The 57,010-nt window shown below is 71.2% G+C and carries 48 protein-coding genes, 3 tRNA genes, 1 pseudogene and 1 riboswitch (1 of these 53 only partly in view); of the genes and pseudogenes, 26 read left to right on the top strand and 26 right to left on the bottom strand.

Translation table 11 applies throughout. The annotated features are described in order from the left end of the window. Window positions 1-421: 421 nt before the first annotated feature. Entirely contained in the window at window positions 422-2,464 is a 2,043-nt protein-coding gene (locus tag DNL27_RS01545) for an AMP-binding protein (protein ID WP_112234507.1), read from the top strand. Window positions 2,465-2,469: 5 nt separating this feature from the next. Then, window positions 2,470-3,021 carry a GNAT family N-acetyltransferase gene (locus tag DNL27_RS01540; protein ID WP_229577109.1) on the top strand — a complete coding sequence of 184 codons (552 nt, stop codon included), beginning with the start codon at window positions 2,470-2,472 and terminating at the stop codon, window positions 3,019-3,021. Window positions 3,022-3,057: 36 nt separating this feature from the next. Here DNL27_RS01540 and DNL27_RS01535 read toward each other — a convergent pair whose 3' ends face one another. Continuing rightward, window positions 3,058-3,552 (bottom strand): GNAT family N-acetyltransferase, encoded by a 495-nt coding sequence (locus DNL27_RS01535; RefSeq protein ID WP_112234505.1) that lies wholly within the window; start codon window positions 3,550-3,552, stop codon window positions 3,058-3,060. Between the two features lie 108 nt (window positions 3,553-3,660). Between DNL27_RS01535 and DNL27_RS01530 the strand changes: the two genes are divergently transcribed. Further along, window positions 3,661-4,122: a hypothetical protein gene (locus DNL27_RS01530; RefSeq protein ID WP_112234504.1), complete on the top strand. Its 462-nt coding sequence runs from the start codon at window positions 3,661-3,663 to the stop codon at window positions 4,120-4,122. A 90-nt stretch (window positions 4,123-4,212) separates the two neighbouring features. Here DNL27_RS01530 and DNL27_RS01525 read toward each other — a convergent pair whose 3' ends face one another. Beyond that, window positions 4,213-4,758 carry a hypothetical protein gene (locus DNL27_RS01525; RefSeq protein WP_162627084.1) on the bottom strand — a complete coding sequence of 182 codons (546 nt, stop codon included), beginning with the start codon at window positions 4,756-4,758 and terminating at the stop codon, window positions 4,213-4,215. A 131-nt stretch (window positions 4,759-4,889) separates the two neighbouring features. Beyond that, the gene (locus DNL27_RS01520) at window positions 4,890-5,393 is read right to left on the bottom strand and encodes a GNAT family N-acetyltransferase (RefSeq protein ID WP_112234502.1); all 504 of its coding nucleotides are present in this window, start codon (window positions 5,391-5,393) and stop codon (window positions 4,890-4,892) included. A 164-nt stretch (window positions 5,394-5,557) separates the two neighbouring features. Between DNL27_RS01520 and DNL27_RS01515 the strand changes: the two genes are divergently transcribed. From DNL27_RS01515 to DNL27_RS01505, 4 genes and pseudogenes are all read left to right on the top strand, one after another. After that, complete coding sequence (locus DNL27_RS01515) at window positions 5,558-6,097, top strand: VOC family protein (protein WP_112234501.1); 540 nt, start codon at window positions 5,558-5,560, stop codon at window positions 6,095-6,097. Beyond that, window positions 6,003-6,245 (top strand): annotated as a pseudogene (locus tag DNL27_RS12600) (MerR family DNA-binding transcriptional regulator); the annotation flags it as partial. The gene DNL27_RS01515 and the pseudogene DNL27_RS12600, both read left to right, overlap by 95 nt. Before the next feature lie 227 nt (window positions 6,246-6,472). Further along, window positions 6,473-6,877: a TipAS antibiotic-recognition domain-containing protein gene (locus DNL27_RS12315; protein WP_229565780.1), complete on the top strand. Its 405-nt coding sequence runs from the start codon at window positions 6,473-6,475 to the stop codon at window positions 6,875-6,877. A gap of 121 nt (window positions 6,878-6,998) precedes the next feature. Then, a complete protein-coding gene (locus tag DNL27_RS01505; protein WP_229577108.1) occupies window positions 6,999-8,078 on the top strand; it encodes a permease in 1,080 nt (359 codons plus the stop codon). A 204-nt stretch (window positions 8,079-8,282) separates the two neighbouring features. Here DNL27_RS01505 and DNL27_RS01500 read toward each other — a convergent pair whose 3' ends face one another. Both DNL27_RS01500 and DNL27_RS01495 read right to left on the bottom strand, forming a co-directional pair. Further along, window positions 8,283-8,915, bottom strand: coding sequence for a hypothetical protein (locus tag DNL27_RS01500; RefSeq protein WP_112234500.1), 633 nt, complete (start codon window positions 8,913-8,915; stop codon window positions 8,283-8,285). A 9-nt stretch (window positions 8,916-8,924) separates the two neighbouring features. Further along, on the bottom strand, window positions 8,925-9,218 hold the full coding sequence (locus DNL27_RS01495; RefSeq protein ID WP_112234499.1) for a putative quinol monooxygenase: 294 nt from the start codon (window positions 9,216-9,218) through the stop codon (window positions 8,925-8,927). A gap of 193 nt (window positions 9,219-9,411) precedes the next feature. Between DNL27_RS01495 and DNL27_RS01490 the strand changes: the two genes are divergently transcribed. The 3 genes from DNL27_RS01490 (at window position 9,412) to DNL27_RS01480 (ending at window position 11,669) form a co-directional block, all read left to right on the top strand. Next, the gene (locus tag DNL27_RS01490; RefSeq protein WP_239494408.1) at window positions 9,412-9,726 is read left to right on the top strand and encodes a hypothetical protein; all 315 of its coding nucleotides are present in this window, start codon (window positions 9,412-9,414) and stop codon (window positions 9,724-9,726) included. Window positions 9,727-9,876: 150 nt separating this feature from the next. Beyond that, window positions 9,877-10,878 carry an ABC transporter ATP-binding protein gene (locus tag DNL27_RS01485; RefSeq protein WP_112234498.1) on the top strand — a complete coding sequence of 334 codons (1,002 nt, stop codon included), beginning with the start codon at window positions 9,877-9,879 and terminating at the stop codon, window positions 10,876-10,878. Then, on the top strand, window positions 10,875-11,669 hold the full coding sequence (locus DNL27_RS01480; RefSeq protein ID WP_112234497.1) for a hypothetical protein: 795 nt from the start codon (window positions 10,875-10,877) through the stop codon (window positions 11,667-11,669). The genes DNL27_RS01485 and DNL27_RS01480 overlap by 4 nt, the downstream gene beginning before the upstream one ends. Before the next feature lie 143 nt (window positions 11,670-11,812). Here the strand turns inward: DNL27_RS01480 and DNL27_RS01475 are convergent, their stop codons facing one another. The 4 genes from DNL27_RS01475 to DNL27_RS01460 all read right to left on the bottom strand — a co-directional run bounded on the left by DNL27_RS01475 (window position 11,813) and on the right by DNL27_RS01460 (window position 16,030). Beyond that, entirely contained in the window at window positions 11,813-13,642 is a 1,830-nt protein-coding gene (locus DNL27_RS01475; RefSeq protein WP_112234496.1) for an ABC transporter permease, read from the bottom strand. Then, window positions 13,639-14,472: a molybdate ABC transporter substrate-binding protein gene (gene modA, locus DNL27_RS01470; protein WP_112234495.1), complete on the bottom strand. Its 834-nt coding sequence runs from the start codon at window positions 14,470-14,472 to the stop codon at window positions 13,639-13,641. The genes DNL27_RS01475 and modA overlap by 4 nt, the downstream gene beginning before the upstream one ends. Then, window positions 14,472-14,873: a molybdopterin-binding protein gene (locus tag DNL27_RS01465; protein WP_012397245.1), complete on the bottom strand. Its 402-nt coding sequence runs from the start codon at window positions 14,871-14,873 to the stop codon at window positions 14,472-14,474. The genes modA and DNL27_RS01465 overlap by 1 nt, the downstream gene beginning before the upstream one ends. A 374-nt stretch (window positions 14,874-15,247) precedes the next feature. Then, entirely contained in the window at window positions 15,248-16,030 is a 783-nt protein-coding gene (locus tag DNL27_RS01460; protein WP_112234494.1) for an enoyl-CoA hydratase, read from the bottom strand. A gap of 136 nt (window positions 16,031-16,166) precedes the next feature. Here DNL27_RS01460 and nadE point away from each other — a divergent pair, with 136 nt between their 5' ends. Then, entirely contained in the window at window positions 16,167-16,994 is an 828-nt protein-coding gene (gene nadE / locus DNL27_RS01455; RefSeq protein ID WP_112234493.1) for an ammonia-dependent NAD(+) synthetase, read from the top strand. 221 nt (window positions 16,995-17,215) lie between these two features. Here the strand turns inward: nadE and nhaA are convergent, their stop codons facing one another. Continuing rightward, the gene (nhaA, locus tag DNL27_RS01450) at window positions 17,216-18,607 is read right to left on the bottom strand and encodes a Na+/H+ antiporter NhaA (protein ID WP_112234492.1); all 1,392 of its coding nucleotides are present in this window, start codon (window positions 18,605-18,607) and stop codon (window positions 17,216-17,218) included. 145 nt (window positions 18,608-18,752) lie between these two features. Then, window positions 18,753-18,881: riboswitch (TPP riboswitch) on the top strand. 44 nt (window positions 18,882-18,925) lie between these two features. On the opposite strand from nhaA, the gene DNL27_RS01445 reads away from it, so the two are divergent. Both DNL27_RS01445 and DNL27_RS01440 read left to right on the top strand, forming a co-directional pair. Continuing rightward, complete coding sequence (locus tag DNL27_RS01445; protein ID WP_112234491.1) at window positions 18,926-19,690, top strand: 3-oxoacyl-ACP reductase; 765 nt, start codon at window positions 18,926-18,928, stop codon at window positions 19,688-19,690. A gap of 1 nt (window position 19,691) precedes the next feature. Continuing rightward, window positions 19,692-21,122 carry an LLM class flavin-dependent oxidoreductase gene (locus DNL27_RS01440; protein WP_112234490.1) on the top strand — a complete coding sequence of 477 codons (1,431 nt, stop codon included), beginning with the start codon at window positions 19,692-19,694 and terminating at the stop codon, window positions 21,120-21,122. 259 nt (window positions 21,123-21,381) lie between these two features. On the opposite strand, the gene DNL27_RS01435 is transcribed toward DNL27_RS01440, so the two are convergent. Beyond that, window positions 21,382-22,641, bottom strand: coding sequence for a phosphatidylserine/phosphatidylglycerophosphate/cardiolipin synthase family protein (locus DNL27_RS01435; protein WP_112234489.1), 1,260 nt, complete (start codon window positions 22,639-22,641; stop codon window positions 21,382-21,384). Window positions 22,642-22,779: 138 nt separating this feature from the next. Between DNL27_RS01435 and DNL27_RS01430 the strand changes: the two genes are divergently transcribed. After that, entirely contained in the window at window positions 22,780-23,586 is an 807-nt protein-coding gene (locus DNL27_RS01430) for an exodeoxyribonuclease III (protein WP_112234488.1), read from the top strand. A gap of 4 nt (window positions 23,587-23,590) precedes the next feature. Then, window positions 23,591-24,736 carry a hypothetical protein gene (locus DNL27_RS01425; RefSeq protein ID WP_112234487.1) on the top strand — a complete coding sequence of 382 codons (1,146 nt, stop codon included), beginning with the start codon at window positions 23,591-23,593 and terminating at the stop codon, window positions 24,734-24,736. A 151-nt stretch (window positions 24,737-24,887) separates the two neighbouring features. Here the strand turns inward: DNL27_RS01425 and DNL27_RS12310 are convergent, their stop codons facing one another. Beyond that, window positions 24,888-25,415, bottom strand: a complete 528-nt coding sequence (locus tag DNL27_RS12310) for a hypothetical protein (RefSeq protein ID WP_239494407.1) — start codon at window positions 25,413-25,415, stop codon at window positions 24,888-24,890. Window positions 25,416-26,203: 788 nt separating this feature from the next. On the opposite strand from DNL27_RS12310, the gene DNL27_RS01415 reads away from it, so the two are divergent. Then, window positions 26,204-28,096, top strand: a complete 1,893-nt coding sequence (locus DNL27_RS01415; protein ID WP_112234486.1) for a glycoside hydrolase family 13 protein — start codon at window positions 26,204-26,206, stop codon at window positions 28,094-28,096. Window positions 28,097-28,302: 206 nt separating this feature from the next. Here the strand turns inward: DNL27_RS01415 and DNL27_RS01410 are convergent, their stop codons facing one another. The 5 genes from DNL27_RS01410 to DNL27_RS01390 all read right to left on the bottom strand — a co-directional run bounded on the left by DNL27_RS01410 (window position 28,303) and on the right by DNL27_RS01390 (window position 30,482). Next, a complete protein-coding gene (locus DNL27_RS01410) occupies window positions 28,303-28,815 on the bottom strand; it encodes a hypothetical protein (RefSeq protein ID WP_112234485.1) in 513 nt (170 codons plus the stop codon). Between the two features lie 227 nt (window positions 28,816-29,042). Then, a tRNA-Phe gene (locus tag DNL27_RS01405) sits at window positions 29,043-29,115 on the bottom strand. 76 nt (window positions 29,116-29,191) lie between these two features. Further along, a tRNA-Asp gene (locus tag DNL27_RS01400) sits at window positions 29,192-29,265 on the bottom strand. 88 nt (window positions 29,266-29,353) lie between these two features. After that, a tRNA-Glu gene (locus DNL27_RS01395) sits at window positions 29,354-29,426 on the bottom strand. Between the two features lie 108 nt (window positions 29,427-29,534). Further along, the gene (locus DNL27_RS01390; protein WP_112234484.1) at window positions 29,535-30,482 is read right to left on the bottom strand and encodes a universal stress protein; all 948 of its coding nucleotides are present in this window, start codon (window positions 30,480-30,482) and stop codon (window positions 29,535-29,537) included. Window positions 30,483-30,767: 285 nt separating this feature from the next. Between DNL27_RS01390 and DNL27_RS01385 the strand changes: the two genes are divergently transcribed. Continuing rightward, on the top strand, window positions 30,768-32,102 hold the full coding sequence (locus DNL27_RS01385; RefSeq protein WP_112234483.1) for a D-arabinono-1,4-lactone oxidase: 1,335 nt from the start codon (window positions 30,768-30,770) through the stop codon (window positions 32,100-32,102). 38 nt (window positions 32,103-32,140) lie between these two features. Here the strand turns inward: DNL27_RS01385 and DNL27_RS01380 are convergent, their stop codons facing one another. Next, entirely contained in the window at window positions 32,141-33,235 is a 1,095-nt protein-coding gene (locus tag DNL27_RS01380; protein ID WP_112234482.1) for an LLM class flavin-dependent oxidoreductase, read from the bottom strand. A gap of 165 nt (window positions 33,236-33,400) precedes the next feature. Next, window positions 33,401-34,840 (bottom strand): FAD-dependent oxidoreductase, encoded by a 1,440-nt coding sequence (locus DNL27_RS01375; RefSeq protein WP_112234481.1) that lies wholly within the window; start codon window positions 34,838-34,840, stop codon window positions 33,401-33,403. 226 nt (window positions 34,841-35,066) lie between these two features. Here DNL27_RS01375 and DNL27_RS01370 point away from each other — a divergent pair, with 226 nt between their 5' ends. Beyond that, window positions 35,067-36,527 (top strand): NCS2 family permease, encoded by a 1,461-nt coding sequence (locus DNL27_RS01370; RefSeq protein WP_204360315.1) that lies wholly within the window; start codon window positions 35,067-35,069, stop codon window positions 36,525-36,527. Window positions 36,528-36,613: 86 nt separating this feature from the next. On the opposite strand, the gene DNL27_RS01365 is transcribed toward DNL27_RS01370, so the two are convergent. Next, on the bottom strand, window positions 36,614-37,543 hold the full coding sequence (locus tag DNL27_RS01365) for a spermidine synthase (protein ID WP_112234479.1): 930 nt from the start codon (window positions 37,541-37,543) through the stop codon (window positions 36,614-36,616). A 16-nt stretch (window positions 37,544-37,559) separates the two neighbouring features. Beyond that, the gene (locus DNL27_RS01360; RefSeq protein WP_112234478.1) at window positions 37,560-37,991 is read right to left on the bottom strand and encodes a thiamine-binding protein; all 432 of its coding nucleotides are present in this window, start codon (window positions 37,989-37,991) and stop codon (window positions 37,560-37,562) included. 109 nt (window positions 37,992-38,100) lie between these two features. On the opposite strand from DNL27_RS01360, the gene pta reads away from it, so the two are divergent. Next, a complete protein-coding gene (pta, locus tag DNL27_RS01355) occupies window positions 38,101-40,194 on the top strand; it encodes a phosphate acetyltransferase (RefSeq protein WP_112234477.1) in 2,094 nt (697 codons plus the stop codon). Window positions 40,195-40,328: 134 nt separating this feature from the next. Then, window positions 40,329-41,561, top strand: coding sequence for an acetate/propionate family kinase (locus tag DNL27_RS01350; RefSeq protein ID WP_112234476.1), 1,233 nt, complete (start codon window positions 40,329-40,331; stop codon window positions 41,559-41,561). 219 nt (window positions 41,562-41,780) lie between these two features. On the opposite strand, the gene DNL27_RS01345 is transcribed toward DNL27_RS01350, so the two are convergent. Further along, window positions 41,781-42,284 (bottom strand): phosphoribosyltransferase, encoded by a 504-nt coding sequence (locus DNL27_RS01345; RefSeq protein ID WP_112234475.1) that lies wholly within the window; start codon window positions 42,282-42,284, stop codon window positions 41,781-41,783. Window positions 42,285-42,383: 99 nt separating this feature from the next. On the opposite strand from DNL27_RS01345, the gene DNL27_RS01340 reads away from it, so the two are divergent. Then, a complete protein-coding gene (locus DNL27_RS01340; protein ID WP_012397222.1) occupies window positions 42,384-43,946 on the top strand; it encodes a nucleobase:cation symporter-2 family protein in 1,563 nt (520 codons plus the stop codon). 239 nt (window positions 43,947-44,185) lie between these two features. Here DNL27_RS01340 and DNL27_RS01335 read toward each other — a convergent pair whose 3' ends face one another. Next, entirely contained in the window at window positions 44,186-46,189 is a 2,004-nt protein-coding gene (locus tag DNL27_RS01335) for an ABC-ATPase domain-containing protein (RefSeq protein ID WP_112234474.1), read from the bottom strand. 130 nt (window positions 46,190-46,319) lie between these two features. Continuing rightward, window positions 46,320-47,771: an MFS transporter gene (locus DNL27_RS01330; RefSeq protein WP_112234473.1), complete on the bottom strand. Its 1,452-nt coding sequence runs from the start codon at window positions 47,769-47,771 to the stop codon at window positions 46,320-46,322. A 75-nt stretch (window positions 47,772-47,846) separates the two neighbouring features. On the opposite strand from DNL27_RS01330, the gene DNL27_RS01325 reads away from it, so the two are divergent. Next, entirely contained in the window at window positions 47,847-48,899 is a 1,053-nt protein-coding gene (locus DNL27_RS01325; RefSeq protein ID WP_112234472.1) for a hypothetical protein, read from the top strand. 30 nt (window positions 48,900-48,929) lie between these two features. Here the strand turns inward: DNL27_RS01325 and DNL27_RS01320 are convergent, their stop codons facing one another. Beyond that, the gene (locus DNL27_RS01320; RefSeq protein ID WP_112234471.1) at window positions 48,930-50,360 is read right to left on the bottom strand and encodes an FAD-binding oxidoreductase; all 1,431 of its coding nucleotides are present in this window, start codon (window positions 50,358-50,360) and stop codon (window positions 48,930-48,932) included. A 225-nt stretch (window positions 50,361-50,585) separates the two neighbouring features. Between DNL27_RS01320 and DNL27_RS01315 the strand changes: the two genes are divergently transcribed. Both DNL27_RS01315 and DNL27_RS01310 read left to right on the top strand, forming a co-directional pair. Next, the gene (locus tag DNL27_RS01315; protein WP_070105258.1) at window positions 50,586-51,278 is read left to right on the top strand and encodes a TetR/AcrR family transcriptional regulator; all 693 of its coding nucleotides are present in this window, start codon (window positions 50,586-50,588) and stop codon (window positions 51,276-51,278) included. A gap of 39 nt (window positions 51,279-51,317) precedes the next feature. Beyond that, window positions 51,318-53,981 carry an excinuclease ABC subunit UvrA gene (locus DNL27_RS01310; RefSeq protein WP_112234469.1) on the top strand — a complete coding sequence of 888 codons (2,664 nt, stop codon included), beginning with the start codon at window positions 51,318-51,320 and terminating at the stop codon, window positions 53,979-53,981. Between the two features lie 113 nt (window positions 53,982-54,094). On the opposite strand, the gene DNL27_RS01305 is transcribed toward DNL27_RS01310, so the two are convergent. Continuing rightward, window positions 54,095-55,288 (bottom strand): glutathione-independent formaldehyde dehydrogenase, encoded by a 1,194-nt coding sequence (locus DNL27_RS01305; protein WP_112235718.1) that lies wholly within the window; start codon window positions 55,286-55,288, stop codon window positions 54,095-54,097. 310 nt (window positions 55,289-55,598) lie between these two features. On the opposite strand from DNL27_RS01305, the gene DNL27_RS01300 reads away from it, so the two are divergent. Both DNL27_RS01300 and DNL27_RS01295 read left to right on the top strand, forming a co-directional pair. Continuing rightward, entirely contained in the window at window positions 55,599-55,892 is a 294-nt protein-coding gene (locus DNL27_RS01300) for a GNAT family N-acetyltransferase (protein ID WP_112234468.1), read from the top strand. 177 nt (window positions 55,893-56,069) lie between these two features. Next, window positions 56,070-57,010, top strand: partial view of a VWA domain-containing protein gene (locus DNL27_RS01295; RefSeq protein WP_112234467.1) — the 5' portion only. The gene runs 373 nt beyond the window's last position; 941 of the gene's 1,314 nt are visible here — the first part of the coding sequence; its start codon is at window positions 56,070-56,072; its stop codon lies beyond the right edge, outside the window.

The following is a 57,010-nucleotide window of genomic DNA, read 5'->3' as shown; positions in this document are numbered from 1 at the left end:
GTTGCTGTCCCGGCCGATCGTACGGGCCCGGGCGGGGTAGTTCACGTCACACCCGGACTGTGCCGCGTGCGGCAGAGCGCGGCGGGTGCCCTCCACGGCGGAATCCTTCTGACCGCGCCGCACGGTCCACTCATGGTGGGCGCCCTCAATTCGTGCCGTGGAGCCCGCCCAGGGCGGGCGCGTCCGCGGTGCCCCTCGCTCCTCCCGCCGCCGAACCTTGCGGAACGCACTCCCCAGGCGGCTGTGTCGACCACTTCCCTCGACCCCTCGATATTTCCCGTGACACGGACCACATCCGGGCGGGTTCCTGCAGTACGTTGGGGGAAAGTTCTCACCCGGACCCCTGGTGACCGCACGGCCCCGGTGAACACCGTGGTTCACGGGCGCGGCACGGGGTCCCCGCACTGGAACGAGGATCCCCATGAGCGAGACCACCGCAGCCCAGCCCACCGACGGGCAGTCCGTCACGGAGCGTTTCCGCGCCGCACGGGACCAGCTGCTGCGCCTGCGCACGGACCTGGACGCCGCCCACGCCGAGTTCGAGTGGCCGCGCTTCGACACCTTCAACTTCGCCCTCGACTGGTTCGACGCCCTCGGCGCCGGCGAGGAGGCCGACCGCGAGGCCCTGGTGATTGTCGAAGAGGACGGCGCCCAGACCCGCCGCACCTACGCGGAACTCTCCCGGCGCTCGTCCCAGCTCGCCACGTGGCTGCGCAGGCAGGGGGTGCAGCGCGACGACCGGGTGATCCTCATGCTCGGCAACCAGGTGGAGCTGTGGGAGACCATGCTCGCGTGCACCAAGCTGGGCGCACCCATGATCCCCACCACCGTGATGCTCGGGGAGAACGACCTCCGGGACCGCGTGGAGCGCGGCAACGCCTCGTGGGTGGCCACCTCCCACAGCAACGCGCTGAAGTTCGCGGACGTCCCCGGGAACTTCACGATCATCGAGGTCCCGGATCAGCCGGACCACCGCGTGCGTCCCACCTCCGGGGCCTTCACCTCTTCCTCCGCGGACGACGACGCCGCCCCGGCCGGTTCTGCGGGCCCCGGCGCCTCCGGGGGCACCACCGCGTCCACCTTCGGCGCGGACACCTCCTCGGGCACGACGTCGGGGGATGATGCGAGCACCGTGGACGGGGCGGGTGGTACGGAAGGCGGCGCAGCGGCGTCGTCGTCCGGAAACGTGGAACTGGCACCGATCGGGGAGCACCGTGTGCTGGACTACGCGCGGTCCGTCGACGGGCCGGAGACGTTCGAGGTGCTCGAGCCCTCCCCCGCGGACGCCACGCTGCTGCTGTACTTCACGTCCGGGACCACCTCGCTGCCCAAGCTCGTGGAGCACACGAACACGTCCTACCCGGTGGGGCACCTGTCCACGATGTACTGGATCGGGCTGGAGCCGGGGGACGTGCACCTGAACGTGGCATCGCCGGGGTGGGCCAAGCATGCGTGGTCGAACTTCTTCGCGCCGTTCATCGCCGGTGCCACCGTGTTCCTCTACAACTACACGCGCTTCAACGCCGTGGCACTGATGGACCAGATGGAGCGCGAGCACGTGACCTCGTTCTGTGCGCCGCCCACCGTGTGGCGCATGCTGATCCAGTCGGACCTGTCCCACCTGAAGAACCCGCCGCGCAAGACCGTGGCCGCGGGTGAGCCGCTGAACCCGGAGATCATCTCGCGCGTGAAGGCCGCCTGGGGCACGGACATCCGGGACGGGTTCGGGCAGACGGAGTCCTCCCTGCAGATCGCCAACACCCCGGGCATGCCCGTGAAGCCCGGATCCATGGGGCGGGCGCTGCCGGGCTACGACGTGGTGCTGATCGACCCGAACACGGACCAGGAGAGCGAGACCGAGGGCGAGCTGTGCCTGAGGCTGGACCCCCGGCCCGTGGGCCTCACTCCCGGTTACCACGGGGACCCGCAGAAGACCGCGGACGCGTTCCGGGACGGCGTCTACCACACGGGCGACGTGGTCTCCCGGGACGCCAGCGGGGTGTTCACGTACGTCGGCCGCGCGGACGACGTGTTCAAGGCCTCCGACTACCGGCTCTCCCCGTTCGAGCTGGAGTCCGTGGTGATCGAGCACCCGGCCGTGGTGGAGGTGGCCGTGGTTCCCTCCCCCGACCCCATCCGTCTGGCGGTGCCCAAGGCGTACGTGGTGCTCGCGGACGGCCACGAGCCCACTGCGGAGACCGCCGAGAGCATCCTGCACCACTGCCGCGTGAACCTCGCACCGTACAAGCGCATCCGCCGGCTGGAGTTCGCCGAGCTGCCCAAGACCATCTCCGGCAAGATCCGCCGGGTGGAGCTGCGCCGCCGGGAGGCGTTGCTGCACCCGGACACGCTGGGGGACGCCGGTGCGGGGTCGGGTGGAGCGGACGAGTCGTCAGGCGGGGCCGGTTCCGGCGACTCCGTGGAGTATGCGGACACGGACTTCCCGTCGCTGCGGGGTGAGTGAGCCTGGTGGCTGAGATCAGCTCGGTGTGGCACCGGGAGCTGACAACCGAGCAGACCGACCAGCTGGGGCAGCTCTTCGATGCGGAGTACGGAACCGACGAGGGGCCGTGGAACCCTGACGCACCCTACGGCTACGCTCCCGCCGAGCTGCACGTCATGGCAGTGGAGGGCGGGAGGGTCGTGGGTCACGTGGGCACCCAGCGGCGGATGATTTTCGTGGGTGACCGCGAAGTGCTGGTTGCGGGCACCGGCGGAGTGCTGGTCTCCCCCTCGCATCGGGGCCAAGGCTGTGGTGCGCGGTTGCTCGCTGCCGCGCAGCACGCCGCCCGATCCATTGCACCGGCCGATTACGGATACCTCGGTTGTCGAGAAGAGGTAGTCCCGTTCTACGAGTCGTGCGGGTACAAGCGCATTGAGGTCACCGAGCGATTCCGTTCCCGCGACGGTTCCAGCCAAACGGTGGAAGAAACAGGCGCCCCGGTGATGGTGTGTTCTGGAACGCGCGATGTGGGCACCTGGCCGCAGGGCAGTGTCGATCTTCGAGGTCGCTGCTGGTGATTCCCTGCAGTGCTCCCGCGGAGCGAGCGGTCCGTGTCACCCCGCCTTCCACACCAGGACCCCGTCATGCTCTCGTCCGGGGACCGCTAAGAACCCTTCGGACTCATAGAGGTCTCTCGCGCGGTTGCCGTCCTCCACGGAGAGGCTGACGCGGTCGTGCCCGCGCGCGGCGCTCTCCGCGAGAAGTCGTCGGAGCAGACGACGTCCGTGCCCGGCACCCCGGCGTTCGGGGGCCACCCACAGACTGGCTTCCGGAACGTCAGCGGCAACGAACCCGTACCCGGGGTTCCCCGTGCCCAGGAACTGCGCCCAGGCCACGCCGACGACGCCCGAAGGGTCCACCATGATGAAGCCGAAGTCTCCGCGCTCAGGTTCGAACACCGTGTAGTGGGCGATTGCGGGGTCGGCAAGAACGTCCTCGCGCGAGAAGCGTTCTCCGCACCAGTTCATGTTGCCCAGGGTGGCCGCACGGAGAGCGTCGCCGTCCCGACTCGACAGGGGTCGGACCGACGAGAGGTCTTCGTGGTTCATGGGACACTCCTTCAGGGATCATGAGGCCCCAGCGGTGAGGCGCTTCTCGACGAGCCCAAGACCCGACCGTACCGCCCGGCCTCCCACTCGTAGCACGGAGAATCATCCATGGGAAAGACGCACAACTTCTACCACCGGGCGTGCGATGTCGCCGCCGGGGAGGACATCGTGGGCATCACCGTGGCAGAGGATGGACGGGTGGCGCTGGAGTACGGCGAGTTCCCGGAGAACCTGCGGTGCAACTGGGCGGGGTTCCTCTACGACCTGTCACTGACCCCCGCGCTGCTCGACGACCTGCACCCGGACCTCCGGGTCGTCTCGGCGCGTCTGCAGGAGGTGTACGGGCACGTGGTCGTATCGGACGGCACCTCGCGGCGTGAGTACCGGCGCGAGATCACGCCCGTGGACCGCGGACCCGTAGCTCTCGAGGTCCTGCCCTTCGATCCGGCCGTCGAACCGCAACGTGGCAGCGCCTACTGGGACGGTCTGACTCCCACCGGCTTCATGGAGCAGCTGCGAGGAAACTTCCCCGACGGTGAGCCAGACGGTGGTCTTCTCAGTTCCGTGTAGTCCCCACCGCGTTAGCCCCGCGGCGGGCACGGGGCGGGCCGAGGCGCTGCTCGCGGTGAGCCCCAACCACCCGCGGCGCACCTGATGCCGTCAGCGCACCCGTTCCAGCACGGGAAGCAGTCCCTCCGGGTTGGGGACGTCGAAGAACGCCATAGGCGCCAAGCTTGTCGGGGAGAAGAACTCCACGCCGCTGTTGAGGTAGATACCGGGGAGTCCGCCCTCCCCGGAGATAACCTCGATGCGGCCGCCGTCCCGACTCTTCCGAATCTTCACGGCCACGTCCTTCACCCGGACCTCCGAGATGCGGCGGTCATCCTCCACCACGATGGCACGCGTGTCGGTGAGGCCGTAGACCGTGCGTCGCTTGCGCCGGGCCTTGACGAGGAAGCGTCCGACCATCTGGTAGAGGCCCACCGCCACGAAGAGCAGGCCCACGAGCGCAAACCACCGGGGTGATTTCGCAGAAGTCAGGACCAGCCACGTCCAGTACACCGCGAAAGCGCACCAAAAGATGCTGAACGGCACCAGGAACACGTCGAACGGCATGAAGTGCACGCGCGGATCCGGGCGTCCCGCCCACAGGAGCTCCTCGTCGGGACGCAGATGGGGTTGCAGCAGCTGCCGGGGGTTCTCCACAGCGGAAGTATGACACCCGTCACCCCCATGACCCGGCGGGACACGACCCAGTGAGCGGCTGCACCGGCCCGCCCCAACATCTGAGGCACGAAATGACTGCCCAGCGGCCGATCCCATGGGCATGTCGTGCCTCAGATGTCAGAGAAAGGACGGTCCAAGGCGCCAGTCCACCGGATCTCCCCATCCACCATGGTGCCGGTGGGCTCCATCCCCAGGAATCGGGCCACCCGCTGAGAGGCTTCGTGCTCAGAATGGATGTGAGCCATGATCGTCACAACACCCCGCGCCTGCAACTCCCGGCCCAGGCGAAGAACGGCTTGAGTGGCATATCCCCGCCCTTGCCATGGAACTCCGACCACCCACGCGACCTCCGTGGGGGAACCGTCCACCGGAATGGTCGCCTGGACGTATCCCACCGCGTGCTGTTCTGCTCCCGCCACCACCACGTGGTTGAGCCATGTCTCCTTTCCGTCCGACGACCGGCCGCGGACCTGCACGGTGTACAGACGCTCCAGTTCTTCCGCAGTCGGTGGCTCACCACCCATGAAGTAGTACAGCTCAGTACCGGCCAACACCGTGGCCATCTCCTGAGCATCGGCCACGCGCAGGGGGCGGAGGGACACCATCTCGGTCATGGCGCCAATCTATCCGCGCCTGAGGAACTGCCACCGTCCCACTCCACATCTGAGGCGCGGAATGCCCACGGGATCGGCCGCCGAGAGGGCATCTCGTGCCTCAGATGTCAGTGCGTGGTTCCCCGCTTGACCCTCACGCCGCGTGAGGCGGGACAGTCACCGGCATGAACACTCACTTCGACGCCTTCGACATCAGCCCCGTTCCCACCCCCGCCTGGGACGCCACCCCACCCGAGGACTACCACGGCATCTACGGCATGCCGGCGTTCACCACCGTTTGCACCGCTGATCTGCCCGCCTCCGTGAGATTCTGGACCCACGCGCTGGGCTTCTTCACGCTCTTCGAGATCCCCGGACAGCTGGTTCATCTGCGGAGGTGGGCATTCCAGGACGTGCTCCTGGTTCCCGGGGCCCGTGCGGGTGAAGCCGCCTCTTCCGCCGTCGTGAACTTCTCGTGCGTGCTGCACCAGATCGAGCCGCTCGTGGCGGCGTGCAGACGGTTCGACGACGTCGTCGTGGCCGACCCGCGGGACACGCCCTGGAACAGCCGCGAGGTGGAGGTCGTGACCCCCGAACGGGTTCGGGTGGTCTTTACCGCGGCGAAGCCGTATGACCCCACAACCCGGGAAGCGGCGAACCTCCGGGCCGTGGGAATCACCGCCCCGGGCTCCGAGGCAGATCACAATGAACCGCATGACGAATGACCAGCTGACAGTGGGCCAGACTGCGGAGCGCCTCGGCGTGACCGTTCGGACGCTGCACCACTGGGACGCGGAGGGTCTTGCCCAGCCCTCCGCGCGGTCCGCCGCAGGGTACCGGCTCTACACGCCGGCGGACCTCGACAGGTTGGAGCGGGTGGTGCTCTACCGCGAGCTCGGCCTGGGGCTCAACGCCATATGCGGCCTGCTCGACGATCCCGACATGGACGCCGTGGCCACCCTGCACGAGCAGAGCGCCCGGACAGAGGAACATATCCACCGGTTGCAGCAGCTGCAGGGCAGCCTGCGGAACATGATCGAGGCGCACGAACGCGGGCCGCTCGTGGGCCCTGAGCGTCAGGAAGAGGTGCTGGGCGAGGGGTGGAACCCCGACTGGCCCGCACAGGCCAGGCTCGCTGGGGCCACACGGCGCAGTGGCGGCAGTACGCCGAACGGGCGGCCGTACGGGCGCCGGAGGGGTGGTCGGAACTCACCCGAGAAACGGAGGAGCTCGACGGCGACTTCGTCCGGGCCATGCAGGACGGCGCAGTCCCCGGAGACGCCCGGGCAGACGATCTCGTGGAACGGCACCGCAACCTGTTCAGCCGGCACTTTCCCCTCACACGACAGATGCAGGTCTGCTTGGGGCGGGTATACGAGTCAGACCCGGCGTTCGCCGCGCACTACGACGCGCTGCACCCCGGGCTCGCGATGTGGCTTCGAGAGGCCATCGACGAGAGCGCACGGCTCCACAGGATTGACCCCGACACTGCCAGCTGGGAGTGAGCCCGCCCTCACCCTTGTAGGAGGCCGCCCGCGCGGAAGCGAGCCTCGGGCGTAGGCTGAGCCGGCGGCGTCGCCCCCGGTGATGACATCGCGCCCAGTCCCCGCCCCGAAAGGCTCCCCGGTGAGCACCCCCATCACGCCCCTCGATCCCCCCGAGGCCGCCACCCCCGCCCGTGCGAAACGCATGGGCTGGGCAGGACTCGCCCTCACCCTGGTGATCCTGGTGGCCGGGCTGCTGTGGGCCAAGTGGCTCCCGTACGACCTCAAGGCCCACAAGCTGGCAGAGACCGGCGTGTGGGACGGCGAGGCGATCTTCGGCGCGGCCGGTTCCACTCCGTCCTTGCAGGGCGCGTTCGACTTCACGGTGGTCTACCTCAAGGCCGTGTGGAAGGCCGCGCTCGTCGCCCTTCTGGTGGCCGCCGCACTGGAGTCCCTGGTGCCGCGCCGCTGGCTGCTGCGGGCGCTGAGCCGCAGAACGTCCTGGGGACAGGGCATCTCGGGAGCGCTGCTCGCTCTGCCCAGCATGATGTGCACGTGCTGCACCGCCCCCGTGGCCATCGGTCTGCGGCGTTCCGGGGCGCCGGCGGGGGCCACCGTGGCGTACTGGCTGGCCAATCCGCTGCTCAATCCCGCAGTGCTGGTATTTCTGGGACTCACCATGTCCTGGCCGTTCGTAACCACGCGCGTGGTCGTGGGCATCGTGGTGGTCCTGATTGCGGCTGTGCTCGTGAGCCGTCATTTCTCCACCGTGCAGGTTGAGACCCCCGAGGCTCTGCCCGCCGATCCGCAGACGTGGGGTGAGATGCCCTCCCGCTTCGGCAGGGCCCTGGGCCGCTACCTGCTGATCCTGGTCCCGGAGTACCTGCTCCTGGTGGTGCTCGTCGGGTTCTTCTCCGGGTGGCTCTCGGACTTCGCGGCCCTGAGCCAGCACGCCGGGCCGTTCGCACTGCTCCTGGTGGGCGTGATCGGTGCGGCACTGGTGATCCCCACGGGCGGCGAGATCCCCGTGGTCGTGGGCCTCACCGCCGCGGGCGCGAGCTACGGGGTGGCCGGGGTCCTGCTCATCACCCTGCCGGCGCTGAGCATCCCGTCCATCGTGATGGTCGCCCGCCACTTCGGGATCCGCACCACACTGCTCGTCACCGGGTGGGTCGTGGTGGGCGGCCTGCTGGCGGCCGGGCTGCTCGTGGCGCTGACCTGACGATGCCGCCCGCGCCCGTCAGGCGCCGGCTCACCTTGGCCCACACCCCCCAGTACCCGGCCCCTGCTCACCCTCGCTTCCGGCCCACCACGACACCGCAGACTGCCACTGGGTTGAGCGACGGTACGCAGCTTAAGAGCGCAGAGAAACAGCCGGGCGCGGTGCAGCGTCGTCATCCCCGGGGGGGTGCACCGGCTCAACACGTCAAACCGTGATCAGCCAGTAGATCCCGCCCAGGAACACCACCCCGTAGGCGGAACCGGCCACCAGCTGCGGCCACGTGTGCGCGCCCAGGACGCGGCGGCTCACGCAGACGGCCACCGCCACCGGGATGAAGAGCAGGCCCCACGGCCCCCACGCGACGGGCAGGATCACCGCGGTGCCGCCCATCATCATGCCGTGCACCGAGATCTTCCACCACGGGCTCACCAGGGCCACCACCGCGCTCGCGGCGAGCGTGGCGGTGAGCAGGCCCGTGATCTCCACGGGCCCGTGGAACGCGAGAGTCACAGCGAGGAACGCCGCCACCAGCAGGAACGTTCCGACCATCACTGGGCGGCGGTGCTCCTTGACGCTCACGTGGTGGTCGGTGAGCACACCCCGGCGCGCCAGCACAGTGACCGTGGCGAGTGAGACCCCGCAGACCGCCAGCGCCGCCACCACGCCCCACAGCAGTGCCCCGAGGCTCCTGTGCACGGTCCACGGCAGGACCACCAGCAGCGCGGCCAGCACGATCGGCGCCTGGAAGACCTCGCTGAGGGCAAGGGCCCACGCGGGTCCTCGTTCAGCCGGGACAGAATCCGGGCGCGGCGGCGTTGTCCCCGCGTGGTTGGTCACGTGTGGCGGTCAGAAGTCGAGCGTCTCGTAGGTCTTGTGCGCACGCTCCGCCAGGACGGGGATCGCCTGGCTTGTTCCCCACTGGTCGAAGTGCTCGGAGCCCACGTGGGCCTTGAACGCATCCTCGTCCGTGTACACCTCGAAGATGCGGAACACGGCGGGCTCCTCCGGGCTCTGGTACGCCTGGTAGTAGAGGTTCCCGGGCTCCTGGCGAGCGGCCGGGGAGAGGTGGGAGAGCGCGTCACGCACGGTGTCCTCCTCTCCGGGCTTCGCAGTCCAGGTGGCGCTGCAGACGAAGGCCATGGGTTGTCCTTTCTCGATGTCGACGCCGGACGGTCACCGGCCCGGCTCATGCTACCGATCCGGAGGCGGGCGCCGGACGGCGGGGGCTCGTTCTGCAATCACGCCGCCGACCGGCGCAGTCTCCACCCCTTGTCGAACACCTCGAGGCGGGCGAAGATCGTGGGACCAGCCGTCCCCCGAGAGGAACGACCCCGTGTCCACGCCGACGACCGTTCGCATGTTCAACGAATACGGCTGCGGCTGGCCGTTGTGGGGAGAGGAAGGTCTCCTGGACCAGGAGGACTTCCCCCTCCCGCCGGAACTGACCCGGGACATCCTGGCGTGGACCCGGAACTTCAACCAGCACTTCGACCACGACAAGGGCTGGCCCACGCCGGAGCAGCGGGAGGCCAGCCGCTGCGAGGGCGAACGACTCGCGGAGAGGGTGCGAGACGCGGTGGGCCCAGAGGTCACCATCGACCTGCACCCGTGGGAGGTGCGCGTCGACGAACCACGCCTGCCTCGGTGAAGGCGGGTCGTCCGCTCACGCTCCGAGCGTGCCTGAGAACCCTGTCTGCGTGAATTCGTCGGCGCTTCTCTCCTGCCGCACCGCTCTACGGGACTCGCCCGCATCCCCACCTCCACCGTCCTGCCCCGTTCGGCCGTCAGGATGGAGAGCATGATTCGCATCGAGCACCTCACCAAGCGCTACGGCGGATTCACCGCGGTGGACGACATCTCGTTCGTGGCACAGCCCGGCCGGGTCACCGGTTTCCTGGGGCCCAACGGCGCCGGGAAGTCCACGGCCCTGCGGATGCTCACCGGTCTCACGCCGGCCAGCTCGGGCGAGGCGCTCGTGCTCGGCCGACGCTACGCCGAGCTGCCCAACCCCAGCCGGCACGTGGGCGTGATGCTCGACGCCGCCGCGCAGCACCCCGGGCGCACCGGCCGCGAGGTGCTGCAGCTCGCCGCCACCATCACGGGTGCGGGTAAGGCACGGGCGGACGAGATGCTGGACCTCGTGGGGCTGGAGCCCTCCGAGGCACGCCGCCGCGTGAAGAACTACTCCCTGGGCATGCGCCAGCGCCTCGGGCTCGCGGGCGCACTGATGGGGAAACCCCAGGTACTCGTGCTCGACGAACCCGCCAACGGCCTGGACCCCGCCGGCATCCGCTGGATGCGTGGCCTGCTCCGGGACTTCGCGGACCAGGGCGGCACCGTGCTGCTGAGTTCACACCTGCTGCACGAGGTGGAGCAGGTCGCGGACGACCTCGTGATGATCGGCCACGGCCGGATCGTCGCCCAGGGCAGCATGGCGGACCTGCTCGCCACCCGCCCCGGCTGCGTGGCCGACGCCGAGGACCGCCCGGCCTTCGCCACCGCGCTCAGCGCCGCAGGCATCGCCTTCTCGGGACGCGCGGACGGTGCCGCCGAGATCGAGGCAGACGCCGCCCGCGTGGGTCGCGTGGCGCTCGACGCCGACGTGCCCCTGAGCCTGCTGCGCCCCGCGGACGGCACCCGGCTGGAGGACATGTTCCTGCAGCTCACCGTGGACACCGCCCGCGACGAGCGGGGGCGCGGAACGCCCGCACCCGGCGCGGCGGCGTCGTCCGCCACCACACCGCCCGCGCAGCCGCCATCCGCCCAGGGATTGCCCGCCCGAGAGGAGCCCACCGCATGAGCACCGTACCCACCACCACGGCCCCGTGGGGCCACGCCGAACCGACGGGCCGCGGGCTCTCGTTCCTCACCCTGCTGCGCGTCGAGCTGCGCAAACAGGTGGACACGCGCGCCGGGCGCGGTCTGCTGATCGCCATCGGCGTGCTCACCGCCCTCGCGCTGGGGCTCGCCACCTGGCTGACCCGCGAGCAGGGCGCCGACCTCCCCGGGCTGTTCGTCGTGACGTTGACGCCGCAGGGGCTGCTGCTGCCCGTGCTGGGGATCATCACGGCGTGCAACGAGTGGAGTCAGCGCACCGCCCTGATCACCTTCACGCAGGAACCCCGCCGGCTCCGTGTGGTGCTCGCCAAGCTGCTCGCGGCACTCGTCCTGGGGACGATCGCCCTCGCAGCCGCGTGGGTCCTGGCGCTGATCGCCCACCTGATCTCCGCCGGTCTCTCCGGCAGCCCGGTGAACATCGACCTCGCTCCCGGTCAGCTGGCGGGCCAGTGGCTCAGCCAGATGCTCGCCCTCCTGCAGGGTGTGGCGTTCGGGCTGGCGCTGCTGTCCGTGCCCCTGGCGATCGTCGCGTACTTCGTCCTGCCCATCCTGTACTCGGCAGCTGCCCTGATGGTGCCCGCGCTGCAGGATCTCGGCGCGTGGGTGAGCATCACCGCGGCCTCCGCCCCGCTCATGGAGGGAGTGGACCTCACCGCCACGCAGTGGGGTCAGCTGGGAACGTCCTCGCTGCTGTGGATCGGGGTGCCGCTGCTGATCGGCATCTGGCGGGTGCTCACCCGCGAAGTGAAGTAGGGCCCCCGCGGGTGATCGCAAGGGGAGATCAGCCCACACAGGGCTGACGGCCAGGGCTTGTCCGGCACAGCGGACATCGATGTCCTCCGTACGGACGAGGACCGGCCCTGACCTGTGGAACAGGCGGGCCGGTCATGGTGGAATTACGTCGTCTCAGCCTGGTGCGACCGGCCATTCCCACCACGGATGACCCGATCCATCCGCACCACCCCGTCCGCGAGTTCGGCGACGTCCGCGTCGTCGTGAGTGATGACCACCGCGGTGCGCCCGGCCAGCACGCGCTTAAGCACCTCGCGCATCCGCGGGCGGGCCGCCACGTCCAGTGCGCTCATGGGCTCGTCCAGCAGGATCACGCGCGGGTCCGCGGCCAGCACGCGCGCGATCGCGACCCGCTGCGCCTGCCCTCCCGAGAGCTCGTCCGGGCGCCGCTGCACGAACTCCTCCGCGCCCACCTCCCGCAGCCATGCCCGGGCACGACGCCGCCCTTCCGCCCTCCCTGCCCCGCTCGCCCGCGGCCCGAACGCCACGTTGTCCAGCACGTTCAGGTGAGGGAACAACAGAGGCTCCTGCGCCATGAGGGCCACCCCCCTACGGTGCGCGGGGACCCACACGGGCCGAGCTCCGGTGCCCGCTCGGACCACGCACCGCTCCCCCACCTGGACCGCACCGCGATCCGGTGCCACCAGTCCGGCGATCACGCCGAACACCGTGGACTTCCCCACCCCGTTAGGCCCGAGCAGCGCCACGGTGTCGCCCGGCTCCACGGTGAACTCGGCCGCCGCATGCCGCTGCTCGTGAAGCACGTCCACGCGCAGCCCGATGGGGCGGTGGGACCCCTGCGCCGGACTGGCAGGTGAGACGGGGGTCGTGGCCGACGGCGCATCTTCCCATGTCGACGGCAGCGACGCGGACGGCGAGAGCCCGCCCGCAGCCCGGGTTCTGGGCGCCGCCGCGTCCGACACCCCGCCCACGCCCGCCCGACTGCGGTCCGGGTGGCAGGTCGCCTCAGACCGGTCCCCCACACCCGCACCGACCCGCCACTCCACCGACTCGGCCGGCGCGGCGAGGACCCCCTCGGTCGAGCCCGGCGCGGCGGATTCCCCGCGCGGCTCCGGATCGGCCCGACCGCCCGGCCCGTCGGCGCCACCCCGGCCGACCCACCGGGTGAGGTTGGCGCGGAAGCCGGCCCCGCGGCGTCGTCGTGCGGGGGCGCTGAGACTGACGACCAGCAGCGCGACCAGGACGAGGAGCAGGGAGAGGGCCACGGCGGCGTCGGGATCGGTCTCGCGCTGCAGGTAGATCTCGAGCGGCAGTGTACGGGTCACGCCCTCCAGACTGCCCGCGAACGTGAGGGTGGCGCCGAACTCGCCCAGGCAGCGCGCGAAGGACAGCGCGGCGCCGGAGAGCACAGCGGGCAGGGCGACCGGCAGCGTCACGCGGAAGAGCGTGCGCGTGGGGGAGGCGCCCAGGCCCGCGGCGACCTGTTCGTAGCGGGTGCCCGTGGTGCGCAGTGCGCCCTCCAGCGAGACCACCAGGAACGGAAGTGCCACGAAGGTCTGCGCGAGCACCACCGCTGCGGTGGAGAACGCGATGTCCACCCCCAGCGCGCCCAGAGGACGCCCCAGGAATCCCATGCGCCCGAACGTGTAGAGCAGCGCGATGCCGCCCACCACCGGGGGCAGCACGAGCGGAAGCAGCACCAGCGAGCGGAACACGGTGAGGCCCCGGGCCGTGGACCGCGCCAGCACCAGGGCCAGCGGGCAGCCCAGGAGCACGCACAGCACGGTGGAGACCACCGCCGTGCGCAGGCTCAGCCACAGCGCGGCGAGCGAGGACTCACTCGTGAGCAGCTCCCCCAGGTGCGCCCAGTCGATGCGCAGCAGCATCCCCACCAGGGGCAGCAGGATCAGCAGGGCACCCACGGCCGCCGGGAGCAGCACCCACCGCGGGGTGGCGGAGAAGCCGCGCGTCACGGGGTGCCGAAGCCCGCGTCCTTCAGCACCTTCTGCCCGCGCTCACCCGTGACCAGGTCCACGAACTGCGCGGCGAGCTCCGGCTGCTCGGACTTGTTCAGTGCCACGATCGGGTACGTGTTGATCGCCTCGTCCGTCTTGGGGATCTCGATAGTGGTGACCTTGTCCCCGGCAGCCTTGGCATCCGTGACGTACACGATCCCGGCGTCCGCCTGGCCGCTGGTGACCTTGCCGAGCACGTCCGTCACGGCGTTCTCCTGGCTCACGGGCTTGAGCTCCACACCGTTGGCCTTCTCCACCTTCTGGGTGGCGGCGCCGCACGGCACCTCGGGCGCGCACGTGACGAGCTTGACCTTCTTGTCCAGCACGTCCTGGACGCTCGTGATCCCCGCCGGGTTGTCCTTGGGCACCACGAGGGTCAGCACGTTGGTCGCGAAGATCTTCGGCTCCCCCTGGGTGAGATCCGCGTCCGTGAGCTTCTTCATGTTCTTCTGGTCCGCGGAGGCGAACACGTCCGCGGGTGCGCCCTCGGTGAGCTGCTGCACGAGCCCCGAGGACCCGCCGTAGTTCACGTCCACGTTCACGCCGGGGTGGTCCTTCTCGAACTCGTCGGAGAGCTGGTCGAAGGACGTGGTGAGGGACGCCGCCGCGGACACCCGCAGGGTCTTGTCCCCGCCCCCGGCCTCCGAGAACGACGCCGATGCGTCACCTCCCCCGCTCTGCCCACCGCAGCCGGTGAGCACCAGGGCACCCAGACCCGCAGCGGCCACGAGGGCCGTGAGGCGGCATTTACCCGCGGTGCCCGGTGTCTTTCGCTCTGCGCGCGCCATCACTTGCGCCCCTCCGTCTCCACGATCACCGCGGTGGACTTCACCACGGCAGTGGCCACGGATCCCGGTTCGAGCCCGAGGTCCTCCACCGCCTCCGTGCTCATGAGGGACACGATCCGGTGCGGACCGCACTGCAGCTCCACCTGGGACATCACGGGGTCGGACTTCACCGCGGTCACCAGCCCCACCAGCCTGTTCCGGGCCGAGCTGCCCACCTTCGCGGGGTCCTCGGGGCTCACGGCATTGCGGCGGGCAAGCTGCGCGAGCTGCGCCCCGTCCACCACGGTGTGCCCCGCAGAGTTCTTGTGCCCGGTGAGCGCGCCCTGCTCGATCCACCGCCGCACGGTGTCGTCGCTGACGCCCAGGAAGGTGGCCGCCTGGGCCACGCGGAGGAAGGTCATGGACACACCCTATCCGCAGCTGCGGTTCATAGGCACCAAGAGGACCGCAGATGCGGGGACAGTCCGTGGTCACGGGCTCGCGGCGTCGGCCTGGCGCCCTTCCGGCGCTGACTGGCGGAGCAAGTGCACGCAACGGCCCGGATGTCGACGTTTGCTCCGTTGGTGCACGCCCCCAGAAAACCGCCCACCTCTCACCTCCACCCCCGCGCAAGAACGGAGCAAACGCACCAGAACCGCTCAAATTCTGCATCTGCTCCGTTGTTGCGACCGCCGCCGGGCAGCACGACGGCGCCGCTCCCGGGCCTCCCCCGGAACGGCGCCGTCGATGCGTGTCACCGGGTGGTGCACCACCCCGCGCGGTGCACCTCTGGCGCTCACTCGTGGGAGAAGTTCGGCTTCCGCTTCTCCGTGAAGGCCGCCATGCCCTCCTTCTGGTCCGCAGTGGAGAACAGCCCGTGGAACACGCGGCGCTCGTACTGCAGGCCGGCGGCCAGGGTGGTCTCGTACGCGGTGTTCACCGTCTCCACGGCGTGCTGGGCCACCGGCTTGGACATGGAACCGATCTTCGCGGCGACCTCCAGCGCGGTGTCCATGAGGGAGTCGGCGGGAACCACGCGGGAGACGAGTCCGGAGCGCTCGGCCTCCTCAGCGTCCATCTGGCGGCCGGTGAGGATGAGGTCCATCGCCTTGGCCTTGCCCACCGCACGGGTGAGCCGCTGCGTGCCGCCCATACCGGGGATGACACCCAGGGTGATCTCCGGCTGCCCGAACTTGGCGGTGTCCGCGGCGATGATCATGTCGCACATCATGGCCGCCTCGCAGCCACCGCCCAGGGCGTAACCCGCGACCGCCGCGATCTTCGGCGTGCGCAGCCGGGCGAAGGTGTCCCACGCGGAGAAGAAGTCCTCGCGGTACATGTCCGAACCGGTCTTGGAGCCCATCTCCTTGATGTCCGCGCCCGCGGCGAACGCCTTCTCGGAGCCGGTCAGGACGATCGCGCCGATCTCCGGATCGCGGTCCAGGTCGGTGGCGGCCGCCACGAGCTCGGTCATGGTCTGCACGTTCAGCGCGTTCAGCGCCTTGGGGCGGTTCAGCGTGATCACGCCCACGCGTCCCTCACGGCGGACCAGGATGGTGTCGTAGGTGTTCTCAGTCATGTGACCAGCATCTCACGACGCCGCCCTGCCCCGCCTCACACACGGCGCGAACCGGAGCAGGCGCCGGCGCGGCGTCGTCGTCATCCGGCGGGTGGGACGTGACGTGCCGGAAACACACGGTCGCTAGCATGGCGGCATGCGTGAATTGCAGGCACAGATCATCGCCGAGCTCGGGGTGGCCCCGCAGATCGACCCGGAGGCGGAGGCGGCGCGGCGCGTCGACTTCCTGTGCGACTACCTCCGGGCGACGCACACCAGGGGCTTCGTGCTGGGCATCAGCGGCGGCGTGGACTCCACGCTCGCGGGGCGGCTCGCGCAACTGGCCGTGGAGAGGCTGCGCGAGGACGAGATCCCCGCGGAGTTCGTGGCCATGCGTCTGCCCTACCGCACCCAGCAGGACGAGGACGACGCGCAGGCCGCGCTCGCCTTCATCGAGCCGGACCGGGTGGTCACGTACGACGTCGCGCCGGCCGTCGACGGATTCGAGGCCGCCTACGCCGCCGCCACCGGTGAGCAGCTCAGCGACTTCACACGCGGCAACACCAAGGCCCGCGTGCGCATGACCGCGCAGTACGCGGTGGGCGGGGACCACAACCTGCTGGTGATCGGCACGGACCACGCGGCGGAGTCCATCACCGGGTTCTTCACCAAGTTCGGGGACGGCGGGGCGGACCTCCTGCCCCTGGCCGGGCTGAACAAGCGGCAGAACCGGCAGCTGCTGGAGTACCTGGGAGCCTCGGAGCAGCTGGTCGGGAAGGTGCCCACCGCGGACCTGCTCAACGACAACCCCGGCCGCACCGACGAGGACGAGCTGGGGCTCACCTACGAGAACATCGACGACTACCTCGAGGGCAAGGACGTCCCCGCGGAGGTCGCGGAGAAGCTGGAGCAGATCTTCCTGCGCTCCCGTCACAAGCGCACCGTGCCGGTCACCCCGGCGGACGCGTGGTGGCGGGAGGGCTGAACCCGCTCCCGTTCAGCGCCGACGCCGCCGAGCGGGTCGTGCCCGGCGGCGTCACTGATTGGGGGCCCCGGTGATGCGGGCCCTCAGCGCGTCGTGGAGTGCCATGGCACGGCTTCCGTTCCACGCGATCCGACCTCGCGACTGACACAGTTTCGGCCCCGGGAAGCGCCCGGCACATGACCTCCGCAACGACCACCGCAGGGGACGGAAGCCCCCGGTCCCTACGCCTCTGCGGCGTCGTTCCCGAACACCCGGGGTGACGCGCTGCGGTAGCGGCGGTTGCGGACCGCCAGGACACCGCCGGCCAGCACGGCCGCCAGGACCGAGGCGGTCAGCACGGCCACCTTGGCCTGGTCCCCGGCGTCCGCGGCCGGGTCGAAGCTGAGCTCCGAGATCAGCAGGGACACCGTGAACCCGATCCCGGCCAGCAGCGCGATCCCCACCAGGTCGATCCACCGGTAGGTCGGGTCCAGCTTGCGTCCGGTGAGCACGGTGGTGAGCCACGTGGCACCCATGATGCCCAGGGGCTTGCCCAGGACGAGGCCCGCGATGATGCCGAGCGTGACGGGGACGGCGAGCGCCGTCGTCAATCCGTCCCAGCCGCCCACCGCGACGCCCGCGGAGAAGAACGCGAAGACCGGCACCGCGAACCCGGCGGACAGTGGCCGGACGCGGTGCTCCAGGTGCTCGGCGAGCTCCACGGGCTCCCCGGAGGCCTTCCCCGCGAGGACGGGGACGACGAAACCGAGCAGGACACCCGCGACCGTGGCGTGGATCCCGGCCTCGTGCACCAGGGCCCACGTGATCACGGCCAGCGGCACCAGGATCGCCCAGGCGGCCCACGTGCGGTGCGCGAAGAAGCGCGGGAAGCGGTGCGCCAGGAGCCCGAACACGGCCAGCGGGACGAGCGCGAGGAGCAGCGGGAGCACGTGCACCTCGTCGGTGTAGAAGACCGCGATGATGGTGATGGCGAGCAGGTCGTCCACCACCGCGAGCGTCAGCAGGAACAGGCGGAGCGCGCTGGGCAGGTGCGAGCCCACGATCGCGAGGACGGCCACCGCGAACGCGATGTCCGTGGCGGTGGGGATCGCCCAACCGCCCAGGGTCTCGGGGCTGCCGAGGTTAACGCCCGCGTAGATCAGAGCCGGGACGACGACGCCGCCCACGGCCGCCGCGACCGGCACCGCCGCCTTCCCGAGGTCCCGCAGATCACCCGCGACGAACTCGCGCTTGAGCTCCAGGCCCACGAGGAAGAAGAACACGGCGAGCAGCCCGTCCGCGGCCCACGTCCCCAGGCTGAGGTCCAGGTGCCACGGCTCGTAGCCGACCTTCAGGTCCCGGAGGGCGAAGTAGCTCTCCACGAAGGGCGAGTTGGCCCAGACGATGGCGAGGACGGCGGCGACCACCAGGAGGATGCCGGCCACGGTCTCGCGGCGCAGGACGTCCTGGAGGCGGGAGAAGAGGCCGCCCGAGGGGTGGTCGGGCTCGCACGGGGGCTCAGGATGGTTGAAGAAACCGGGCTCCGAGACGAAGCCGGAGGGTTCTGCCTGCACCACGGTTCCCGGGGTTCCGGGCTCAACGTGGGCAGGGGTGGTGCTGTGGTGCGGGGGCATGGATCACTCCAGTGTCGACGGGCATCACGCTCATTACCGCCGACCAGACTTCCCGGCACACCAGCCAGCAAGGGTAGCAGTGCGCTTTTGGGCGGCGCACGCGGGGCGGCTGCCATGAGGCTGAGCGGCTCCGTCTACACTGGCCACCAGTGACACGGGGTGCCGCCACCCTCCCCGCCCACCGGGCGGGCAGACAGAGGACCGCAGCGGCTGAGATGACACCCGTCGAACCTGTCCAGTTAGTACTGGCGAAGGGATGTCACGGGGTTCCCGCTCGGGGGTGCACCGCTTTCTTCGCCGTGAGCCACAGGAGTGAGCATGCGGATCGAGAACATCATTGTCCTGGTCACCGGGGGAGCCCGCGGGCTCGGGGAGCACCTCAGCCGGGCGTTCGCGCGCGAGGGCGCGCGCGTCGTCGTGAACTACCACTCCAGCGAGGAGCGGGCCCGTGCGCTGGTCAGCGAACTCGGGGAGGACAGGGCACTCGCGGTCCAGGCGGATGTGACCGACGCCCAGCAGGTGCGGGACATGGTCTCCCGGGCCCGGGAGCACTTCAGCGCGCCGATCACGGTGGCGGTGAACAACGCCCTGGTGGACTTCAGCTTCAACGGCGATGCCCGCCCCACCCTGGACACCCTCACTGCGGAGAACCTGACCCAGCAGTTCGAGGGCGCCGTGGTGGGTGCCCTCAACGTGATGCAGGCGGTCACCCCGGGCATGGCGGAGGCCGGTGAGGGGCGCATCATCAACATCGGCACCAACCTCTTCCAGAACCCGGTGGTCCCCTACCACGACTACACCGCCGCGAAGGCCGCCCTGCTCTCCCTCACCCGCACCGCCGCCAAGGATCTGGGCCCGCAGGGCATCACGGTGAACATGATTTCCGGCGGCCTGCTGCGCACCACGGACGCGAGCGCCGCCACCCCGGACGAGGTCTTCGACTTCATTGCCGCCGGCACTCCCCTGGGCCGCGTGACCACCCCCGAGGAGTTCGCGGACACCGCCCTGTTCTTCGCCTCGGACTGGTCCCGCGGGGTCACCGGCCAGAACCTGGTGGTCGACGGCGGGCTGGTGATGGACTGACATGGCCGCCCCCTCTCCGCACGACGACGCCGCCCAGCCCGGTCCCGCGCGCACGGCACCTGCCGGGGGCGCGGCGTCGGCAACCACCCCCGAAGCCGGGCCGACGCTCGGGACGGCGGCTGCGGCGTCGTCGCCCACGACCGCACCGGCCCGCCGCCTCCACCTCAACGCGTTCCTCTACGGCGCCGGCCACCACCAGGCCGCGTGGCGCGCCCCGAACTCCTCGGTGCACCGCCTCACGGACATCACCTACTACGAGGAGCTCGCGCAGACCGCCGAGCACGGCCTGTTCGATGCCGTGTTCTTCGCGGACGGCCACAGCGTGGGCGACGTGTCCGGCGGACCCCACTGGTCGCTCGAACCGCTGACCGCGCTGTCCGCGATGGCGCGCGCCACCGAGCGCATCGGCCTGGTGTGCACGGTCTCCTCCACGTTCTTCACCCCGTTCCACGCGGCCCGGATGCTCGCGTCCCTGGACCACATCTCGGGCGGCCGGGCGGGCTGGAACGTGGTGACCTCCATGTGGGATGCGGAAGCCCGCAACCACGGCTACCGGGCCATGCCGCCCAAGGACGAGCGCTACGAGCGCGCCCGCGAGTTCGTGGAGGTGGCCCGCGCCCTGTGGGCCAGCTGGGACGAAGACGCCGTCACCGCGGACCCCGAGGGCCGGTGGGCGGACCCCTCCAAGCTGCACCGCCTGGACCACGAGGGCCGCCACTTCCTGGTGGACGGACCCCTCACGGTCCCGCGCTCCCCGCAGGGCGAGCCGGTGCTCTTCCAGGCCGGTGCGTCCGGCCCCGGCAAGGCCCTGGCCGGGGACTACGCGGAGGGGATCTACGCCGTGGCCTACGACCTCCCCGCCGCCCAGGAGTACTACTCCTCGGTCAAGGCAGAGGTCGCGCGGGCCGGGCGCGATCCGGAGTCCGTGGCCGTGATGCCCGGACTCGTGACCTATGTGGGCCGCACGCACGAGGAGGCGCAGGAGAAGCAGGACCGCGTGGACCGGCTGCTGCCCGTGGAGCAGTCCCTCGCGCAGCTCTCCACGTTCGTGGAGCAGGACTGCTCAGCCTGGGACCTGGACGCGCCCGTGCCCCCGCTGCCGCCCCTGGAGGAGTTCACCGGGCCGCAGGGCCGCTACGGGACCATCCTGCGGATCGTCGAGGCGGAGCACCCCACGGTCCGCCAGCTGCTCGGGCGCCTGGCCGCTGGCGGGGGCCACTGCACCATGGTGGGCACCCCGGAGTCGATTGCGGACCAAATGCAGGAGTGGCTGGAGAACGGCGGGGCGGACGGCTTCAACCTCATGCCATCCGTGCAGCCGGACTCGCTCGAGGACTTCGTGGACCTCGTGGTCCCCGAGCTGCAGCGCCGCGGCCTGTTCCGCACCGAGTACACCGCCACCACGCTGCGCGGTCACCTCACGCTGGGCTGACACCCGCCGCACGACGACGCCGCCGCGCCCCTTCCCGGGGGCCACAACCTCGCCAGCGCCCCCGCCCACATTCTTAAGTGCAGCTTTTGCCACTTTTCGGCCCCTGAGGGGCAAAACCTGCACTTAACCCTGGGGTGGGGGGCTTATTGCTGGGGCGGGGAGCCCGATCTTGGGGGGTGCAGGGTTCCGCGAGGGCGGCGGCGGTCCGGGGACGGGCGCGCGGGAGCCGGCCGTGCGGCGTCGTCGTCCGGCGGGGATGTCAGAGCAGGGGGCGCAGCGGGACCAGCAGGACCTCGGCAACGCGCGCCATGGGGTGACGGTCCCGCCAGCGCGGGGAGGTGAGCTCCTCGCAGTGCTCGCTGTCCGCGAGGAACACCTTCTCCATCTGCGCGGCGAAGTCCGGGTCCACGATCTCCACGTTGGTCTCGTAGTTGAAGGACAGGGAGAGGCGGTCCAGGTTGGCGGTGCCCACGGTGGACCACTCGCCGTCGATCGTGGCCGTCTTGGAGTGGATCATGCTCGCGGCGTACAGCAGGATGGTCACCCCGCCGCGCAGCAGCTGGCCGTAGAAGCCGCGCGACACCCAGTCCGCCAGGATGTGGTTGGAGTCCTTGGGGACCATGATCCGCACGTCCACCCCGCGGGCCGCGGCGTCCAGGAGGGTGTCGAGCACCTGCTGGTCCGGGATGAAGTACGGGGTGTTGATCCAGATGTGGTCCTGCGCCCGGTCGATCGCGTTCATGTACATCTCGCGGATGGGATACACGATCTGGATGGGCAGGTTGGCGTTGACCCGGACCTCCGGGTCCCAGCTCTTGGGCGGAACCCACTCGATGGCCGTGCCCGGCTCGCGGTCCTCGTTCCACACGGTGGCCACCGCGTTGCGCAGCCCCCACACCGCCGGGCCGACCTCCCGGATGTGGGTGTCCCGCCACTGCCGCGAGTACATGGACCCGATGTTGAACCCGCCCACGAAACCGATCTCGTCGTCCACCACCAGGATCTTGGAGTGGTTCAGGCCGGAGAACCGCAGCGGCCCCTTCCAGAACGGGCGCCGCAGGAACGGCATGCGGAACACGTGGACCTTGCTGTCGAAGCGGTAGAAAGTCTGCGGGACCACCAGGTTGGCGAAGCCGTCGTAGATCACGAACACGTCCACGCCGCGCTCCGCCGCACGGTTCATGCCGTCCAGGAAGCGCTGCCCGATCTCGTCGTTCTTCCAGATGAACGTCTCCATGTGGACGGAGCGCTCGGCGCCGTCGATGGCCTCCAGCATGTCCTCGTAGACGTCCTCACCCGAGGTGTAGATGGTCAGCTCCGAGTCCTGGACCTGGGCCGTGTACGTTCCCGGACGGGGGGCGTCACGCTGCTTGCGCCCGCGCTGCTTCCACCAGTCGATGCCCGCGAGCGAGGCCACCACCGCTGCCTGTGCCCCCAGCAGGGAACCCGCGCCGATCCCCGCCGCCTTGACGACGATCCGGCGTTCTCTGATCTCGGACAGCACACGCGAAGCACTCATCCCGCCACCCTACTGCCCGGCGTTCACGGGGGTGCCGTGCCACGGCTGGGGCTCCGGTGGAAGTCCCCGGACGGCGACCCGTGCGGAGCGCACTGCACCGGTTTCTCCGGTGCGGCGCGGATGGCTACGGTGGAGCCCATGAGAATCGCCACGTGGAACGTGAACTCCATCCGCGCCCGCGCCGACCGCATCGAGGCGTGGCTCGACCGCTCCGACGTGGACGTGCTGGCCATCCAGGAGACCAAGGCCAAGGACGAGAACTTCCCGTGGGAGCTGTTCGAGTTCGCGGGCTACGAGGTGGCCCACTTCGGCGTGAACCAGTGGAACGGCGTGGCGATCGCCTCCCGCGTGGGGCTCACGGACGTGCAGCGCACCTTCCCGGACCAGCCCACGTTCGGCAAGCCCGGCCAGGAGCCGGCGCAGGAGGCCCGCGCGATCGGCGCCACGTGCGGCGGTGTGCGCGTGTGGTCCCTCTACGTGCCCAACGGCCGCGGCCTGGACGACCCCCACATGCCGTACAAGCTCGAGTGGCTGCGCGTGCTGGAGGGCCATGCCAAGCAGTGGCTGCAGGAGGACCCGGACGCGCAGATCACCCTGGTGGGCGACTGGAACGTGGCCCCGCAGGACGACGACGTGTGGGACATCCAGCTCTTCAAGGAGGGCGGCTACACCCACGTCAGCGAACCCGAGCGCGCGGCATTCCACGCGTTCATCGAGGACGCCGGCTACCAGGACGTCGTGCGCCCGCGCCACCCCGGCCCCGGCGTCTACACCTACTGGGACTACAAGCAGCTGCGCTTCCCCAAGAAGGAGGGCATGCGCATCGACTTCCAGCTGTGCTCCCCCGCACTGGCCGCGCGCGTGCAGGACGCCTGGATCGACCGCGACGAGCGCAAGGGCAAGGGCGCCTCGGACCACGCGCCCGTCGTGATCGAGATCGACTGATCCCGTGCCCCTGATCAACGCGGGCAGCGCGTACCGCAGCATCACGGGCCCGCCCGTGCGGTTCGCGCTGCGCGTCTACGTGCCCCAGCAGGACCTCGACGCCCACTACGCGCCTGGCATCCCCCGCGCCCTGGACCCCTTCACCGGCGGGGTGCACGAGTTCTCGGAGCAGCTCGCCCGCCTCACGGACACCTCCCAGTCCCTGCTGCCCCCGGCCCGCGAACCCCTGTGGACCATGCCGTTCTCCACGGCACCGGCCGGCGCGTGGCGGTTGCTGGGGGTGCCGGGTGCAGCGGGGCCGTCGGGTTCCTCCGGTTCCCCGGGCGCCGCGGGTGCCTCGGGTTCTGCGGGTGCCCCCGGCGCTGCGGGCGCTTCCGGTTTTCCGGGCCGTCCGGGGGCCGCTCGCGCCTCGGGCGCTGCAGGTGCGTCAGGTTCCGCGGGGGCTCCGGGCGCTTCGGGGTCCGCGGACACTTCGGGCTCCCCGGGGCCTGTTCCCGGTGCGTCCCCGAACCACCCCGGGGACTTCCCAGTGTTCCACCCCACCCAGAGGCTGCGCCGCTCCCTGCGTCTGTTCACCGCGGCGGAGAACGAGGACAGCGCCCAGCTCCTGCCCCTCCTCGTCCCCGAACGCGAGGTCGAGGACGCCGCCCGGGCCACCTCCACGGAGGCCTTCCAACCCGTCTACACCCGCGAGGCCGCCTACGCCGTCCCCCTCGCGTGGTTCGCGGCCTTCGAACCGGCGGACCACGTGGCGTCGCAGCACTCCGGGCACGAGATCCACCGGTTCATCGCCCCCGCTGACACCGCCTCACGGCGCGCGCTCGACGCCGCACGGACCGTCGACGACGCCGGGCGGGCCGTCTCCGGCAACGCCCCCGAGGACGACCTCCCGGACGAGGCCCGACAGGCCGCCGCCTTCGCCCAGGACCTCACCCGACTGGGCCGCTGGCTGGGCTCGTTCAGCTCTGCTTCCCTGGTGAGCCTGGACTACGGTTCCCTGGCGGACCGGATCCAGCCGGACGAGTCCCCGCAGGACATGGCCGATGCCCTGGATCTGCTGCGTGAGGGGGAGTTCGGATCCGCGACGGCGGCACTGCGGCGCATCTTCCGGCGCTGGGCCCCGCTGGCGCAGCTGCAGCAGGCGAACTGACCCGGAGGGGCGGAACCGAGCGCCGTCGCCCCCGCTCTCCGCACCCGGGAAGCGGCACCCCCGCCGGCCGGTGAGCCTGGGGGCCTGTCCTGCAGGTGCTGCATTTGCTCCGTTACGGCAGATTCAAGGCCGTGTGGCTGCATTTACTCCACTAGAGAGCACGGTGCGAGCGACTCAGGTTCCGTTGAATGCGTGAGAGCCACGTCATCCTGCGCGCCGGGGAGCGGAGATCGTCCCACGTGAGGACCGTAACGTCCCACCCCGCGTCTCGCAGGAGGGACAGGCGGTACATCTCGTCCCGGTACTGGGACACCTCACGAGCATGAACACCGCCGTTGTACTCCACGGCCGTTCGCGCACCCGGCCATGCCAGGTCCAGGAAGAACGTGCGCCCTGCAATCGTCACCTGATGGTTCAGGGACGGCTCAGGCAGGTCGTGGCGGGCAATGATCAACCGGGGCAGGGTCTCCGCCGCCGACCAGCACGGTGACCGGGCGTCACGCCACGCGCGGCGCAGCCGGATGACCCCTCGGGCGGCCGGAGGAAGCTGGTCCAGACTCTCCTCCAACTGGTCTCGCGTGAACTGCAGCGGGCGGGACGTGCCGGGCATGACGAACCGGGTGGACAGCAGCGCGTCCAGGCACGCGGTGATCCGCCATGGAGACAGCACGGTGCTCATCCGGGACAGCATCTCCAGTGGGTGGGCAACCCTGCTGCCCCATGGGCCCTCGAGGCCGGGCAGACCGTGGGACATGGCAATGCGCACTCCGTCCTGCTTGGACTGGGCGCGGTGACCAGTCCAGAGCAGCTCAACGCAGTGGTACGCGGCGTTCAGTGACGAAGCGCTGAACACCCCCTGACGTTGGCCACGCGACTGGTGGGGCCGCGCAAGCACGTCTTGCACCCACGCCTCGCTTCCGCCCACGGGGAGCCGCAGCAGCTCCAGCCCGTGCAGACCGCTCACCAGGAGCCCGGACTCGGGTCGGCACAGATGCCGCTGCAGGAGAACGGCTCTTTCCACCGCCGTGAGCGGTTGGTCCCGGAGCACCCACAGTCCCCGCGCGAGTCGCTGCACGCCCGGGCTGCCGAGCAACTGTGAGGCGCGTCGGCCGGTTTCCGCCGTGGGAACCACCAGGGGCTCAGGGGGAAACGGGACTGGACGCTGCTGGTACAACACCATGCCCGAACTGTAGGTAGGTGATCCATTGACCGGGGCAGGTTATCCACAACCCTGCCCCGCACACCCTCTGGGCCGGGGGCTGCACCGCCCCTCGGCGCACCCGCCCCGAGATGTGGACGCTGTCCAGTGGAGCAAATGCAGCTGAGGGTCCTGTTTTCTGCACTTACGGAGCAAATGCAGCGGGCGGGCGGGGGGTCGCACGGGGTAGCGCGCCGTGGGGCGGGTCCCCTGCAGAGGGCGTGGTGCCCCTTGGCCCCCCGCGCCCGGACGTGGGTAGCCTGGAACGCGTGACTTTCTCCCAGACTTCCTTCCCTGCCCCCTCCGGTTCCGAGTGGTGGCGCGATGCCGTGATCTACCAGGTGTATCCCCGCTCCTTCAAGGACTCCAACGGTGACGGCATGGGGGATCTGGGCGGCGTGACCCAGAAGCTGCCGTACCTCAAGCGGCTCGGCGTGGATGCCGTGTGGCTCTCCCCCTTCTACCTCTCGCCGCAGCACGACGCCGGCTACGACGTCGCGGACTACCGCACCGTGGATCCCCGCTTCGGCTCGCTCGAGGACTTCGACCGCATGCGCGAGGAGGCCCACCGGCTGGGGTTGAAGATCATCGTGGACCTGGTGCCCAACCACACGTCCGAGGACCACGAGTGGTTCCGGGCCGCCCTGGCCTCGGCACCCGGTTCACCCGAGCGGGACCGCTACATCTTCCGCGAGGGGTCCGGTGAGAACGGGGAGCTGCCGCCGAACAACTGGAAGTCCCTGTTCGGCGGTTCCGCGTGGACCCGTGTGGCGGACGGCCAGTGGTACCTGCACCTGTTCGACTCCTCCCAGCCAGACCTGAACTGGGAGAACCCGGAGGTGTGGGAGGAGTTCCGCGCGATCCTGCGGTTCTGGCTGGACCGCGGTGCGGACGGCTTCCGGGTGGACGTGGCCCACGGGATGATCAAGGCCGAGGGCCTGCCGGACTGGGACGAGCAGGTGCACATGGTGGAGGGCACAGCCGCGGAGGACGACGCCGCGAACGGCGCCCCAGCGGACCGCACCGGCCCCGCCGCTCAGGAGGTCCCCGTGGACTCCACGGCCGCGGCCGAGACCGGCCCGGCACCCTCCGGGCCGGAGACGGTCGGCGCCGAGCAGGCGTGCGGGGCCGGAACCGAGCCGGGCGGCGTCGTCGTCGGAGGCGACGAGGAAAGCGCGAACGCGGACGATCCCGCCAAGACCATGGACACCGGCCCGTACTTCGACCAGGACGGCGTGCACGAGATCTACCGGGACTGGCACCGCGTGCTGCAGGAGTACCCCGGGGACCGGATGCTCGTGGTGGAGGCGTGGGTGGGCCCCGCGTCCCGCCTGGCCCGCTACGTGCGCCCGGACGAGGCGCAGCAGGCCTTCAACTTCGACTTCCTGATCTCGGGGTGGCACCGCAACCGCATGCGGGACACCATCGACATCTCCCTGCGCGCCAACTACGAGGTGGGCGCGCCGTGCACCTGGGTGCTCTCCAACCACGACACCGTGCGCCACGCCTCCCGCTACGGCCTGGGCTCGCGCACCGCGTACCCCAACGGCATCGGCGCGCAGGACGAGCAGCCCCACCCCGGCCAGGGCCTGCGCCGCGCCCGCGCCGCCGCACTGGTGGAGCTGTCCCTGCCGGGGTCGGCGTACGTCTACCAGGGGGACGAGCTGGGTCTGCCCGAGCACACGTCCCTTCCCGACGCCGCCCGCGAGGATCCCACGTTCCACCGCACCGCGGGCGCGGAGCTGGGGCGCGACGGCGCTCGCGTGCCGCTGCCCTGGTCGCCCGTGGGCGAGGGGCTGGGTTTCGGTGCGGAACCGTGGCTGCCGCAGCCCGAGTCCTTCGCGCAGATCACCGTGGACCACCAGCTGGGCGACCCGCAGTCCACGCTGAACCTGTACCGGCGTGCGCTGACGCTGCGGGACGAGCTGCGGCTGGGGACCGCGGACTTCTCGTGGCACCCGCTGAGCGACGGCCCGGAGGGCGTGCTGGCCTACGTGCTCAGCACCCGGGGCGGCCGCCGCGTGCTGGTGGCGGCGAACCTCGGGGAGACCGAGGCGGAGGTCGCGGAGCTCGGGAACGGCACGCTGCTGCTCACGAGCGGCCAGGACGCCGTGGTCAACGACCGGCTCACCGTGGACAGCGCGGTGTGGGTGGAGCTGTGACCGGTTGAGCGGGGCTCTGCGGCGTCGGCCCGGCCCGCAAGAACGCAGAGCCGCAAGACCGCAGGCCCGGGGGACCGCAGGGCCGCGTCGCTCGGGTGAAGTTCAGCTTGTGAGCGGGAGTCCCCGCTCGTGCTCATGGCGCTTGGCGCGGACCTGGTGTCCAGCTCCTGCCCTGGGCCCGGGGCTCAGCCCGTGAGCCGCCCCGCTCAGCCGCCGGGACGGGTACTGGCCGCACCGGAGGGGCCGGGGCGGGCGGTGGCCGTGCAGTGGGACTGCAGCCAGGCCTCCGCGGGGTCGAGGGCCCGGTGGATCTTGGCGGCCTCCCCCGGCTGCAGGGTCTCCCCCGCGCCGTCGAGGATCGAGCGGACCTCGTCGAACGCCGGCTGCACCTCGGAGGGCAGCTGACCGCGCATCCGGTCCGCGGCGGCGCGGGCGTGGTCCAGGGCGTCGTCGTCGGTGGTCTCGTCCTCCGCCTGGTCGGTGAGTGGCAGCAGCTCCACACCGCTGAACAGCTCGGCCACCTCGAAGCACTCCTGGGACGTGGCCGGGGAGGGCTGGGACGAGCCGCGCGCCGAGGATGTCGGGGCGGAGGGGCTGGGACTCACGGGGGTGAGCTCGATGGCGGTGCCGCGCTGGTGCTGTAGGCCGCACCCGGTGGCCACGGCGGAGACCGCGAGCAGGGCCGTGGCCGCGCCCATCACACGCATCCGCCGTTCCATGACCGTTTCCTCCCCCGGAGCGGAGCCGCCCGCGCACGCGGCGGACCTCCCGCCGACACCCCTGACGGTAGGCGGGCAACCTCGGCGTGCCCTGGGGGTGTGGTGGGCGGGTCCTGCGCCGGGTGCGCCGCGGGAGACGCGACCAGGAGCAGCGGCGGCAGACCCCCGGGGCCGCCGGACGAGGACAGCAAAGAACCCCCGCGTGTAGAAGCCACGCGGGGGTTCAGTGGCTCCGACCGGCGTCGATCCGGTGACCTTACGATTTTCAGTCGTACGCTCTACCAACTGAGCTACAGAGCCAGGCACACGCCGGGAAGAAACCTCTCGGTGATATGCCGCGACGGCGCGAAAAGTTACCTTTTCATCGCCGCCTGAGCGACCCTGACGGGACTTGAACCCGCGACCTCCGCCGTGACAGGGCGGCGCGCTAACCAACTGCGCTACAGGGCCTTGGTTGTTTCCAACGAGTGGATATCCTACCAGGACGAACGGTTCGCTGTGCAAATCGAGCGTCCGGCGGGCTCCTCCGTGGAAACCGTACCCCCAACGGGATTCGAACCCGTGCCGCCGCCGTGAAAGGGCGGTGTCCTAGGCCGCTAGACGATGGGGGCCAGAACAGCGTCCGGGAGCACAGAGTGCACCATGGGACGATGGACCTCCAGTAGCTTAGAGCCAAACCACCCGTTCCACAAACACCCGTGGTATGGGACGGCCGCTCGTCAGACCGCCACGTGGGGCCGGTCCGAGAGCCGCGGGTCCTGGAAGCCCGGCACGATCATGGACGGGCTCGTGCAGTTGTGCAGCACACCCTGGGACGTGGAGCCCAGCAGCATCCCCGCGAAGCCGCCGCGGCCGCGGGTGCCCGTGACCACCAGCTGGTTGCGGGCGGAGCGTTCCACGAGCACGTCGATGGGAGAGCCGTCCACGAGCTCACCGGTGATCTCGAGCGTGGGGAAGTGGGACCGCAGCCAGGCCACGCAGGCGTCCAGTGCCGCGCGGACCTCGCCGCGCAGGTCGTCGAAGTCCACGGGTGAGGGCAGCCACGCGGAGGTGCCTGCGTCCGAGGGGGCGGCGCACACCACGGTCAGCGGCACGCCCAGCTGCTCGGCCTCGTCCGCGGCCCACAGCATCGCGGCACTCGCGTGCTCGGAGCCGTCCGAGCCCACCGTGACACCGTCCACGAAGGCGGAGCGCCGGCTGACGTCCTCGTGCACCCGGTACTCGGTGCCCCACTGCAGGGGGATGATCCCCACGGGGCAGTGCGCGTGGGCGGGCACGGCCGTGGACACCGAGCCCAGCAGCCGTCCGATGAACCCGCCCCGGCCACGGGATCCCAGGACCAGCAGCTGGGCGTCCCTGCTGAGGTCCACGAGCACCCCGGAGGGGTCCCCGGCCTGGACCGTGGAGCGGACCTCCACGTCCAGCTCGGCCACGCGGCGTCGGGCGTCCGCGACGAGGTCCTCCACGGCGCGGTTCATGGCGGCGTCGTCGAACGCGGCGTAGCCGACGTCGAAGGTGGACCCGCCGATCATGGGCACCGTGTAGGCGGTGACCACGCGCAGGGGCGCCCCGCGGCGTCGGGCCTCGCGGGCCGCCCAGTGCAGTGCGCCCAGGCTCTGCTCGGAGCCGTCCACCCCCACGATGATCTCGGCGTCCGGTGCGTTCATGCTGATCCCTCCCCGGGTCACGGTTCCTGCGTCCAGCCTAGCCCCGGGGTCCCTCCCGGGGCGGGCGCGGTGACATGATGGGAGGGTCCGCACCGGGCGACGACGCCGCGGGGCACAGCGCTCCCGCACCGAGGGTCCCCGAGGGGCCGCGGCCCGCGCGGACACCACCCCGCGGGGGACCGGCAGCGCCCGTGGGCGACGCCGGACGGACGAGGATCGAGGGGATCGCACGGTCCCCGGGAACGGAGGTGAGCCGTGAGCACACGCGGAGCATCGGAGCCGCGCATGACGGCCCAGGTGAGGGGCGGTGCGTGGCGTTCGTGGGGTGGGAACCAGAGCGCCGATCCCGCCGCGACGGTGCGCCCGACGACCTCGGACCAGGTCCTGGACGTGCTGCGTGAGGCGCGCGCCGCGGGAACGGCGGTCCGGCCCGCAGGATCTGGGCGCAGCTGCTCCCCACTGGTCCCCACCGGGGGTGTGCTGCTGGACACCTCGGCGCTCAAGGGTCTCGTGTCCGTGGACGAGGACCACCAGCGGGTCACGGTGTTCGCCGGGACCACGCTGCAGGAGCTGAACCTGGTCCTGGAGCAGCACGGCCTGGCGCTGGCCAACCTCCCCGACTCCTCACACATGAGCGTGGGCGGGGCGCTCGCCACGGGCACCCACGGCACGGGCCTGGGCCAGCCCTCGCTGGGCGGTCAGGTGATCGGGCTGAGCCTCGCGACCCCCGAGGGCGAGCTGATCTCCTGCTCCGAGACCCACCGCCCCGAGCTGTTCGACGCCGCCCGGGTGAACCTGGGCGTGCTGGGCGTGGTGGTGTCCGTGACGTTCCAGTGCGTCAACGCGTTCCGGTTGCACTGCGCCGAGTTCCGCGAGCCGATCGGTTCCCTGCTGGACACCCTGCAGGAGCGGATGTCCGCCGCGGACCACTTCGAGTTCTCCTGGATGCCGGGCACCACCATGGCCCACACCCGCATCCTGAGCCGGCTGCACCGCCTCCCGGACACCTACACGCGCCCCGCCTCACCGATCTCCCGGGCGCTGCGCCGCGCGGACGACGCCGTTCTGCGCACCTCCCTGACCGCCGGGCTGGGCCGCGTGGGGAACCTGATCCCGCGGGCCGTGAACGGGCTCAACCGGATCGAGTCCCTCGCGGAGAGCTCCCGGCGCTACACGGACGTGTCCTACCGCGTGTTCACGGTGGCCCGTCCGGTGCGCTACGTGGCCGCCGAGTACGCCCTGCCGCTGGAGGCCACCGCTTCCGCGGTGCGCGAGCTGCGCGCCCTGGTGGACGCTCACGTCTACGACCTCGCGTTCCCCATGACCGTGCGCTGCTCCCCGCCGGACCAGGGCCACCTCTCCCCCGCCGGGGGCCGCTACACGGGGTGGATCAACCTGCGCCAGTACGGCCGGCGCCCCAGCCAGTCCTTCCTCACCGCCGCGGAGCAGATCCTGGTGGAGCACGGCGGCCGCCCCCACTGGGGCACGCTGCACACCCGCACCGCCGAGGACCTCGCACCGCTCTACACACAGTGGGACGAGTTCCTCACCCTGCGCGCCGCCATGGACCCTCAGGGCACGCTGCTCAACCCCCACCTCCGAAGGTTGCTGGGACTCTAATGCCCGCACGTTCCGCCCCTGCGCGGAGCCTGCACTGCTCAGAGCAGACCGTCGGCCTGGAGGAGCGGACGGACGCCCTCGCCGAACCAGTAGGCCTCCTCGAGGCACGGGTATCCGGAGAGCACGAACTCGTCGATGCCCGCGGCAACGTACTCCGCGATGAGGTCGGCCACCTCCCGGTGGGACCCCACCATGGCCGTCCCCGCTCCACCACGCAGTAGGCCCACTCCTGCCCACAGGCCGGGGTGGACCTGCAACTTGGTTGCGGAACCACCGTGCAGATCCAGCATCCGGCGCTGCCCCTCGGACTCTGAACGGCGCAGCGCTTCCTGCTGCTCCTGGATCATCCGTTCGTCCACGCCCGCGAGCATGCCCTCGGCCACCGCCCATGCCTGAGCCGACGTCTCCCGCGAAATGGTGTGCAGACGGATGCCAAAGCGCACGCTGCGTCCGCGTGCCCTCGCGAGTTCACGGATCCGGTCGATCTTCTCCTTTGCCTGTTGCGGTGGTTCACCCCACGTGAGGAAGACATCCGCGTGCTCCGCAGCCACGGTGGCCGCAGCTGCGGAGGAACCCCCGAAGTACACCTGCGGACGGGGCGCAGGCGGGAAGTCCAGCCTGGCCTGCTCCACGGCGAGGTGCTCACCTCGGTAGTCGAAGGGTGGCTCGTGATCCCACAGGCGGGACACGATGTCCAGGAACTCTCCGGTCCGAGCGTAGCGACCGTCTTTGTCCAAGAAGTCTCCGAAGGCGCGCTGCTCGGTGGACTCCCCGCCGGCCACCACGTTGACGTTGAGCCGTCCCCCCGTGAGGTCCTGGTACGTGGCCGCCATCTGGGCCGCCAGGGTGGGGGACATGGCTCCGGGACGCAACGCCACGAGGAACTTGAGTCTTTTCGTGTGCTGGGAGATGGCGGCCGTGGTCAACCAGGCGTCCTGGCACCACAGGCCCGTGGGCGAAAGCACGGATTCGAAACCGTTGTATTCCGCCGCCTGCGCCACCTGCACCAAATAGGGCAGACGCGGTCCACGCAGGGTCTTTGTGGCCTGAATGCTCGCCCCGTGGCCTCCGCCCACAATGCCGCGGGAATCCGACGCGGTGGGGAGGAACCAGTGGAGGGAAATCGGGGCCATGGGAAACACTCCTGTCGTAGCTGTCCGGTCCAGGCCACGCTACGGCTGACGGAGCTGAGGCCTATGCGCCACGTCACTCAAGGACACACAACCCGATCCCACTGCGCGCCTGGGCAGGCGGCGGCCCAAGGGCGTGCAGGGGAGGGGAGGACGACCCGATGGGCGCTACTGCTGGACAGCTCCGCGGGAGACCGAGATCATCTCGTCCCGCTCCACCACCTTGACGCGCTCGCGCGGGTTGCCCTCGGCGTCGTGGGAGGACTGGCCCAGGCTCTGCTCGTACTCATCCAGGGCGAGCCAGCCGTCCCACGTGGTGTACTGCACGCCCTTGTCCTCGAGCAGCTCCACGACGGCCTGCGGCTCCGGCCGGTCCGGGTCCGCGAGCGAGGCACGGTCCTCGACCAGGTGGGTGACGGTCTCCAGGGCGTCGGACTTGGTGGCCCCGATCAGGCCCACGGGCCCGCGCTTGATCCAGCCCGTGGCGTAGACGCCGGGGACCGGGGTGCCGTCCGCCTCGACCACGCGGCCCTCCTCGTTGAGGATCACTCCGCGCTCGGGGTCGAACGGCAGCTCCGGCAGGGGCGAGCCCAGGTAGCCGATCGCGTGGTAGACGGCCTGCACGGGGTACTCGGTGTACTCGCCCGTGCCCGTGACGGAGGCGTCCCCGTTGAGGCGCGTGCGCTCCATGCGGATGGCGCGGACCTTGCCGTCCTCGTCCCCGAGGATCTCATCCGGGGTCTGCAGGAAGTGCAGGTGCAGCCGGCGGGACGCGGTCTTGGGGGTCTCGTCCTCACGCCACTTCTGCAGCGTCTTCATCATGACCTTGGTCTGGTTGTTCGCCACCATGGCCTTCTCGGAGGCCTCGTCGAACTGGAAGTCCTCGTCGTAGACCACGATGTCCACGTCCCGGGACTTGGCCAGCTCGCGCAGCTCCAGCGGGGTGAACTTGATCTGGGCGGGGCCGCGACGCCCGAAGATGTGCACGTCCGTGACCGGGGACTCCCGCAGCCCCTGGTACACGTTGCCCGGGATCTCCGTGACCAGCATGTCCTCCGCGTGCTTGGACAGCACCCGCGCCACGTCCAGCGCCACGTTGCCGTTGCCGATCACCGCGATCTCCTTCGCGGTCAGCGGCCACGTGCGGGGGTAGTCGGGGTGGCCGTCGTACCACGCCACGAAGCGCGCCGCGCCGTAGGAACCGTCCAGGTCCGCGCCGGGGATGTCCAGGGGGGCGTCGTTGACGGCGCCGGTCGCGAAGATCACGGCGTCGTAGTGGGTGAGGAACTCCCCCAGGGTGATGTCCCGGCCGTACTCCACGTTGCCGAAGAACCGGATGTCCCCGCGGCCCAGGATGGAGCGCAGCGCCGTGATGATCCCCTTGATGCGCGGGTGGTCCGGGGCCACGCCGTAGCGGATGAGCCCGAACGGGGTGGGGTAGCGGTCGAACAGGTCCACGCTGACCTCGAGCTCACCCTCGCGCACCGCCTCGGTCTTGGTGATCATGTCCGCGGCGTAGATGCCGGCGGGGCCTGCACCGATCACGGCCACGCGGAGCGGGCGGGAGTTGGGGGTTGTCACGGTGGTGATTCCTTTCGACGCGCACACGGATCCCGCGTGCTGGCAGGGACTGGGATCAACGGTAGTGAACGCGGGTCAGTCTTGCCTAACCACGCGGGGCGCCCGCGCGGGCACCGCGCACCCCACCCCGCGGGACCGGCCGCGCAGGTGCGCGGTGCCGCGGTGAGCGGGCGGCGTCGGCGTAGTATTTCTACACAAACATCCCCCACCCGTCCCGTTCGGCGCCCGAACGCGCCCACCCGTGAGGATCCCCATGTCGTCATCCACCCCGCCCGCCCAGCGCAGCGAGCCCCGAGGCGGGCTGGACCGCTTCTTCTCCATCACCCGGCGTGGTTCCACCGTGGGCCGGGAGGTCCGCGGTGGCGTGGCCACGTTCATCGCCATGAGCTACATCGTGGTGCTCAACCCGCTGGTGCTCGGCTACGGCCCGGACGGCGCCGGGAACACGCTCGGCGGTGACCGCGTGGCGGCCATGACCGCCCTGGTGGCCGGTGTGCTGACCATCCTCATGGGCGCGTGGGCCAAGGCCCCGTTCGGTGTGGCCACGGGGCTGGGCGTGAACGCGTTCCTGGCCGTCACGATCGCCACGAACCCCGGTCTCACCTGGCCGCAGGTGATGGGGCTGGTGATCTGGGCCGGCATGATCATGGTGGTGCTGGTGCTCACGGGCTTCCGCACCGCTGTGTTCAACGCGGTGCCGGACTCCCTCAAGGCCGCGATCGTGGTGGGCATCGGTCTGTTCATCGCCCTGATCGGCTTCGTGAACGCCGGGTTCGTGCGGCGCATCCCGGACGCCGCCCACACCACCGTGCCCGTGCAGCTGGGCGTGGGGGGCGAGCTGTTCGGCTGGCCCACCCTCACGTTCGCCGTAGGTCTGCTGCTGACGGTGGCGCTGCTGGTGCGGGACGTCAAGGGCGGCATCCTGATCTCGGTGGTACTCACCACCGTGCTGGCCCACGTGCTGGAGGCGGTCTCCCCGTCCGGCTCCTCCGTGGAGAACCCCCACGGCTGGTCCCTGGTGGTGCCCTCCGCCCCCGAGGGTCTCTTCGCGGTGCCGGACCTCTCCCTGCTGGGCTCCGCCGCCCCCATCGACGCCTTCACGCAGCTCGGCGGGATCGCGTGCGCGCTGCTGATCTTCACCATCCTGCTGTCCATCTTCTTCGACGCCATGGGCACCATGGTGGGGCTCTCCCGCCAGGCCGGGCTCGAGGACGCGAACGGTCAGATCGAGAACGTGGACCGCGTGCTGCTCGTGGACGCCCTCGGTGCGGTGGCCGGCGGCACGGGTTCCGTGTCCTCCAACCAGATCTTCGTGGAGTCCTCCACGGGCATCGCGGACGGCGCCCGCACGGGCCTGGCCAACGTGGTCACCGGCGTGCTGTTCCTCGCCGCCATGTTCCTCACCCCGCTGGTCAACGTGGTCCCCTTCGAGGCCGTGGCCCCGGCCATGGTGGTGGTGGGCTTCCTGATGGCCCGCAACGTGGTCAACATCGACTGGACCGACTGGGGCGTGGCCATCCCCGCGTTCCTCACCTTCGCCGTGATGCCGTTCACCTACTCGATCGCCAACGGCATCGGCGCGGGCTTCGTCTCCTACGTGTTCATCCGCCTGGTGCAGGGCCGCGCCAAGGACGTCCACCCGCTCATGTACGTGGTGGCCCTGGCGTTCGTGGCGTTCTTCGGCATCGGCGTGATCCACGGCTGGGCGGGCTGATCCAGCTTTCCTGACGACGACGCCGCACGCCGCCTCCCACGGGCCCGTTCCCGTGAGGCGCGGGCGGCGTTCGTCGTGGCTGCCCGTCAGGCCGCGTCCGGCCCCTCGGGGACCGGGTCCGCAGGCTTGTCGAGCCACGGGCGGGTGTCCGCCGCGAGCTCGCGGCACCACGCGGTGTCCTTGTACTGGGCCGGCAGGGAGCCGCCGAGCAGCTCGCGGCCCAGCGCGGCGGCGTCGGCGGAACCGGCCGCCGGCAGGGGCGCGTGCGAGGCGGCGAGCACCACGTTGCCGTAGCGGCGGCCCTTGAGCATGGGGGCATCCGCGACCGCGGCCACGTGCTCGAAGACCTCCAGCAGCGCCGCGATCTCCGCCCGGGTGCCCTTGAGGTTGCGGGTGTCCCCCACGTTCAGCAGGTACAGCCCGTCCGGCGCGAGCACGCGGTCCACGTGGTGCGCGAACTCGAGCGTGCGCAGGTGGCCCGGGGTCTGCTCCCCGGCGAAGACGTCCCGGATCACGATGTCCCGCGAGGCCTCGCTGAGCGACTCCGTGACCGCCCGCGCCTCCCCCGGGCGGATCCGCAGCAGCGGTGCCCGGGGCAGGTCCAGCCACTCGCGCACCAGGGTGGCCAGGGCGGCGTCGAGCTCCACGACCACCTGGCGCGACTGCGGGTAGCGCCACGCGAGGTAGCGGGCCATCGAGCACGCACCGCCGCCCAGGTGCAGCACGCGCAGCGCGGTGGGATCCAGGTGCGAGGACACGTGGTCCTCGAGCACCGTGGAGAACCAGCGCATGTACTCGAACTCCAGCTGGTCCGGACGGTCTGGGACGATGTGCGAGGACGGCACCCCGTTCACCCGCAGCACCCACGCGCCGGGCACGTACGTGTCCTGCTGCAGCTCCACGGTCCCGGTGTCCGTGACCCAGGTGCGCGCCACGAGCCCCGGTGCGTCCGACGACGCCGCGGCGCCGGCTTCCGCGCGACCGGCCCGTTTGGCGTTCTTGCTCTTCCTGCTCACGAGGTGCGCGGGGCCGTCACGTCCGACCGACGGCGTCGGAGCTCGCGGTGCCCTCCGTGCCAGCGGTGCCATCCGAGGCGGCGGGGCCGTTCGAGCCGGCGGTGCCCGAGGTGATGCCGCGGCGCTCCTGCGAACGGCCCAGCTCGTGGTGGGACAGCGCGGACTCCAGGCGCTCCAGCTTGCCCGTCAGCTCACCGGTGTGGCCCGGGCGGATGTCTGCCTTGAGCACCAGGGACACGCGCGGCCCGTACTCGGCGACCGCGGCGGTGGCCTCCTTGACCACGGCCATGCACTCGTCCCACTCACCCTCGATGGTGGTGAACATGGAGTCGGTGCGGTTGGGCAGCCCGGACTCGCGCACCACGTGAACGGCGGCGGCCACGGCGTCGTGGACGGAGGCATCGGGATTGTCCCCACCGCTGGGGGAGACGGAGAAGGCGACCAGCATGTGACCAGTGTGGCACCGATCCCCGGTGTGCGTTACCCCTCACCCCCGGCCGCGTGGGGAGTCCATAGACTTGGAGGCACAGCCGGACGCTACCGAGGGAGCACGTTCCATGACGCAGGGCATCTACATCTCCGCGATGACGCCGCTGAGCGGCAAGACGCTGGTGGCACTGGGGCTCACGGACACCATGTTCAAGCGCACGGACGCCCTGGGCTTCTTCCGCCCGGTCTTCGACGGCACCTCCCCCGAGGAGGACTCGGTGCTGCAGCTCATGAAGCGCACCTTCGACCTCCCGGACTCCCGGTGCCGGGGCGCGGTGTCCCTGGAGCGCTGCCGTGAGATCCTCGCCTCCGGTGAGCACGACGACCTCGACTCCGCCGCCATGGCCGTGTACTCCGAGATGGCGCTGGAGTGCGATGTGATCGTCGTGGACGGCACCGACCTGCTGGCCCACAACGCGGTCACCGCCGAGTTCGACCTCAACGCCCGCCTGGCCAACAACATGGGCTGCTCCGTGGCCGCGGTGATCGGCGCCCACGAGTCCGGGCGCGTGAAAGACGTGCTCAACGCGATCGACGTGACCCGCACCGAGCTGCGCCAGGCCGGGTGCGACATCTACGCCGTGATCGTCAACCGCGCGGACCCGGAGCAGGCGGAGCAGATCCGCCGGGAGGCCAAGCCCGGCAACCACAACCTCCCCGCGTACGTGATCCCGGAGATCCCCGCGATCTCCAACCCCACCGTCGCCGAGCTCGTGGACGCCCAGGGCTACGGCACGGACTTCAACTCCGCGTCCCTGGACCGCGACATCAAGGCCGTGAAGGTGGCCGCGATGACCGCCGGGAACTTCCTGGACCAGATGGCGGACGGGGACCTGGTGATCACCCCCGGGGACCGGACGGACGTGGTCTCGGCAACCCTGGCGTCGTCGTTGGCGCCCACACTGCCGGTGCCCGCCGGGATGCTGCTGACCGGGGGCTTCCGGCCCGCCGGCGCGGTGGGCTCGCTGCTGGGCGCGGCACCCTTCCCGGTGCTGACCACGGAGCGGGACACCTTCACCACCGCGCAGGCGGTGGCCGGCACGCGCGGCACCCTGGCCGGCGCGCACTCCCGCAAGATCGCCGCCGCGCGCGGCGCGTGGGCGGAGCACGTGGACAGCGACGAGCTCTCGGGGCGGCTCACCCTGCCGCGGCCCGTGCGGCGCACCCCCCTGCGGTTCCTGCACGAGCTCGTGGAGTCCGCGCGGGCGGACCGCAAGCGGATCGTGCTGCCCGAGGGCGACGACCCCCGCATCCTGCGCGCCGCGGAGCTCATCCACCGGCGCAACTTCTGCGACCTCACCGTGCTGGGCGATCCCGAAACGGTCCGCTCGCTCGCGCAGTCCGAGGGCATCGAGCTCGACTTCGACGCCGACGGCCTGGACCTCGTGGACTTCCAGCACGACGACGCCCTGCGCGAGAAGTACGCGGACGAGTACGTGCGGCTGCGCTCCCACAAGGGTGTGAGCAAGGGCCAGGCGCTCGAGCGCATGATGGACGGCTCCTACTTCGGCACCATGATGGTCCAGATGGGGGACGTGGACGGCATGGTCTCCGGCGCCACCCACACCACCGCGAACACCATCCGCCCGGCGCTCGAGTTCGTGAAGACCCGCGAGGGCGTGAACATCGTCTCCTCGGTGTTCTTCATGCTGCTCGCGGACCGCGTGCTCGTCTACGGCGACTGCGCCGTGAACCCCAACCCGGACGAGCAGCAGCTCGCGGACATCGCCCTGGCCTCCGCGCAGACCGCCCGCGAGTTCGGCGTGGACCCCCGCGTGGCCATGCTCTCCTACTCCACCGGCGGCTCCGGCTCCGGCGAGGACGTGGAGCGCGTGCGCGCCGCCACCGACCTCGTGCGCGCCGCGGACCCGGACTTCGAGGTGGAGGGCCCCATCCAGTACGACGCCGCCGTGGACGCCTCGATCGCGAGGTCCAAGCTCCCGGGCTCGCACGTGGCGGGGCAGGCCACCGTGTTCGTGTTCCCGGACCTGAACACCGGCAACAACACCTACAAGGCCGTGCAGCAGTCCGCGGGTGCGGTGGCCGTGGGCCCCGTGCTGCAGGGGCTGCGCAAGCCCGTGAACGACCTCTCGCGCGGCTGCACGGTGGACGACATCGTCAACACGGTGGCCATCACCGCGATCCAGGCGCAGACGCTGTGACCCGGGAGGACGCGGCCGGGGCTGCGGGACGGCGCCGCCGGCGCCGTCGTCGTCGGCCGCCCCACCAGGCCGCACGCCTCGGCAGCCAACTCCTCCACAACCCACGGCACTCCTGCCTCTGAAGGGACACCACCATGCTCGTCCTCGTCGTCAACTGCGGTTCCTCGTCCATCAAGTACCAGGTGCGGGAGGTCACCCCGGAGGGCTCCGAGCCCAGCCCGTACACCTCCTCCATGCCCGCGATCAACGAGAACATCCCCCTGGCCACGGCCACCGCGGGCATGGCCGGCGACCAGGTGATCACCAAGGGGCTCATCGAGAGCATCGGCACGTCCGAGATCCAGGACCACACCCAGGCACTGGAGATCCTCGCCCGGCGCCTGGACGAGGAGCTCGGCGGGCGCACCATCGACGCCGCGGGCCACCGCGTGGTGCACGGCGGCGAGCGCTTCTCCGCCCCCGTACTGGTGAACAACGAGATCATCCGGGCGATCGAGCGCCTGGCCCCGCTCGCCCCGCTGCACAATCCCGCGCACGCCCTGGGGCTGCGGGCCATCCAGAAGACCTACCCGGGCATGCCGCAGGTGTGCGTGTTCGACACCGCCTTCCACCGCACGATGCCCGAGAAGGCCTGGCGCTACGCCATCCCCGAGCAGTGGTACGAGATGGACGGGATGCGCCGCTACGGGTTCCACGGCACCTCGCACGACTACGTGACCGGCAAGGCCTGCGAGTTCCTGGGCATCCCGCGGGAACAGTTCAACACCGTGGTGGCCCACCTGGGCAACGGCGCCTCGGTCACCGCCATCCGCGAGGGTCGCTCCTACGACACCTCCATGGGCTACACCCCCCTGGCCGGGCTGGTCATGGGCACCCGCAGCGGGGACCTGGACCCCTCCGTGGTCACCGCCATGCTGGAGCGCAAGCCCGGGATGAGCGCCCAGGACATGAACCGGATCCTCAACAACGAGTCCGGGCTGCAGGGGATCTGCGGGGACTCGGACATGCGCGCCGTGGAGCAGCGTGCCGACTCCGGGGACGAGCGCGCCCAGCTGGCCCTGGACATGGCCGCGTACCGGCTGGCCAAGTACATCGGCGGGTACCACGTGGCCGTGGGCGGTGCGCAGGCGCTGATCTTCACCGCGGGGATCGGGGAGAACTCCCCGGGCTTCCGCGCGCTGGTGTGCGATCAGCTGGGGGCGCTGGGTGTCCGCTTGGACGCGTCCCGCAACGAGCACCCCGAGGGGAACGTGGCCCGCATCAGCTCCCCCGATTCGGCCGTGGAGGTGCTGGTAGTCGCCACGGATGAGGAGCGCGCCATCGCGGAGGCCACCGCGGCCCTGGTGTGGGAGCGCGTGAAGAACTGACCCGCGGGGCGGCGCACCTCCCGGTCCCAAGTGCAGATATTGCCGCCTACCAGGCAGTAGGCGGCAATATCTGCACTTGAGACTCAGGGGACGCGGCTGGCGGTGTGCTGCTCACCCGCGGGCACCCGCGGGCGCGGCACCACGGGCCCGGGGGGCGGTGAGCCGGAGGAACTCACAAGGGTAACGAGGCTTCGCGGCAGCCGGGTCCTGCGGCGCGGGTCAGCTGGACCGGGTGACCGGCTCCTGCGCGGACCACGGGAACACGATCCACTCGTCCGTGGACTTCCAGGAGAAGTCGGGGCGCACCTCGGAGCGGGGCTTCTCGTAGATCACCGCGGAGCGGCACTCGGCGCCGTAGCCGCGCAGCAGCTCGAGCACGAGGGACAGGGTGCGCCCGGAGTCCACGACGTCGTCCACCACCAGGACCTTCTTGTCGCTGATGGACTCGGTGTCCAGCATGGGGGCGAGCAGCACGGGGTCCGGGAGGGTCTCGTGGACGTCCGTGTAGAACTCGACGTTCACGGCGTCGGAGAGCTTCACGCCCATGGCGTAGGAGAGGGCACCGGCGGGCAGCAGTCCGCCGCGAGCCACCGCGATGATGATGTCCGGGACGAATTCCGAGTCCACGATCTGCTGGGCGAGTTCCCGGGTGGCGGTCCCGAACCCTTCCCAGGTCAGGATTTCCTTGTTGTCCAGTTCGGTGGAGTCCGCGTGAAAGGCCATTTTCGTAGGGTAGTCGGTTTTGCGCGGCGGGAACTGCACGTGCCGCACCCCGCCTACACTTTTCGTGAGTCCACGTCTCCGTCCCCACCGAGGATCCTCATGCCCAGCAGCGCACCGTCCGTCCCGTCCGACGAGCGGGGGTCCCGCCCCGAGGACGAACGGCTGGGCGCCGGGCGCACCGTGGCGTACGCGGTGCAGCACATCCTCACCATGTACGGCGGTCTCATCGCCGTACCGCTCGTGGTGGCCAGCGCCGCGGGGTACGACGCCGCCACCACCGCCCTGCTCGTGGCGGCCGCCCTGTTCGTGGGCGGGTTCGCCACGTTCCTGCAGGCGTGGGGGCTGCCGCGGATCGGTTCCCAGCTGCCGCTGGTGCAGGGGGTTTCCTTCACCGGTATCGCCACCATGCTGTCCGTGCTGGCCACGGGCGGCGGCATCCAGTCGGTGATGGGCTCCATCATGGTGGCCTCCGCGTTCGGGTTCCTGGTGGCCCCGTTCTTCGCCCGCGTGCTGCGCTTCTTCCCGCCCGTGGTCACGGGGTCGATCATCACGACCATCGGCATCACCCTGGTGCCCGTGGCGGCGTCGTGGTCCATGGGTGGGGACGAGAAGGCCCCCGGCTACGGCTCCCTGGGCAACATCGCCCTGGCGGGGGTCACGCTGCTCGCCGTGCTGCTGCTGTCCAAGTTCGGCGGGGCGGTGCTGTCACGGCTGGCCATCCTGGTGGCGATCGTGGTGGGCACCGTGGTGGCGTGGGCCACCGGCATGGCCGACTTCTCGCAGGTGGGGCAGGGGCCGTGGGTTGCGCTGCCCTCCCCGTTCCACTTCGGCGCGCCCACGTTCCACATGGCGGCGATCGTGGCCATGGGCATCGTGATCCTGGTGAACATGGCGGAGACCACCGCGGACATCCTGGCCCTGTCCGAGATCACGGGCTCGCGGATCAACTCGGCGCGCATCGCGGACGGGCTGCGCGCGGACATGCTGTCCTCCGCCGTGGCGCCCGTGTTCAACTCGTTCACGCAGACGGCGTTCGTGCAGAACGTGGGCCTGGTGGCGATCACCAAGGTCAAGAGCCGCTACGTGGTGGCCCTGGGCGGTGTGTTCATGGTGCTGCTGGGCATGCTGCCCGTGCTGGGTCAGGTGATCGCCGCGATTCCGCTGCCCGTGATGGGCGGCGCCGGGTTCGTGCTGTTCGGCACCGTGATGTCCTCGGGCATCCGCACCCTGGCGCGCGTGGACTACCGGGGCGGGATGAACCTGATCATCGTGGCGGTGTCCCTGTCCTTCGGGATGGTGCCGATCGTGGCCCCCACCTTCTACGCGGCGTTCCCGTCCTGGGTGGGCATCATCTTCTCCTCCGGCATCTCCTCCGCCGCCGTGGTGGCCCTGGTGATGAACTTCTTCTTCAACGAGCTCAGCGTCCACAAGAGCTCCACCGAGGCCATGGGCCTGGGCACCGTGGGTCTGCGGGTGCTCTCACCGCGGGAGGCCGGGGCCCTGCAGGACGGCGACCAGTTCGTGGACGGCCGTCTGCTGGACGCCCAGGGCCGGGAGGTTCCCTTCGCCACCTCCCAGGAGCAGTACGAGTCCGTGCGCGAGCGCATCAGCGCGGGCGAGCTCACCTCGCTCGAGGACATCCGCCGCGCCGTGGGCAACTAGCCCCGGACGACGCCGCCCGCCCCCGTCCGCGAGCAACGTCGGCGCCTGCCACTGCTCCGTTGGTGCAGAAATCGGCCCGGAAATCTGCACTGGCGGAGTAAATGCACGCGCGCGCACGTGGTGGCGGGGGCAGGCACGGGCCGGGGCGGACGTGCCGCGAGCGCTGGCCGTGGTTCACGCCCCGCGTCAGCGGCACAGCTCCCGTCAGCAACGCACCCGGCGGCGCGGCACAGCTCCCGTCAGCGGCGGACCCGGTGGTAGGCCGCCGCCACGTCCTGCGCCCTGGGCAGCGCCAGGTGGCCCGGGTGGCCGCGGTGGTGCGCGAGGGCGTCAAGGCCCTCACGGACCACCCGTTCCAGGGCGGCGTCCACGAGCTCGGTGAGGGGCGTGCGACCGTCCGCCGTGCGCTCGACCTCCTCCAGAAGCCGCGCGATCGCCTCCGTCTGCGAGGGGTCCACGAGCTGGCTCAGGGCGGAGAGGTCCACGTCCTCGCGCCCCAGCTGGATGGTGTCGAGGCCGCGAGCGCGTGCCGGTTTGTCCCGGCCCCCGGGGCGGCCGGAGCTGCGGTCCGATCCTCCCCGGCCATGCTGTCCCCGGCCACCGCCGCGGTGCTCGCTGCGTCCACGGGAATCGTCCCGGGCACCCGCCACGCGCTCGGTCACCCCACCGCCGCGACCACCGTGGGCTCCGGGACCCGCCCCCGGACCGGGCCGGGCGGCGTCGTGCCCCGAGGCCCGGGACGCGGCGTCACCCGGGACGCCACCGGGAACGTGCGGACGGATCTGCCCGAAGGACTCCGCGGGACGCATGTCCTCGGGGCGCGGGAACTCGCGGACCACCTGCCGGGCGCGGTCGGTGACGTCCAGGGCGCGGTAGGCGTCCATCGCGATCACCAGGTCCGCGACGTCCAGGAACGCCCCGGAGCCGCCCGTGACCAGGATCGAGGACACCCCGCGCTCGGCGTAGAGGGCGCCCACCCGGTCCACGAACGGCGTGATGGGCTCGCGCTCGCCCGGAACCATGGCGCGCATGCGCTCGTCCCGGACCATGAGGTTGGTGGCGCACGTGTCCTCGTCGAGCAGCAGCACTCCGGCCTCCGCCTCGACCGCCTCGACCGTGGCGGCCGCCTGGGACGTGGAGCCGGACGCGTTGGACGTGCTGAAGTCGCGGGTGTCCGCGCCGGTGGGCAGGTTGGTGATGAACGGGGAGACGTCCGTGTGGGACACCGCCCGACCGTCCTCCGCGCGCACGGACACGGCACTCGGCAGGGTGACCACGCGCTCGCGGCCGTCCCCGGGCACGTGGCTGTAGACCCCGCGCTCCAGGGCCTGCAGCAGCGTGGACTTGCCGTGGTAGCCGCCGCCCACGACCACCGTGACGCCCTCCGGCACGCCCATGCCGCTCACGGTGGAGCCGTCCTCGAGCTCCAGCTCCACCCGCAGCCGCGGCGGGGTCTCGAACGGCACCGCCCCGCGGGCGAGCGGCTCGTCCCGGTGACCGGAGGCGCGGGGCAGCACGGCGCCGTCGGCCACGAACGCCACGAGGCCGCGCTGGGGCAGCTGCGCGCGCAGGTGCTGGGCGTCCAGGTGGGAGGTCACGTGCGCCTCGAACGCGGCGGGGTCCAGGTTCTCCCAGCGCAGCGAGCGCTCGACGACGCCCGGCAGCACCTCCGTGAGCAGCCGGTGCGCGGCGTGGCCCTTGATGCGCCGCCCTGCGGCGGGCAGGGCGATCTCGCAGCGCACCTCGACGGCCCCCGCCTCAGCGGTCGACGACGCCGGACGGCCGGCTCCGCGCCCCCGGTCCACCGCCCCGGCGTCCCCCGCCCGGTGCATCCCGGACTCGCGTGCCGGGGCGGGATCCACCGCGCTCCCTGGATCCGGCACGATCACGGAGGAGCGCTCGAGGATCTCCTGGCCCGTGCGCTGGATCGAGATGCCACCGGAGTCCTTGCCGCCGCGCGGGCCCAGGTCCCGGGCGGCCCGGGCGAACTCACGGGTGAGGAAGTCCCCGGCGGCCACGCGGGCGTCCCGGGTGGCGATCAGCTCGCGGGGGATCCCGGTGTCGGACAGGGAGAGCCGGATCCGGGCCAGGGACGGCGGGGCGTACGGGTCCGACTGCACCCGGTCCACGATCAGCTCCGCATCACCCAGCCGCCACGAGCCCTTGAGCTGCTTGTAGGCGCCGTAGCTGCCGCCGTCCAGGCGGCGGAGGGTCTGGGCGAGGTCCGTGCGCGGTGAGCTCATGGGTCCATGGCACCACATGTGCGCTGGCCGGGGCACGCGGCAGGGCCGTCTTCCCGTGCGGTTCCCCACAGGCAACGGGCCGGGGACCAGGCCCAAGCGAGCGCTGCGCGCCCCGGGCCCCGTTCACATCTCAGGCTCTGCGTGCCTGCACCCGCCCCAGCACCAGCGCTGCCACGAAGCACAGCACGTACGCCCCGGCGACGGCGGCCCAGCCGGCGGTGAACGCTCCCGTGAGGTCCACGAGCTGGCCCACCACCACGGGCCCGAGCGCGAAACCCAGGTACATCCCGGTGGCCACCAGCCCGGACGCCACACCGATCCGTTCCTTGGGCACGGCGGCCACGATGCCCGAGTTGATCACCACGTTCGCAGCCAGAGGCAGTGCTGCGTGGAAGGCGACGCCCAGCCACATGAGCCAGTGCTGCTGCGTGGTCTCCGCGAGCACGAGCAGCCCGAGCCCCACAATCCCGCCCACGCTCATGACCTGGATCAGCGGCGCGGGCCTGCCCAGTCTGCCGGTCACCCGACCCCACCCGATCCGGCTTCCGATCCCGATCACACCCATCACGCCCAGCAGCAGCCCGGCCACCGTGACGGTGTACCCCATGGCCCGCACCGCGAACAGGGACGCGTACACGTTCACGCCCTGCGTACCCACCGCGTTGAGGAAGGACGTCAGCGTCAGCAGCCACACCGCAGGCGGCAGCGCGCCCGACGACGCCGCGGCACCCCTTCCCGGGGCTCCCGCACCCGCCGCGCGCAGCCCGGACCTTTCCCCCGTTCGTTCCTGAGAGACCTGGCCGGGGCCCGGGTTCACGCCGTCGGCCGCGGCGTCGGACAGTTCCACGTGGGCGGACTCGAACGGTCCCCCATGGGTCGGCCTGCGCAGACCGGCGGAGGGGCGGTCGCGCGGTGGTGCGGGAGCGCGCCCCGCGGCGGAGGGGGCCGCGGGAGAGGGAGCGGGCGGCGTCGTCGTCGGGGTGCTCTCGCGGGCGCGGCGCCGCAGCCGGGTGACCACGGTCCACCCCGTGACGAGCAGGGGAACGCACAGCAGCGCGCCGAACAGCGCGGCACCCCGCCAGCCGAACGCCGCGCCCACCACGGGGAACGTGAGGCCCGCGACCAGCAGACCCACCTGCACCCCGGACTGCTTCCACCCCATCCACGCGGAGCGCTGGGTCAGCGGGACACGCTGCGCGACGATCCGGTTGGTCACCGGGTTGGAGAAGGACTGCGCGAGCCCCGCGACCAGGGCCGCGACCAGCAGCATGGCGTAGGACTGCCACGTGGCGCTGAGCAGGAACGCCACCAGCACACCCCCGAAGATCAGGGTGAGCTGCACGCGGGTGTCGATGCGGTCCGCGAGCACCCCCAGCAGCGGCGCCGCGAGACCCGCCATCACGAACACCGCGGTGATGATGAACCCGTACTGCCCCTCGGTGATCCCGTAGCTCTCCACGATGGTGGCGCTCAGTGCACCCACCCCGTAGTTGAACACCGGCCCGGCGGCCATCGCGGCCATGAGCACCGCCAGCAGGATGCCGGGGGCCTTGCGCGTCGGCGCGGATGGGGTGCGGGTCACAGTCGCTCACCCTAGCCCCGCACTGCCCCCTCGGCCTCCCGTAGGCTTTCCCCACGACTGAGAAAGGCGGACGTCATGAGTGACTCACTGGATCCGGACCTCGCCCGGGCCCTGCAGGAACCGGCGCGGCTGGTGCGTGCGGACCCCGCACTGCTGGAGACGGTCCGTCAGGCGGGCTCCCCTGCCCAGGCGGAACTGATGCGCCGCACCTCGGACGCGGGCACCGTGGAGGACCGGTACGCTGCGGCCGCCATGCTCGCCGCTCTCTTCGGCCACCGCGGCCCACTGGACCAGGCCGCCCACGGCTACGGCCGCACCCCTCCGTCCGAGCTGCTGGACCTCGCCGAGGTCCCGGCGTTGCGGCCCGCCCTGCGGGAATCCCTGTCCTCCCCCGTTCGCACCGGCCTGCTGGAGTGGGCCACCACCGCGGACCCCTCGCGCCCGCCCCTCGAACTCGCCATGGCGGCGCGGGACCTCGGGCTGTCCGACGCCGCGGTGCTGCGCTCCGTCGCGGACCGTGCGGACCAGGTCGCCCAGGGTGCGGCCCCCGCGCAGCGCGAGCCGCTGGCCCGTTTCTCGGAGGTGCTGCGCGCGGCGGCGGACAGCCCCCGGGACGGTGGGGCGGCGGCGTCGTCCGCGCCCGGTTCGATGCCGACGCCGCAGGGTCCCGTCGGCTCGCAGGGCCCCGCGGTCACGACCACCGGCATCCCGGCCTCCGAGATGCTCGGCGAGGACGAGCTGGACGAGCCCGCCCGGCCCGGGAACCGCTACCCCGGCGAGGGCGTGCCTGTGCGCGACTCGATCGCGGGCCCCGGCGCCGGCGCGCCGCGGCAGACCTGGGAGCCGGGCAGCCTCTCGGGACGTCCCGCGGCCGGCGAGTCCCGGGACGGGGACGGCGCCGCCCGCCCGGCCGGTCCCGCGGGTTCGGCCGACCGCCACGGACCGCCGGTGCCCCCGCGCGAACCATCCACCAACGAGCTGTACTACGGGGTGGGCAGCGACCGGTACGCGGACCGGGACCCGGACAGCGAGCAGACCCGGGCCGAGGACCGCCACGCGGCCCGCAACTGGGCCATCGTGTTCGCGGTGATCGTGGCGGTCATCGTGGTGCTGGTGCTCCTGTTCTGACCGCGGCAGGGCCGCCGACCCCCGCCGCGCTCAGGAGTCGAAGCCGAGGCCCATGGCATCCAGGGTCCTGAGCAGTGGGTGCCGCCTGCCCTCACGGTGGTCCGCACGGTCCATGGCCCAACGGGTGAAGTTGATCCCCGCGCTGGCCACGGGCTCCGGGGGGAACGGCACGGGCTGCTTGCGGACCATCTCCAGGGCGGTGCGCTCGGTGTGACGGCCCTCCAGGAGGTCCAGCATGACGTCCGCCGCGAAGGCGGTGGCGCCCACGCCCAGCCCCGTGAACCCGGCGGCGTAGGCCACCCTGCCACCGCGGGCCAGGCCGTGGAACGCGCAGAACCGGGTGGAGGAGTCCACCGCACCGGACCAGCGGTGCGTGAACCGGATGCCCTCGAGCTGCGGGAACGTGGTCAGGAAGTGGGAGGCGAGCCGCCGGTAGCTGCCGTCGCGCTCCTCGTAGCGGTGCCGGACCTTGCCGCCGTAGTGGTAGATGGCGTCGTAGCCGCCGAAGAGGATCCGGTTGTCCCTGCTGAGTCGGTAGTAGTGGAACTGGTTGGCCAGATCCGCCAGGCCCTGCCGGTTGCGCCACCCGATCGAGTCGAGCTGCTCGTCGGTGAGCGGCTCGGTCATGAGTGCGTAGTCGTAGACCGGGACGGTCTTGAGCCTGTTGCGCTTGAGCAGCGAGGGAAACACGTTGGTGGCCAGCACGGCCCGGGGCGCCCGCACGAGCCCGGCCTCGGTGTGGGCCACCACGCCGTCACCGGAGGTGTCCAGCTCGGTCACGCGGCTGTGCTCGTGGATCTCACCACCCAGTTCCGTGACCACCCGGGCCAGTTCGAGGGCCAGTTTCGCGGGGTGCACCAGGGCACACGACCGCTTGCTCCACCGCCCGGCGAGGTACGTGGGCGAGTTGACCTGTTCGCGCACCGCCCGGGCGTCCAGGAAGATGCTGGAACCGTCCTCGGCATCGGGCTCGTTCAGCCACTGCACCTGGTGCGGCTCCACGGCCAGGTCCAGGCTGCCCGTGCGCTCGAAGTCCACGTCCATCCCGTAGCGCTCGACCGTCTCCTGGATCGCGTCCAGGTTCTCGAGGCCCAGGCGCTCCAGCGTGTCGAACTCCTTCGGCCAGCGGCTGCGCCCGTTCTCCTCCCCGTGGGTCAGGCTCGACTCGCAGAAGCCGCCGTTGCGCCCGGACGCGGCCCAGCCGACCCGCTGGCCCTCCAGCACCACCACGCGGGAGCCGGGATGGCGTTCGAGGGCGCGCAACGCGGTCCACAGCCCCGCGTAGCCGGCGCCGACGACCACCAGGTCCGCGGTGTCCCTGCCCTGCAGGGGAGGGTGCTGGACCTGCTGGTCCCGCACGTCGTCCAGCCAGAACGTGGACTGGACGCTCTGACTCAGCGCTTCGGTGACCGCCTGCTCGGACGGGGCCTGACGTTCGAAGACGGTGGGACGGGACTGCATGGTTCCTCCAGCGGTTGACGGGTGCCGCGCTGATCGTGGTCGGGTCGAGCGCCGTCCCTGGTCGGTCCGGGCTGCTCGGCGGGGGGTTCGAGCAGCACTCGACCTCACCCCGTGGTGCTCGACGGTAGTGCGGCCCCCGCGCAGATGTCAACGGTGTTGACAACACTGTGCAGCAGGCCGTTCCGCGGCACCGGAGACCGCAGACCACGTGGCACCATGGGGTGGATGCAGAGAGGAACCGCCGTGCGCGCCGAGCAGGACACCCCCCGACGCCCCCGCCCCCGGCTGGAGCGGGAGTCCATCATCGAGGCGGGCCTGGAGATCACGGCGCGGCCCGGCACGCGCACCCTGTCCGTGCGGGACCTGGGGCAGCGCCTGGGCTCCGACCCCACGGCCATCTACCGGCACTTCCGCAACAAGGAGGACCTCGTCCTCCACCTCCTGGACACGCTCACCGCCCGCGCCGTGGCCGCGGTCGACGCCCCCGCGGCGAACTGGCGGGAGCGCCTGACGCAGCTCTCCGAGGCCTCACTGGCCCAGTACACCGCCCACCCCGCTGTGGGCGTGGAGGCCATCACCGCCACCACGCACGGACCGGGCGAGAAGGCCTCCGTGGAGCTCATCCTCGACGCCTTCACCACCGCCGGTCTCGACGAGCGCGCAGCCGTCGCCCACTACGCCCTGTTCGCGCAGTACATGATGGCCTCCGCCTCCGGCCTCGCCCGAGCCGTGATGGAGACGGGCGCCACCGACCCCTCCGTCCCGTGGTTCGACGCCGTTCCCACGGCCGATCCCACGGCCCACCCCCTGCTCATGCGCCTGGGCGGCCAGCTCGGGGAGCTGCAGGACAGGGAGGTCTTCCGCTTCGGGATCGGCGTGATCCTGGACGCCGCCGAACGCCAGGCCCGCGGCACCTGACCGGACGGTGCGTCGTCGGCCTCGGGTATCGTCGCCGGGGTGACTATCGAGCAGAACGGCACCGCATCCTGGCAGCACGGCGTAGTGGTGCGCGGCGCGCGCCAGAACAACCTCCGGGACGTCTCCCTGGACCTGCCCCGGGACGCCATCGTGGTGTTCACGGGGGTGTCCGGCTCGGGGAAGTCCTCCCTCGCGTTCGGCACGCTGTTCGCGGAGTCGCAGCGGCGCTACCTGGAGTCCGTGGCGCCGTACGCGCGGCGGCTCATCGACCAGGCGGGCATCCCGGATGTGGACGTGATCGAGGGGCTGCCGCCTGCCGTCGCCCTCCAGCAGCAGCGCGGCGGGGGCGGAGCGCGCTCGGACGTGGCCACCGTGACCACGCTGTCCAGCCTGGTCCGGATGCTGTACTCGCGCGCCGGGTGGTACCCCCCGGGGCAGGGGATGCTCTACGCGGAGGACTTCTCCGCGAACACCGTGCAGGGCGCCTGCCCCACCTGCCACGGCATCGGGCGAGTGTACGAGGTCACCGAGGACTCCATGGTCCCGGACCCGTCCCTGACCATCCGCGAGCGCGCCGTCGCCTCCTGGCCCGTGGCGTGGGCGGGACAGAACCAGCGGGACATCCTCGTGTCCCTGGGCTACGACGTGGACACCCCCTGGAAGGACCTCCCGCAGAAGGACCGCGACTGGATCCTCTACACCGAAGAGCGCCCCACGGTGGGCGTGTACCGCGGGCTCAGCCCCAACCAGACGCGCAAGGCCCAGCAAGAGGGTGTGGAGCCCACCTACCAGGGCACTTTCATCGGGGCGCGGCGCTACGTGCTGGACACCTTCGCGAACGCCAAGAGCCCCAGCACCAAGAAGCGCGCGGCCCAGTACCTCACCAGCGAGCTGTGCCCGGAGTGCCACGGCAAGAAGATCAAGAAGGAGGCCCTGTCGGTCACGTTCGAGGGCCTGGACATCGCCGCGTTCTCGCACCTCCCACTCGCGCGCCTCGCGGAGATTGCACGCGCCGTGGCCGCGGACGGCTGGACCCCGAGCGAGGCCGGTCACCTGCCGGACCACGTGCTGGACGCCGAGTCCCGCGCGGCCTCCACCGCCTCGCGGGTGGCGCAGGGAGGGGCCTCGCACGACGCCGCCCCGGACGTCCGGCGCACCCCGAACCTCTCGGTGGAGAAGCGTGCCGCCGCCCAGCGCCTGGCCGCAGACCTCGTGGCGCGGCTGCAGCCCATGATCGACCTGGGCCTGGGCTACCTCTCCCTGGACCGCACCACGCCCACGCTCTCCGGGGGTGAGCGGCAGCGGCTGCGCCTGGCCACACAGCTCTCCTCCAAGCTCTTCGGGGTGGCGTACGTCCTGGACGAGCCCTCCGCGGGTCTGCACCCCCGTGACCTGGACGCGCTGATCGGGATCCTGCACGGGCTCAAGGACCGCGGCAACAGCCTGTTCATCGTGGAGCACTCGCTCACGGTGATCCACGAGGCGGACTGGCTCGTGGACATCGGCCCCGACGCCGGCGAGCGCGGCGGGCGCGTGCTCTACAGCGGGGATCCCCGGGGCCTCGCGGACGTTCCCGAGTCCGCGACGCGCCGCTACCTCTTCCCGGAGCAGGCCACCGCTCCCGCAGCCCGCGCACCGCGCACGCCGCGCGGATGGCTCGCCCTCGAAGAGGTCACCCGCAACAACCTGCGCTGCCTGGACGTGAGCTTCCCCGCCGGGTGCCTCACCGCCGTCACGGGCATCTCCGGCTCCGGCAAGTCCAGCCTGGTCAGCCAGGCCCTGCCGGTCCTCGTGCGCGAGCGCCTGGGCCAGCGCACGGGCGAGCCCCAGGAGATCACGGGCGATCCGGAGTCGGACCTGCTGACGGCCGACGACGCCGCCGAGGACGTCCGCGGGAAGGTCACCTCGGTGCCGCGAGGCGTGCGGCGCGTCGTCGTGATCGACCAGAAGCCGATCGGCCGCACGCCGCGCTCCAACGTGGCCACCTACACGGGGCTGTTCGACGACGTCCGCAAGCTCTACGCCGCCACGGACGAGGCCAAGGAGCGCGGGTACAAGGCCGGGCGGTTCTCGTTCAACGTGGTGGGCGGGCGCTGCCCCACGTGCGAGGGCGAGGGCAGCGTGATGGTGGAGCTGCTGTTCCTGCCCAGCGTGTACGCCCCGTGCCCGGACTGCCACGGCACCCGGTACAAGGCGAGCACCCTGGAGGTGCTGTGGCGGGAGCGCTCCGTGGCGGACGTGCTGGGCATGAGCGTGGACGAGGCGCACGCGTTCTTCGAGGGTGAGGACTCCATCCACCACAGCCTGGGCGTGCTGCGGGACGTGGGGCTCGGCTACCTGCGGCTGGGCCAGCCGGCCACGGAGCTCTCGGGCGGTGAGGCCCAGCGGGTCAAGCTCGCGTCCGAGCTGCAGCGGGCCTCCCGCGGGGACACCCTCTACGTGCTGGACGAGCCCACCGCGGGGCTGCACCCGGCGGACAGCGACCGGCTCATGAACCACCTGCAGGGGCTCGCGGACGCGGGCAACACGGTGGTCATGGCCGAGCTGGACATGCGCATGGTCGCCCAGGCGGACCACGTGGTGGACATGGGCCCCGGCGCGGGAGCCGACGGCGGCCGGGTGGTCGCGGCGGGCACCCCGCACGACGTCGCCGCGCACGCGGACAGCGCCACAGCACCGTACCTGAAGGCCGTCATGGCCTGACGGAGACCTTCTCAAGCAGCGACGAGCCCCACCGTGAGTGCCGTACGGTGGGGCTCGTCGTCGTCCGCGGTTCCTCCGTCTGTCCGGACTCGGTCCGGTCAGACGGCGGCTGCTCAGGCCTTGATCATGCCGTGCGGGTCGATGATGAACTTGTCATCCGAGCCGGCATCGAAGGCCGCGTAGGCCTCAGGCACCTCGTCGAGGCTGATGACCTTGGTGTTGAGCATCTTGCTCAGGTACGGCATGCGGTCCCAGAGGATCGACATCATGAGCTGACGATTGTAGTGCATGATGGGCGCCTGGCCAGCAGAGATGCGCGGGGACTTGATCCATGCCTTGCCGAAGTCGATGGGGTACGTACCCTCCTGCTCCGCCTTCGAGGATGCCAGCGGATCCGGGCCGTAGACGCCGATGATACCCGTGGCACCGCCCGCGCGGGTGGCGTCCAGGACCTGGTTCACGGCGTACGCGGGATCCATGTTCTCCGCCTCGGAGCCGATGCCGTGGGCCTCGGTGCCCACGTAGTCCACCGCGCAGTCGACCATGGGCTCGCCCAGGATCGCCTCGATCTGCTCGGTCAGCGGGACGTCTTCGGAGAGGTCGATGGTCTCGCAGCCGTTCTGCCGCACGAGATCCAGCCGCTCCTTGCTGTAGTCGCCCACAATGATGCAGGACGCCCCGAGCAGCCGTGCCGCGGCGGCCCCGCAACGGCCCACGGGCCCGGCGCCCGCGATGTAGACCGTAGAACCGGGCTTGGCGCCCGCCTCCATGAGGCCGTGGAATGCGGTGGGCAGGATGTCGGAGAGCAGAGCGAGGTCCCGGATCTTCTCCATGGCCTGGTCCCGGTCCGGGAAGCGCAGCAGCTGAAAGTCCGCGTACGGCACGAACATGTACTCAGACTGTCCGCCGTCCCAGTTGCCCAGGTTGAACCCGTACGCGGCGCACGCGGTGTCCGGGTTGGTGGTCTCGCACACTTCGGTGCGTCCGGCACGACAGTTACGGCAACGGCCGCACGCCACGTTGAACGGCACGGAGACGAGGTCTCCCTCGCTCAAGAACTCGACGTCCGAGCCTACTTCCACGACCTCCCCGGTCATCTCGTGGCCCATGCGCATGCCCTCAGGCACGGGGAACGAGCCGCGGTAGATGTGCAGGTCGCTACCGCAAATGTTCGTGGCCACGATCCTGAGGATGACGCCGTGCGGGGCCTTCTTCCCGTTCGGCATGACGAGCTTTGGGTACTCCACCGTGTCCACCTGCATGTTGCCGGTGCCGTGGAACACTACTGCGCGATTGCCGTCTGCCATCTTCACCACTCCTTCGGACCCGTCGCACGCGAGGCGCGGGGCCACAGGGACGGTGCCGTCGGTTGGCGGCACCGTGGCCCATCCTTGCCGATGCCCTGGGGAAATGCCAGAAATTTCCCTGAACTGGGCCTTGCTGAAAAGCGTTCTCCGTTGCGCTGTGAACCGTTCTCATCCCCTCCGGCGGCTCTCGCGACGGGCCCGGTTACCGCTGCGGGCGCAATGACCGCATGAGCCGCCAGCTGCGCCCCGAGCACTCCAACGACGCCGCGGCCGTCCACGCGCTAGCCGCCCTCGCCTTCGAGTCCGCCCCGTGGCCGTGGACCCGGCCCGGCAGGGCGAGGGCATCGGCTCACGGCTCATGACCGCCCTGGTCCAGCGCGCCGCCGAGGCCGGGCAGGCGGTCCTGGTGCTGCTGGGCGACCCGGAATTCTACTCACGCTTCGGGTTCGTCCCGGCCTCCCGGATCGGCATCACCGGGGAGCCCGAGTGGGGCGAGTTCTTCCAGGCCGCGCCGCTGGGGCACGGCGGCGGCGTCGACCCGGGCGAGTACCGCGGCCCGCACGGATGCTACGAGTACGCCGAACCGTTCGCACGCCTCGGCTGAGCCGGGCTCCGCCCGGTGTGACCTGCGACACCGTAGGGTGGATCCCGGAAGGGACGTCGGGGCGTGGCAGCACCCCGGCACGGGGGTCCTGCCACGGCTGCCGCGTGCGGGGGCGCGCCGGGGGTGACCGTTCGACGTCGTCCACCGGGGTCCCACGCCGGACGGGGGAACACCGAGATGACCGAGCCCGAGAAGCAGCGCGGCCACGCCGCCCACCGAGCCGAGCGCCGAGGCCCGAGCAGGGCCCTGCTGTGGATCACCCTCGCCGTGCTGGCGATCATCGCCTCCACCGTGTTCGCGCTCTCCCGCCTGGCCCCGGACGACGCCGCCGCCCCCGGCGGTTCCGACGCGAACGGCCCCTCCAGTGCCGCGAGCGCGGCAGGCGAGGAGCCCGTCGTCGTGGGCCCGTCGAAGACCACAGCGGGAACGTGGGCCGCAGTGCTGCAGGACCCCGCCGTGGAGCTGGGCGCCCCGGGCGAGGACACCGGGACCCGCGAGCTGATCTCCCGTGCGCTGGGCGAGGCGCGGGACGGTCAGGCGGAGCGCGCGGCCACCGAGCAAGCCATGAAGCGGCGCGCCCGCACGGAGGGGGACGCCGCCCCCGTGCAGGACGCGGCGCGACGCCTGCAGCAGGTCGCCGAGGACCCCGCACCAAGCACTGCGCCCGCGGCGGACCCGAGCGCCCCCGCGTATGCCGCGGGCGCGCAGCACCCCGCAGCCACCGTGGTCACGCGCGGCGAATGGGAGGACTACCGCTCCCGGCACGCGGACACGACGCTCGTGGCCAGCACCCCGGGCGACCGCCCCGCCTCCGAGGCACCCACCGCGGACGACGCCGCCCTGACGCAGGCCCTCGGGCAGTGGCAGCACCTCGCGGAGCCGTTCCACGCCCTCGTGGCCATCGACGTCTCCGGGTCCATGGGCACGAAGGCCCTGCCGGACGGCTCCACGCGCATGGACCTCACCAAGGCGGCGGCCACCACTGCCGTGGGGCTGTTCCCCGAGCACGACGCCCTCGGGCTGTGGACGTTCGAGCGGCACCTGGACGGGGACAAGGACTACCGCAGCGTGACCCCGGTGCGCGAGCTCTCCGCTTCCGTGGACGGCGGCACCCAGCG

This window comes from Kocuria sp. BT304 (genome assembly GCF_003290245.1).
In the GTDB taxonomy this organism is placed as follows: domain Bacteria; phylum Actinomycetota; class Actinomycetes; order Actinomycetales; family Micrococcaceae; genus Kocuria; species Kocuria rhizophila_A.
This window is presented reverse-complemented; position numbering and strand designations above follow the sequence as displayed.

Coding starts and splice junctions, on each gene's coding strand:
- DNL27_RS01545 (WP_112234507.1), top strand. CDS start 422: ATGAGCGAGACCACCGCAGCCCAGCCCACCGACGGGCAGTCCGTCACG.
- DNL27_RS01535 (WP_112234505.1), bottom strand. CDS start 3,552: ATGAACCACGAAGACCTCTCGTCGGTCCGACCCCTGTCGAGTCGGGAC.
- DNL27_RS01530 (WP_112234504.1), top strand. CDS start 3,661: ATGGGAAAGACGCACAACTTCTACCACCGGGCGTGCGATGTCGCCGCC.
- DNL27_RS01520 (WP_112234502.1), bottom strand. CDS start 5,393: ATGACCGAGATGGTGTCCCTCCGCCCCCTGCGCGTGGCCGATGCTCAG.
- DNL27_RS01515 (WP_112234501.1), top strand. CDS start 5,558: ATGAACACTCACTTCGACGCCTTCGACATCAGCCCCGTTCCCACCCCC.
- DNL27_RS01495 (WP_112234499.1), bottom strand. CDS start 9,218: ATGGCCTTCGTCTGCAGCGCCACCTGGACTGCGAAGCCCGGAGAGGAG.
- DNL27_RS01485 (WP_112234498.1), top strand. CDS start 9,877: ATGATTCGCATCGAGCACCTCACCAAGCGCTACGGCGGATTCACCGCG.
- DNL27_RS01480 (WP_112234497.1), top strand. CDS start 10,875: ATGAGCACCGTACCCACCACCACGGCCCCGTGGGGCCACGCCGAACCG.
- modA (WP_112234495.1), bottom strand. CDS start 14,472: ATGGCGCGCGCAGAGCGAAAGACACCGGGCACCGCGGGTAAATGCCGC.
- DNL27_RS01465 (WP_012397245.1), bottom strand. CDS start 14,873: ATGACCTTCCTCCGCGTGGCCCAGGCGGCCACCTTCCTGGGCGTCAGC.
- DNL27_RS01460 (WP_112234494.1), bottom strand. CDS start 16,030: ATGACTGAGAACACCTACGACACCATCCTGGTCCGCCGTGAGGGACGC.
- nadE (WP_112234493.1), top strand. CDS start 16,167: ATGCGTGAATTGCAGGCACAGATCATCGCCGAGCTCGGGGTGGCCCCG.
- nhaA (WP_112234492.1), bottom strand. CDS start 18,607: ATGCCCCCGCACCACAGCACCACCCCTGCCCACGTTGAGCCCGGAACC.
- DNL27_RS01445 (WP_112234491.1), top strand. CDS start 18,926: ATGCGGATCGAGAACATCATTGTCCTGGTCACCGGGGGAGCCCGCGGG.
- DNL27_RS01440 (WP_112234490.1), top strand. CDS start 19,692: ATGGCCGCCCCCTCTCCGCACGACGACGCCGCCCAGCCCGGTCCCGCG.
- DNL27_RS01435 (WP_112234489.1), bottom strand. CDS start 22,641: ATGAGTGCTTCGCGTGTGCTGTCCGAGATCAGAGAACGCCGGATCGTC.
- DNL27_RS01430 (WP_112234488.1), top strand. CDS start 22,780: ATGAGAATCGCCACGTGGAACGTGAACTCCATCCGCGCCCGCGCCGAC.
- DNL27_RS12310 (WP_239494407.1), bottom strand. CDS start 25,415: ATGAGCACCGTGCTGTCTCCATGGCGGATCACCGCGTGCCTGGACGCG.
- DNL27_RS01410 (WP_112234485.1), bottom strand. CDS start 28,815: ATGGAACGGCGGATGCGTGTGATGGGCGCGGCCACGGCCCTGCTCGCG.
- DNL27_RS01390 (WP_112234484.1), bottom strand. CDS start 30,482: ATGAACGCACCGGACGCCGAGATCATCGTGGGGGTGGACGGCTCCGAG.
- DNL27_RS01385 (WP_112234483.1), top strand. CDS start 30,768: ATGACGGCCCAGGTGAGGGGCGGTGCGTGGCGTTCGTGGGGTGGGAAC.
- DNL27_RS01380 (WP_112234482.1), bottom strand. CDS start 33,235: ATGGCCCCGATTTCCCTCCACTGGTTCCTCCCCACCGCGTCGGATTCC.
- DNL27_RS01370 (WP_204360315.1), top strand. CDS start 35,067: ATGTCGTCATCCACCCCGCCCGCCCAGCGCAGCGAGCCCCGAGGCGGG.
- DNL27_RS01360 (WP_112234478.1), bottom strand. CDS start 37,991: ATGCTGGTCGCCTTCTCCGTCTCCCCCAGCGGTGGGGACAATCCCGAT.
- pta (WP_112234477.1), top strand. CDS start 38,101: ATGACGCAGGGCATCTACATCTCCGCGATGACGCCGCTGAGCGGCAAG.
- DNL27_RS01350 (WP_112234476.1), top strand. CDS start 40,329: ATGCTCGTCCTCGTCGTCAACTGCGGTTCCTCGTCCATCAAGTACCAG.
- DNL27_RS01345 (WP_112234475.1), bottom strand. CDS start 42,284: ATGGCCTTTCACGCGGACTCCACCGAACTGGACAACAAGGAAATCCTG.
- DNL27_RS01340 (WP_012397222.1), top strand. CDS start 42,384: ATGCCCAGCAGCGCACCGTCCGTCCCGTCCGACGAGCGGGGGTCCCGC.
- DNL27_RS01335 (WP_112234474.1), bottom strand. CDS start 46,189: ATGAGCTCACCGCGCACGGACCTCGCCCAGACCCTCCGCCGCCTGGAC.
- DNL27_RS01325 (WP_112234472.1), top strand. CDS start 47,847: ATGAGTGACTCACTGGATCCGGACCTCGCCCGGGCCCTGCAGGAACCG.
- DNL27_RS01320 (WP_112234471.1), bottom strand. CDS start 50,360: ATGCAGTCCCGTCCCACCGTCTTCGAACGTCAGGCCCCGTCCGAGCAG.
- DNL27_RS01315 (WP_070105258.1), top strand. CDS start 50,586: ATGCAGAGAGGAACCGCCGTGCGCGCCGAGCAGGACACCCCCCGACGC.
- DNL27_RS01305 (WP_112235718.1), bottom strand. CDS start 55,288: ATGGCAGACGGCAATCGCGCAGTAGTGTTCCACGGCACCGGCAACATG.